General features: G+C 47.3%; 48 protein-coding genes (2 of these 48 cut by a window edge). 24 read left to right on the forward strand and 24 right to left on the reverse strand.

What is annotated here, in order from left to right; translation table 11 throughout:
* The 10 genes from AC4BAN_RS15130 to AC4BAN_RS15175 form a co-directional block, all read right to left on the reverse strand.
* Positions 1–649, reverse strand: the 5' portion of a protein-coding gene (locus tag AC4BAN_RS15130; RefSeq protein WP_490565250.1) for a glycosyltransferase family 2 protein. It extends 125 nt beyond the left edge of the window; only the first 649 of its 774 coding nucleotides appear in the window; the start codon lies at positions 647–649; its stop codon lies off the left edge, out of view.
* A gap of 15 nt (positions 650–664) precedes the next feature.
* Positions 665–1,678: a glycosyl transferase gene (locus AC4BAN_RS15135; protein WP_490565251.1), complete on the reverse strand. Its 1,014-nt coding sequence runs from the start codon at positions 1,676–1,678 to the stop codon at positions 665–667.
* A complete protein-coding gene (locus AC4BAN_RS15140) occupies positions 1,675–2,892 on the reverse strand; it encodes a glycosyltransferase family protein (protein ID WP_490565252.1) in 1,218 nt (405 codons plus the stop codon). Before AC4BAN_RS15140 ends, AC4BAN_RS15135 begins: the two co-directional genes overlap by 4 nt.
* On the reverse strand, positions 2,877–4,169 hold the full coding sequence (locus AC4BAN_RS15145; RefSeq protein WP_490565253.1) for an ABC transporter ATP-binding protein: 1,293 nt from the start codon (positions 4,167–4,169) through the stop codon (positions 2,877–2,879). The genes AC4BAN_RS15140 and AC4BAN_RS15145 overlap by 16 nt, the downstream gene beginning before the upstream one ends.
* Before the next feature lie 637 nt (positions 4,170–4,806).
* Positions 4,807–5,670 carry an ABC transporter permease gene (locus AC4BAN_RS15150; RefSeq protein ID WP_490565254.1) on the reverse strand — a complete coding sequence of 288 codons (864 nt, stop codon included), beginning with the start codon at positions 5,668–5,670 and terminating at the stop codon, positions 4,807–4,809.
* Between the two features lie 17 nt (positions 5,671–5,687).
* Positions 5,688–6,800 carry a GDP-mannose 4,6-dehydratase gene (gene gmd, locus AC4BAN_RS15155; protein WP_490565255.1) on the reverse strand — a complete coding sequence of 371 codons (1,113 nt, stop codon included), beginning with the start codon at positions 6,798–6,800 and terminating at the stop codon, positions 5,688–5,690.
* Positions 6,801–6,952: 152 nt separating this feature from the next.
* Positions 6,953–7,888, reverse strand: a complete 936-nt coding sequence (gene fcl, locus AC4BAN_RS15160) for a GDP-L-fucose synthase (protein ID WP_490565256.1) — start codon at positions 7,886–7,888, stop codon at positions 6,953–6,955.
* Between the two features lie 266 nt (positions 7,889–8,154).
* Positions 8,155–10,539: a polysaccharide biosynthesis tyrosine autokinase gene (locus AC4BAN_RS15165; RefSeq protein WP_490565257.1), complete on the reverse strand. Its 2,385-nt coding sequence runs from the start codon at positions 10,537–10,539 to the stop codon at positions 8,155–8,157.
* Between the two features lie 20 nt (positions 10,540–10,559).
* A complete protein-coding gene (locus tag AC4BAN_RS15170; protein WP_490565258.1) occupies positions 10,560–11,348 on the reverse strand; it encodes a polysaccharide biosynthesis/export family protein in 789 nt (262 codons plus the stop codon).
* Positions 11,349–11,476: 128 nt separating this feature from the next.
* Positions 11,477–12,301, reverse strand: a complete 825-nt coding sequence (locus tag AC4BAN_RS15175; protein ID WP_490565259.1) for a DUF481 domain-containing protein — start codon at positions 12,299–12,301, stop codon at positions 11,477–11,479.
* 192 nt (positions 12,302–12,493) lie between these two features.
* Here AC4BAN_RS15175 and AC4BAN_RS15180 point away from each other — a divergent pair, with 192 nt between their 5' ends.
* Positions 12,494–13,153 carry an HD domain-containing protein gene (locus AC4BAN_RS15180; RefSeq protein ID WP_490565260.1) on the forward strand — a complete coding sequence of 220 codons (660 nt, stop codon included), beginning with the start codon at positions 12,494–12,496 and terminating at the stop codon, positions 13,151–13,153.
* Between the two features lie 103 nt (positions 13,154–13,256).
* Positions 13,257–15,254 carry a monovalent cation:proton antiporter family protein gene (locus AC4BAN_RS15185; RefSeq protein WP_490565261.1) on the forward strand — a complete coding sequence of 666 codons (1,998 nt, stop codon included), beginning with the start codon at positions 13,257–13,259 and terminating at the stop codon, positions 15,252–15,254.
* A gap of 9 nt (positions 15,255–15,263) precedes the next feature.
* Here AC4BAN_RS15185 and AC4BAN_RS15190 read toward each other — a convergent pair whose 3' ends face one another.
* Positions 15,264–15,848 (reverse strand): DUF4136 domain-containing protein, encoded by a 585-nt coding sequence (locus tag AC4BAN_RS15190; RefSeq protein WP_490565262.1) that lies wholly within the window; start codon positions 15,846–15,848, stop codon positions 15,264–15,266.
* 199 nt (positions 15,849–16,047) lie between these two features.
* Between AC4BAN_RS15190 and AC4BAN_RS15195 the strand changes: the two genes are divergently transcribed.
* From AC4BAN_RS15195 to alr, 5 genes are all read left to right on the forward strand, one after another.
* On the forward strand, positions 16,048–16,884 hold the full coding sequence (locus AC4BAN_RS15195) for a DUF1206 domain-containing protein (RefSeq protein ID WP_490565263.1): 837 nt from the start codon (positions 16,048–16,050) through the stop codon (positions 16,882–16,884).
* 358 nt (positions 16,885–17,242) lie between these two features.
* Positions 17,243–18,601, forward strand: coding sequence for a sigma-54-dependent transcriptional regulator (locus AC4BAN_RS15200; protein ID WP_490565264.1), 1,359 nt, complete (start codon positions 17,243–17,245; stop codon positions 18,599–18,601).
* A gap of 85 nt (positions 18,602–18,686) precedes the next feature.
* The gene (locus AC4BAN_RS15205; RefSeq protein ID WP_490565265.1) at positions 18,687–22,634 is read left to right on the forward strand and encodes a PAS domain S-box protein; all 3,948 of its coding nucleotides are present in this window, start codon (positions 18,687–18,689) and stop codon (positions 22,632–22,634) included.
* Between the two features lie 91 nt (positions 22,635–22,725).
* The gene (locus AC4BAN_RS15210; protein ID WP_490565266.1) at positions 22,726–23,883 is read left to right on the forward strand and encodes an amidohydrolase; all 1,158 of its coding nucleotides are present in this window, start codon (positions 22,726–22,728) and stop codon (positions 23,881–23,883) included.
* Positions 23,884–23,889: 6 nt separating this feature from the next.
* Positions 23,890–25,041, forward strand: coding sequence for an alanine racemase (alr, locus tag AC4BAN_RS15215; RefSeq protein WP_490565267.1), 1,152 nt, complete (start codon positions 23,890–23,892; stop codon positions 25,039–25,041).
* On the opposite strand, the gene AC4BAN_RS15220 is transcribed toward alr, so the two are convergent.
* From AC4BAN_RS15220 to AC4BAN_RS15240, 5 genes are all read right to left on the reverse strand, one after another.
* Positions 25,042–25,857: an ion transporter gene (locus AC4BAN_RS15220; RefSeq protein ID WP_490565268.1), complete on the reverse strand. Its 816-nt coding sequence runs from the start codon at positions 25,855–25,857 to the stop codon at positions 25,042–25,044. It abuts the gene before it with no gap.
* Between the two features lie 101 nt (positions 25,858–25,958).
* A complete protein-coding gene (locus AC4BAN_RS15225) occupies positions 25,959–27,302 on the reverse strand; it encodes a DUF2254 domain-containing protein (protein WP_490565269.1) in 1,344 nt (447 codons plus the stop codon).
* 119 nt (positions 27,303–27,421) lie between these two features.
* Positions 27,422–27,856: a helix-turn-helix transcriptional regulator gene (locus AC4BAN_RS15230; RefSeq protein ID WP_490565270.1), complete on the reverse strand. Its 435-nt coding sequence runs from the start codon at positions 27,854–27,856 to the stop codon at positions 27,422–27,424.
* A 507-nt stretch (positions 27,857–28,363) separates the two neighbouring features.
* Positions 28,364–28,927: a plastocyanin/azurin family copper-binding protein gene (locus tag AC4BAN_RS15235; RefSeq protein WP_490565271.1), complete on the reverse strand. Its 564-nt coding sequence runs from the start codon at positions 28,925–28,927 to the stop codon at positions 28,364–28,366.
* 39 nt (positions 28,928–28,966) lie between these two features.
* Complete coding sequence (locus AC4BAN_RS15240; protein WP_490565272.1) at positions 28,967–30,715, reverse strand: L,D-transpeptidase family protein; 1,749 nt, start codon at positions 30,713–30,715, stop codon at positions 28,967–28,969.
* A 342-nt stretch (positions 30,716–31,057) separates the two neighbouring features.
* Between AC4BAN_RS15240 and AC4BAN_RS15245 the strand changes: the two genes are divergently transcribed.
* Positions 31,058–32,956 (forward strand): M1 family metallopeptidase, encoded by a 1,899-nt coding sequence (locus AC4BAN_RS15245; RefSeq protein WP_490565273.1) that lies wholly within the window; start codon positions 31,058–31,060, stop codon positions 32,954–32,956.
* Between the two features lie 162 nt (positions 32,957–33,118).
* On the opposite strand, the gene AC4BAN_RS15250 is transcribed toward AC4BAN_RS15245, so the two are convergent.
* Complete coding sequence (locus AC4BAN_RS15250; RefSeq protein WP_490565274.1) at positions 33,119–33,619, reverse strand: YciE/YciF ferroxidase family protein; 501 nt, start codon at positions 33,617–33,619, stop codon at positions 33,119–33,121.
* 357 nt (positions 33,620–33,976) lie between these two features.
* Here AC4BAN_RS15250 and AC4BAN_RS15255 point away from each other — a divergent pair, with 357 nt between their 5' ends.
* Complete coding sequence (locus AC4BAN_RS15255; RefSeq protein ID WP_490565275.1) at positions 33,977–34,900, forward strand: cyanophycinase; 924 nt, start codon at positions 33,977–33,979, stop codon at positions 34,898–34,900.
* A gap of 6 nt (positions 34,901–34,906) precedes the next feature.
* On the opposite strand, the gene AC4BAN_RS15260 is transcribed toward AC4BAN_RS15255, so the two are convergent.
* Entirely contained in the window at positions 34,907–35,842 is a 936-nt protein-coding gene (locus tag AC4BAN_RS15260) for an isoaspartyl peptidase/L-asparaginase family protein (RefSeq protein WP_490565276.1), read from the reverse strand.
* A gap of 175 nt (positions 35,843–36,017) precedes the next feature.
* Between AC4BAN_RS15260 and AC4BAN_RS15265 the strand changes: the two genes are divergently transcribed.
* The 3 genes from AC4BAN_RS15265 to AC4BAN_RS15275 all read left to right on the forward strand — a co-directional run bounded on the left by AC4BAN_RS15265 (position 36,018) and on the right by AC4BAN_RS15275 (position 38,918).
* Complete coding sequence (locus AC4BAN_RS15265) at positions 36,018–36,395, forward strand: DUF3127 domain-containing protein (protein ID WP_490565277.1); 378 nt, start codon at positions 36,018–36,020, stop codon at positions 36,393–36,395.
* A gap of 160 nt (positions 36,396–36,555) precedes the next feature.
* Positions 36,556–37,209 carry an AlbA family DNA-binding domain-containing protein gene (locus tag AC4BAN_RS15270; RefSeq protein ID WP_490565278.1) on the forward strand — a complete coding sequence of 218 codons (654 nt, stop codon included), beginning with the start codon at positions 36,556–36,558 and terminating at the stop codon, positions 37,207–37,209.
* A 278-nt stretch (positions 37,210–37,487) separates the two neighbouring features.
* Positions 37,488–38,918 carry a PhoH family protein gene (locus AC4BAN_RS15275; protein WP_490565279.1) on the forward strand — a complete coding sequence of 477 codons (1,431 nt, stop codon included), beginning with the start codon at positions 37,488–37,490 and terminating at the stop codon, positions 38,916–38,918.
* Between the two features lie 99 nt (positions 38,919–39,017).
* On the opposite strand, the gene AC4BAN_RS15280 is transcribed toward AC4BAN_RS15275, so the two are convergent.
* Both AC4BAN_RS15280 and AC4BAN_RS15285 read right to left on the reverse strand, forming a co-directional pair.
* Positions 39,018–39,551 carry a DinB family protein gene (locus AC4BAN_RS15280; protein ID WP_490565280.1) on the reverse strand — a complete coding sequence of 178 codons (534 nt, stop codon included), beginning with the start codon at positions 39,549–39,551 and terminating at the stop codon, positions 39,018–39,020.
* Positions 39,535–40,116 carry an SRPBCC family protein gene (locus tag AC4BAN_RS15285; RefSeq protein ID WP_490565281.1) on the reverse strand — a complete coding sequence of 194 codons (582 nt, stop codon included), beginning with the start codon at positions 40,114–40,116 and terminating at the stop codon, positions 39,535–39,537. Before AC4BAN_RS15285 ends, AC4BAN_RS15280 begins: the two co-directional genes overlap by 17 nt.
* A gap of 209 nt (positions 40,117–40,325) precedes the next feature.
* Between AC4BAN_RS15285 and AC4BAN_RS15290 the strand changes: the two genes are divergently transcribed.
* The 6 genes from AC4BAN_RS15290 to AC4BAN_RS15315 all read left to right on the forward strand — a co-directional run bounded on the left by AC4BAN_RS15290 (position 40,326) and on the right by AC4BAN_RS15315 (position 46,916).
* Positions 40,326–40,778 carry a YkvA family protein gene (locus AC4BAN_RS15290; RefSeq protein ID WP_490565282.1) on the forward strand — a complete coding sequence of 151 codons (453 nt, stop codon included), beginning with the start codon at positions 40,326–40,328 and terminating at the stop codon, positions 40,776–40,778.
* A 230-nt stretch (positions 40,779–41,008) separates the two neighbouring features.
* Positions 41,009–43,291 (forward strand): S46 family peptidase, encoded by a 2,283-nt coding sequence (locus AC4BAN_RS15295; RefSeq protein WP_490565283.1) that lies wholly within the window; start codon positions 41,009–41,011, stop codon positions 43,289–43,291.
* A 468-nt stretch (positions 43,292–43,759) separates the two neighbouring features.
* Complete coding sequence (locus AC4BAN_RS15300; protein ID WP_490565284.1) at positions 43,760–44,302, forward strand: hypothetical protein; 543 nt, start codon at positions 43,760–43,762, stop codon at positions 44,300–44,302.
* A gap of 99 nt (positions 44,303–44,401) precedes the next feature.
* Complete coding sequence (locus AC4BAN_RS15305; RefSeq protein WP_490565285.1) at positions 44,402–44,827, forward strand: VOC family protein; 426 nt, start codon at positions 44,402–44,404, stop codon at positions 44,825–44,827.
* A 30-nt stretch (positions 44,828–44,857) separates the two neighbouring features.
* Positions 44,858–46,057 carry a dipeptidase gene (locus tag AC4BAN_RS15310; RefSeq protein ID WP_490565286.1) on the forward strand — a complete coding sequence of 400 codons (1,200 nt, stop codon included), beginning with the start codon at positions 44,858–44,860 and terminating at the stop codon, positions 46,055–46,057.
* 211 nt (positions 46,058–46,268) lie between these two features.
* A complete protein-coding gene (locus AC4BAN_RS15315; protein WP_490565287.1) occupies positions 46,269–46,916 on the forward strand; it encodes a hypothetical protein in 648 nt (215 codons plus the stop codon).
* 154 nt (positions 46,917–47,070) lie between these two features.
* On the opposite strand, the gene AC4BAN_RS15320 is transcribed toward AC4BAN_RS15315, so the two are convergent.
* Positions 47,071–47,943 carry an SDR family oxidoreductase gene (locus AC4BAN_RS15320; protein ID WP_490565288.1) on the reverse strand — a complete coding sequence of 291 codons (873 nt, stop codon included), beginning with the start codon at positions 47,941–47,943 and terminating at the stop codon, positions 47,071–47,073.
* 119 nt (positions 47,944–48,062) lie between these two features.
* Here AC4BAN_RS15320 and AC4BAN_RS15325 point away from each other — a divergent pair, with 119 nt between their 5' ends.
* Entirely contained in the window at positions 48,063–48,464 is a 402-nt protein-coding gene (locus AC4BAN_RS15325) for a nuclease A inhibitor family protein (protein WP_490565289.1), read from the forward strand.
* A gap of 66 nt (positions 48,465–48,530) precedes the next feature.
* Here the strand turns inward: AC4BAN_RS15325 and AC4BAN_RS15330 are convergent, their stop codons facing one another.
* Together AC4BAN_RS15330 and AC4BAN_RS15335 are read right to left on the reverse strand one after the other, a co-directional pair.
* On the reverse strand, positions 48,531–49,418 hold the full coding sequence (locus AC4BAN_RS15330) for a DNA/RNA non-specific endonuclease (protein ID WP_490565290.1): 888 nt from the start codon (positions 49,416–49,418) through the stop codon (positions 48,531–48,533).
* 152 nt (positions 49,419–49,570) lie between these two features.
* A complete protein-coding gene (locus AC4BAN_RS15335; protein ID WP_490565291.1) occupies positions 49,571–51,064 on the reverse strand; it encodes a phytoene desaturase family protein in 1,494 nt (497 codons plus the stop codon).
* Positions 51,065–51,127: 63 nt separating this feature from the next.
* On the opposite strand from AC4BAN_RS15335, the gene AC4BAN_RS15340 reads away from it, so the two are divergent.
* The 3 genes from AC4BAN_RS15340 (at position 51,128) to AC4BAN_RS15350 (ending at position 53,830) form a co-directional block, all read left to right on the forward strand.
* On the forward strand, positions 51,128–51,955 hold the full coding sequence (locus AC4BAN_RS15340; protein ID WP_490565292.1) for an SDR family oxidoreductase: 828 nt from the start codon (positions 51,128–51,130) through the stop codon (positions 51,953–51,955).
* A gap of 99 nt (positions 51,956–52,054) precedes the next feature.
* A complete protein-coding gene (locus AC4BAN_RS15345; protein WP_490565293.1) occupies positions 52,055–53,296 on the forward strand; it encodes a BaiN/RdsA family NAD(P)/FAD-dependent oxidoreductase in 1,242 nt (413 codons plus the stop codon).
* A 78-nt stretch (positions 53,297–53,374) separates the two neighbouring features.
* A complete protein-coding gene (locus AC4BAN_RS15350; protein ID WP_490565294.1) occupies positions 53,375–53,830 on the forward strand; it encodes a ferritin-like domain-containing protein in 456 nt (151 codons plus the stop codon).
* 403 nt (positions 53,831–54,233) lie between these two features.
* Here AC4BAN_RS15350 and AC4BAN_RS15355 read toward each other — a convergent pair whose 3' ends face one another.
* Positions 54,234–56,090 carry a DEAD/DEAH box helicase gene (locus AC4BAN_RS15355; protein WP_490565295.1) on the reverse strand — a complete coding sequence of 619 codons (1,857 nt, stop codon included), beginning with the start codon at positions 56,088–56,090 and terminating at the stop codon, positions 54,234–54,236.
* Between the two features lie 651 nt (positions 56,091–56,741).
* Between AC4BAN_RS15355 and AC4BAN_RS15360 the strand changes: the two genes are divergently transcribed.
* Positions 56,742–57,281, forward strand: coding sequence for a hypothetical protein (locus tag AC4BAN_RS15360; RefSeq protein ID WP_490565296.1), 540 nt, complete (start codon positions 56,742–56,744; stop codon positions 57,279–57,281).
* 185 nt (positions 57,282–57,466) lie between these two features.
* A protein-coding gene (locus AC4BAN_RS15365) for a UvrD-helicase domain-containing protein (protein WP_490565297.1) crosses the window boundary here: on the forward strand, positions 57,467–57,671 show its beginning. It continues 3,158 nt past the right edge of the window; the window shows 205 of its 3,363 coding nt (coding positions 1–205); it begins with the start codon at positions 57,467–57,469; the stop codon falls past the right edge of the window.

Here is a 57,671-nt window from a genome sequence, read left to right on the forward strand (position 1 = left end):
CTTTTTTACTTTTAAAAATTTCATTTGTTGAAACTCCTCCTGTATAGAATGTTGTAATAAGCGAATCAACATATTTGAATTTAGCATTTGACCTTATAAGTGCTCTTAAATTCCATTCGTAATCAGCTAGAATAGGAAAACATAAATCAAACATACCATATTTTATAAATGAAGCTCTGTTATAGATTGTAGCAGGATGAGGAAAATTATCATTTTTTAATTGAATCTTATCTTTAATATGACCGTGATCAGAATTAATAACATGATTATTGATAGTATCAACCCAAACAATTTTACCATAAAAAACATCTGCTTCTCCTACATTTATTTTAGATATAAATGCTTCTAATGAATAAGAACAGACAAAGTGATCACCTGCATTTAAAAATAGGATTAAGTCGGCTGAAGCATGTCTAATACCTTTATTCATGGCATCATATAAGCCATTATCATCTTCAGATACAAATGTAGATACTATGCTCTTCCATTGCTTACAGATATTAACTGTCTCATCAGTTGAATTTCCGTCTATGATGATATATTCAATTTTCTTATAAGTTTGCTCTGCCACACTTTTTAATGTTGGTAGTAGTAGTTTTCCAGGGTTCTTACAGACTGTAATTATGCTAACAACAGGAGACTTCGTCACAATTTACTTGATTGTTTACACTAACTTTTTTAGCCTATAAAAAAAAGGTGGAACTATATCCTTTAAGACCACTTTTGCCATATTTGACTTATTGGCTTCAACAGGTTGAGAAGATTCCTCCAACTGTTTTAATAATCTGCAACTTTCTTTATAAAATATTACCACCTTATTTGCCATCAAATCTTTTTGATAAGATTGGTATAGATCAATCAGATCTGACCTCCCTTCAAGGCTAAATCTATTATAGTATTCTTTACAAAGCAAAGTAGGTGATTTAAAACTATACGAACTAAAATGATAGAACACCAAGTCTGATGCATCATTGAGTGAATAGCCATAGGAAGTAGAGCCTGTTATTCTTCTTTCATGTAGGTTCCAGGGGGCCATATTATAACCATATTCCTTCAATATCTCAACATTATTGAATAGCAATGGAACAAGGTTAATCCACAATTGATCAACAAAGAGTCCTTCGCTCACCCTGTTGAACCCTAATGTTAGCGTTCTTTCTTCCCACCAGTTCAAAAAATCCAGTACACTGCCGCTCATCATATTAAGTGCGATAAAACCTAAATTATATATGCCATAGTTTAGAAAATTACTTTCCTGAGGTTTATAACCATCCTGAGGGATAGGAGTCTGAATATGGGGTGTTAAAAGTATATCGCTGGATTTTAAACGATTAATTATATCTGTCAGTGGTGAAAAGACCTTTATATCTGGATCGAAGTAGATAACATTATCACATTCAAAGTTTGCTGCTAAAAACTTAAAGTAACTAGCTTTAACAGCTGTATTCAGTTCTACTATATTGTATTTGTTACAAAGTGCTGGCAAATTTGCAAGGCCTATCTGTTCAACCGGAACTATAACAGCGGGATGAAAAAAAGAATAATCAACATCAGGTATTAATTCATCTACCAAGCCAATAACAATTTTAAAGTCTGAATGATGAATGTGAACTGAATCAATGAGAGTTTTAGCTTGCGCTAAATAATTATTTGAGCAAATTGTAAAAACTAAATTCACGATATATCATTAAGAGCTTCAATGAATATTTTCTTTAAATTACTTTTATAACCCTGCTGGCTATTATTATTTCTAATGTAATTTATTAAACGTGCCGATTTGTCTTGCATATCACTTATGGAAAGATTCTGATATTCATAGATTGCCTGTTCTATGCCATCTGTAGAGAAATCATGTATTTGAATCTCATCATTATTGAAGTTAGCTCCAATATTTTTTGTTACTATTGGTATAAGACCACCAGCAGCTAATACATTCAAAATCCCACCACCTCCACCTTCTGAAACAGAAGGTGCAATAACGGCACAACATTTATACATTAATTCAAAAAACTTTGGAGAGGTAAGAGATACAAAACCAAGATTAAAAATATTATCCATTTTCAACTCTTCACTATACGCTTCTATAAAACTTACCTCCGCAGAATGTAAGCCACAGATGTATAAATTACCGATAGTATAAGTTTTAAAAAAGTCTAAGACAATATCTAAACCTTTATGGACAGCACCCCGGCTTCCAAACCAAAGAAAATTATTTTTATTATTGATGTAATCTTTTTCCTTCAAATTTATACTTCCAACATCGTAATAAAATAAATTAATATTTTTTATATGTCCAGAAGTTTCATTTTTATAAGTATCTGCTACAAAAGAATTTCCCAAAGCGATAATCAAATCTGCAAATCTAATCTGCATTCTCCATGATTCTCGATTGACCCTAGCAGAGCTAAATGGTAATAGACCTTTTTTTTTCCAAACTTGCTCTACTCTTTTCAAAGAAGCTTGGTCAGAAAAACTAGTGTCACATCCATTTCTATAAAGTAGTAATTTAAATTTTTTGCTTTCAAACCTTTGGAGCATTTGCTCTACAGGTTCTCCAGCTCCAGTAACTACATTATATTCATACTGTGATTCAAAGTTGTAGTCATTATAATCAACTATGTCAACTATATATCCTAATTCATGCAGCAATTCACAAATGGTAATACATTCAAATGAATTAGTGTGTGCTAAAGATTTTTCTCTAGTTCTGTAGGGATGGGTAATAAAAGAAACCAATGCTCTTTTACTGAAAGAGGAATCAAATATATTAAAGGGCACAAGTCCATCATAAACGCAATCTCTTTTACTATATTTAGATGTTTTGTAGAATAGGCGTCTAAACCTTATGTAAAATTGCTTTACTAACTGCCGCAAGTCTATAGCTTTTGCCATTTCAAAACAGGAATAATAGTACCATTTCTACCTTCACCTGTAATAAATAAGGGACTATTAAAATCGTTTAACTTAAAACCCACTTCACCAGGAAATACATCAAGCATTACTTCAGAAGGTATAGCAGCAGCGGCATAAATAAAATAATGGCCATCTTTTAACAGATAAATAGGTAATTGTGTTCTGTAAATGTAAGTCCCTTTTTTCCAAATTCTAGATCGCAACTCACTAGGATTTTCGTCCCAAATTTTAGAAGAAAATATGCAATCATGCCTCACACTCCATAGTTCAAATCCCACATTATACCCTTTTCCTTCATGAAGTATTTCAAAAGAAGTTTCGACATACAAATCATCATTACTACTGAACTCTTTTTGTTCCTGCCCATTTATATTAATAACTTTAATGGAAGTAATAATTAATTTTTTTGTGATATCTGCTTTCTCTATTTCTCTATTCAATGTTAATGAACCATAATCCTTTTTGCCATAAGCAGAGTACTCATCGAGAATAGTAGTAATTGAGCCCGTCTTTACTATTCTACCATGATTCATTAATATGCCACTAGAACACAGTTTATTAATGGATGACAAATTATGACTTACAAAAAGTACAGTTCTTCCTTCACCAGCACTAACCTGCTGCATCTTTCCTAATGCTTTCGCCTGAAACTCAGCATCACCAACAGCTAATACTTCATCTACAATCAATATCTCTGGATCTAAGTGAGCAGCAACAGCAAAGGCTAATCGAACGTACATACCGGAAGAATATCGTTTAACAGGAGTATCTATGTATCTTTCAACTCCAGAAAAATTTATAATCTCATCAAGTTTTCTAAATACTTCATATTTCGTCATACCAAGGATGGCACCATTCAGGTAAATGTTATCCCTTCCGCTTAGCTCGGGATGAAAACCAGTACCTACTTCCAGTAAACTGGCAACGCGCCCTTTGATTTTTACAGCCCCTGTTGAAGGGGTGGTGGTGCGGCTTAATATTTTGAGCAGAGTAGATTTACCGGCTCCGTTTCTGCCGATAATGCCCAATACCTCCCCTTGCTTTACTTCAAAGTTAATGTCTTTTAGTGCCCAGACGTAATCGCTGTTGCCTTTGGTGCTGCGGTTATTTTCTTCACCAATTTTGAGATAAGGGTCATCTTTGCCGCGCACCAAGTGCCACCAGCGGTTCAGGTCGTGGGCAAACGTGCCGGTTCCTACTTCGCCCAAGCGATACTGCTTACTCAGGTTCTCTACTTTTATAACGGTATCTGACATTTGGTATTTCTGGTAATTTCAAGAGTATCCAACAACCCTGCATATGACCTACAAGATTCCTGCATATGACCTACAAGATTAGCGCTGTGATGCTTTTTAACTCAAATCCTTTGCTCCTATTTCTTTTATCACACCATTTTTCGCTTATCACAATGGTTCTTCTCAATTGCTTTTTAAGAGCTTTCAACTTCTCTGATGAGAGCTTCATCCCCTCCATTATATCATTCCGTAGTTTCGATACATCACTATTTTTCATAACAGATATTCCTTTATACATTCCAGCCTGTTTTTGTCGTGCACAATTTCATTTGCCCCTTTCTCTAATTCATAAACCAAAACTGGCTCTTGTTTTGAATAATTCATTTGCGATTTACAAAACCGGATGAATACCTGTTGCTGAAAACCCACCCCTAATTCCTCCGAGGAGGGGGTTTTCTACAGGCGTAATTTTAATTCCCCTCTTGGAAGGGGTTAGGGGTGGGTTATATTTCAACACATTTAGTAAACCGCATCTTGAGTTAAATATAATGAAGTTGATTTTTATATCCTGTAGAAAGTTTGTTTATGCACTTGCATTTCACCAGTCTTCTCTTGCATAAAGTCAGCTTCTAATCTGTATTAAGCGCATAAACACAACTTAAACCGTATCCATAAACGTGCGTTCTACTTTGCTGAAGGTTATCAGGCCAATAAGTAAAACAACCAGCATAAATCCAAAGCTATAAAGCATAGAAGCGGCAGAAACAGTTCCCTGGCCAAATAAAGCAAAGCGGAAAACTTCTACTATGGGGGTCAGGGGATTCCAGATGATAAACCAGCGATAACTTTTATGCGCTAAAAAGGAAAGCGGGTATACCACAGGCGTAGCGTACATTAGGAGCTGCACCGCAAAGCCGATCAGTACCGTGAAGTCCCGGTACTTGGTTGTGAGGGAAGAGATAATTATCCCAAGTCCTAACCCAAGTCCTGCCAGTAAAAGTAAGAGCACAGGCAAAAGCAGTAAGGCCCAGCCAAGGGTAAATGTTACACCCTGAGTTGCATAATATACTAACAACGTGAAAAGCATCAGGAACTGAATCCCAAATTTAACAAGATTAGACAGTACAGTAGATAAGGGTATGATCAGTCTCGGAAAGTATACTTTGCCGAAAATACCGGCATTGGCTACAAAAGTATTTGATGTTCCGGTCAGGCAGCTGGAGAAGTAGTTCCAGATGGTGATACCACTTAAATAGAAAAGTATGGGTGGGATGCCGTCGGTGGGTATGTTGGCGATATTGCTAAAAACTACAAGGAAAACAACAGTGGTAAAAATAGGCTGTATGAAGTGCCAGAGTGGGCCTAAAATTGTTTGCTTGTATTGAGCCTTAAAATCTCGTTTTACAAACAAGACCAGCAGGTCTCTGTACTTCCAGAGTTCTTTCAGTTTAAGGTCAAAAAAATGGGACTTAGGTTCGATAACCAAGTCCCATTCTTCATCTTCTTTATACTTCGTTTGCATAAAGCAAATCTAAGCTTTTATTCATGGTAATTCAAGACCCTATGGCCACCTTCCATTAAATAAGTATCACGTTTGAAGAGTTCTACGTCTGCCTGCATCATGTCTTTCACAAGGGCCTTTAAGTCATACTTTGGCTCCCAGCCCAGCTTCGTTCTGGATTTGGTGGCATCTCCGATCAACAGTTCCACTTCCGTAGGGCGGAAATAGTTAGGGTCCACGCAAACCACGTTCTTGCCTACCTCTATTTGATACTCGGGGTTGGAGCAAGAAACCACATATCCTTTTTCCTCAATACCTTCACCTTTAAACTCAAGTTCAATGCCAACTTCTGCGAAAGACATTTTAACAAAATCACGCACTGTAGTCGTCACGCCTGTCGCGATCACGAAATCTTCCGGCTCGTCCTGCTGCAGAATGCGCCACATAGCTTCTACATAATCCTTGGCATGGCCCCAGTCACGCTTGGCGTCCAGGTTACCTAAGAACAGATCGTCCTGCAGGCCCATGGCAATACGGCTGGCGGCTCTAGTGATCTTACGGGTTACGAAGGTTTCGCCACGCAACGGAGACTCATGGTTAAACAGGATACCGTTTGTAGCGAACATGCCATAAGCCTCTCTGTAGTTCACCGTGATCCAGTAAGCATAAAGTTTAGCCACAGCATAAGGAGAGCGCGGGTAAAAAGGCGTTGTTTCTGTTTGTGGAACTGCCTGTACTAAACCGTAAAGTTCTGAAGTGGAGGCTTGATAAACCCTGGTCTTTTTCTCTAAACCCAGAATACGAATAGCTTCCAGGATGCGCAACGTGCCCAAACCGTCGGCGTTCGCTGTGTATTCCGGGGTATCGAAACTTACCTTTACATGGCTCATGGCGGCCAGGTTGTAGATCTCGTCCGGCTGCGTTTCCTGAATGATCCGGATAATATTTGTAGAGTCAGTTAAATCGCCGTAGTGCAGCTTGAAATGGATGTTCTTCTCGTGCGGATCCTGGTACAGGTGGTCGATGCGATCGGTGTTGAACATGGAGCTACGACGCTTCACGCCATGTACTTTGTAACCTTTGCTTAAAAGTAATTCTGCTAAATAAGCGCCGTCCTGTCCTGTTACTCCGGTTATAAGGGCTGTCTTCATTATCAAATTTTAGTAAATGCGTGATTGTTATTTATCTTTCAAGTATGTCCCCCTTTGAAGGGGGCTGGGGGATGATTACACATGAAGATCTTAAAGAAAAACTTAAGAACGATTGTCATCCCCCTACCCCCTTCAAAGGGGGACCTTCCTAACTAAGCTGTTACGTATTTCTGTTTGAAGTCGGCATATGCCAGGGCGATGCCTTCTCTCAGCTCAATCTTGTGTTTAAAACCCAGGCTGTGTAGTTTACTCACATCCATTAGTTTACGGGGAGTGCCATCGGGCTTGCTGGTATCGAACACCAACTCACCTTCAAAACCGATCACCTCTTTGATCAGCAGGGCCAGCTCCTTTATAGATACATCCTCTCCGGTGCCGATGTTCACTAACTCCCGACCTTCATAATGCTCCATCAAATAGAGACAGGCTTCGGCCAGATCGTCGGCAAACAGGAACTCGCGCATCGGGCTGCCCGTGCCCCATACGGTAACGGTGGAATCCGAGTTTTCTTTGGCCTCATGAATTTTTCGGATGAGTGCCGGTAGTACATGCGAATTATTCAGGTCGTAGTTGTCGTTGTAGCCGTAGAGGTTGGTCGGCATTACGCTGATAAAGTTGCTGCCATACTGGTCGCGGTAAGCTTCGCAAAGTTTAATTCCCGCTATTTTGGCTATGGCATAGGGCTCGTTAGTCTGCTCCAGCGGTCCGGTTAGTAAATAAGATTCTTTAAGGGGCTGCGGTGCCAGCTTTGGGTAAATACACGAAGAGCCCAGGAACAGTAGCTTTTTCACCTGGTGCACGTGGGCCGCATGGATGATGTTAGCCTCGATCATGAGGTTATCGTACAGGAAATCAGCCCGGTAGGTATTATTGGCCTGTATCCCTCCTACTTTGGCAGCCGCCAGAAACACATATTCCGGCTTCTCTGCTTCAAAGAAATCAAAAACAGCCTGCTGGTTGCGCAGGTCGAGCTCAGAGGAAGTTCGCGTAACAAAATGGGCATATCCTTTCTCCTTCAGTTTTTTGATTAGAGCAGAACCCACCATGCCCCGGTGTCCTGCTACATATATTTTTGCATTCAAATCCATATCTTTCTTTATCGTAAAAGCATGTAAGTGCTTTAATTTGTCTACAGCGTGATGGTTTAAAGTATAGAACCCACCCCTAACCCCTCCAGGGAGGGGAATTACACACACAAGTAAAATTCCCCTCCCTGGAGGGGTTAGGGGTGGGTAAACTGTACCAGATCAAACTTATTAAAGTATCACTATATAGCACCCCTTCGTATACCTTTTAAAGCAGAATAAGTTTATCATTTTATACTGCTAATTCTGCATAATAGCAACAACTTGTACTATATACGTTTAAGTTGCTTCCACCAGGGCTGTTCCTCTTCATCCTCGGCATAATACCCATAGCCATAGCCGTAACCATACCCGTAATTAAGCTTTTTGTAGTCCACATCATTAAAGAGTATGGCTGTATTCTTTACTTTGCCAGACTCATACTGTTGCTGTATATTAAGGATAAACGACTTTAATGAATAATCCTGGCGCACCATAAAAATACTGGCGTCCGCTAACTGCATCAACTCGATGCCATCGGATAAAATACCCACCGGTGGGGTATCAATAATTATATAGTCAAAACTGTTCTTCAGCTCCTGCACCAACAACCTCATCCTTTGGTTTAAAAGCAACTCCGACGGGTTGGGTGGAATTTCGCCTGACGGAAGTATAAACAGATGCTCCTGTATCGATATATGGATCACATCATCGAGGGTGGCATGCCCTGCCAGGTAATTGCTGAGTCCTGTATTACTCTGTACCCCAAAATCGAGGTTGTTATTGGGTTTGCGCATGTCGGCGTTCACCAACAGGGTGCGCTCGCCGGATATTGCCAGGATGTACGCCAGATTCTTCGCCGAAAACGTTTTGCCCTCCCCACTGATAGAAGAGGTGACCACAATGATCTTGCCCTCCTCGGTTGGAGAATCGACCATAAACTTAAGGTTGGAGCGTACGGTTCGGAAAGCCTCTGCCAGAGCTGACTTCGGGCTTTGCTGGATCAGGTTACTGCTGTCGCGCCGGTTGTGGCCCACAATGCCCAGCACCGGAATAGAGGTATACACCTTAAGGTCCTCGATGGTGGTGATCTTGTTGTTGAAAAACTCCTTCAGAAAGATCAGCCCCAGGGGCAATGCAAGGCCCAGTAAAAAAGCAGTAAAATAGTTCTTCGATGTGTCGGGAGCCGTTTGCCGCGCCACATAGGCATCGCTCAGGATCGTGACATCGGAGGTATTGGCTGCTTTGGCTATACCAGCCTCTGCCCGCTTCTCCATCAGAAACACATAAAGCCCTTCGCTGATGCTGAACAAGCGCTTCACATTGATCAGTTTGCGCTCTTCGGTGGGGATGCGCTTTAACTCAGCCATGGTGCGGGCTATTTTCTGATCGAGTTCGCGCAGGGCAATGTCGTTGGTGGCTTTTATACTTGCCAGGCTTTCCAGGATGTTGCTTTTCAGAACGGCCAGCTGGTCCTGCTTCCGTTTTATCTGGTTCATCAGCCGGGGGTTAGACTGCACCTCATTTTTCTGCAGCACATTGATCTCAGACTGCAGCGTGATCAGTTCAGTGATCAGGGTGTTTAGAATCGGGTCGTTGATGCCAAGGCTCGACGGAATAACCAAATGCTCTACCTCCAGTTCTTTGGTGATGTAGTTTTTAAGGTACTTGTAATACTTGTCGTTCGTCAGGATGGCTGCCTTCTCATTCTGCACCAGTTCCAGGGCTCCCGAACTTCCTGCCCCTCCTCCTGGTGCAGCGGCCCCCATGGCCAGGCCGGTGTTGTTCTTTTTAAGGGTTTCGAGGCGGCCTTCGATCAGGGCAAGCGAGTCGCTGATCTCCCCCAGCTGCGAATCGATAAAGCTGAGGGTATTAACGGCATTCGTGTTTTTTATGGCCAGGTTGTTATCGTCATACGTCTGCATGTGCGCATTCAGAAAGTCCTTGTCCTTGGCGGGTGTCGGGCCATTCAGCTTCAGGGCCATCACGGATGCTCCGCCCGGCAAGGTAGACACGTCGAGGGCCGAGGCATAATACCCGGCGAGCTGCTCCAGGTTGTTCACGGTAAACAAGATCTCATTCTGGAAGCTGGCCAGGCCATCGCCTTTGGCTAACACCGAGAAGTTAAAGCCATTGATCGAATAGCCCTTGCCCACTTTAAAAGACTTGTTCAGGAACAGGGGCTTCCACCCCGGATCTTCCGTGGCCATGGTAAAGGTGCTGTCATCCCTAAATTCAACCCGGAACAAAACGCCATAGGGCAAATTGGCCGAAGCAGAATCAACGCGTATGTGTATGGGTGATGTGTGATACGTTTCGGTGAGCTTCACATTGCCTTGCTGGTAATAACTGATACCAAAGTCCAGCTTTTTCAATGTGGTCAGGGCCAGGGCCTTGGTTTTAAGCACCATGGCCTCGTTACTCAAACTTTTAGAGCCTTTAAAAACCTCGGAACCGTACAGGATAGCCGCGGCAGAGGCTCCTTCATCCACCGGTTTGCTGATCATGACCGTAGACTGCACCTCAAACTGGGGAATGGTGTAACGGTTCACCAAAAAGGCTCCCAGCAAAGCCAACAGCACCGATGCCAGTATAAAATACCAATGCATCAGCGCCTTGTTCAGCAGCTTCTGAACATCCAGTCCGGGTTCTTTTAAAGGAGGCTTTTTTTCCAAAATCTAATATGTCTAAAAGCTTAGTTCGCCAGTCGTAGGGTGAGGACTGTCACCGCCGTAATGAAAGAGAAAGCCAGGCTCAGGCTGGGGATGATGCTTTCCTTAAAGTACTTGGCTGGTAAGGGGTCCACCACGATCATGTCATTGGGCTGCAGATAAAAGTTCTGGCTCGTGATGATGTCATCGTCGAGCAAACTAAATGTATACAGCTTCGCCTTATCACCTTCATAGCGCATCAGCCGGATCTTGCCACGGTTTGCATACGGACTCAGGCCACCGGATAGGGCAATGGCCTCTAACAGGTTCAATTGTTCCTGGTCGGCTATCACCTGGCCCTGCGAGCCCACTTCCCCTAAAATAGTGAACCTGAAGTTCAGCAAGGAAACAAACACGTTCGGATCTTCGAGGTAAGGGCGTATGGCGGTGGTCAGTTTGGTGCGTGCCTCGGCCAGGCTCAGACCTGAAAGGTTGACCTGCCCCAACGTAGGCAGCAGGATGTTTCCGCCGGCATCCAGTTTATAGCCCCGCGCCGTCGGGTTTATGCCCGAACCCTCGCCGGAAGAAGCAGAAGCGCTGAAGAAATTATACTCGCTTGGGGTGGTGCTCTGCACCTGCAACGAGATCACATCACCTGGCCTGAGTTTATACACAGCCTGGTTCAGTTCAAAGGTCTTCACTACTTCGTCGGCCTTCCCCTGGTCACGCACAGTTGATTCCTGTTGCAGCAAAAGCAGCTTTTTCTGCGGCACGCAGGAAGAAAAGATAAACAGGGCTATGGTTACCTGGAACGCGATAAGGGCTCTGCGCATTTTGTTTGTGCTCTCTGATTTACTGCTGATAGAATGCTTAAAGTTAAGCTTTAACCTGCATCCAAACGATCAAATTAGGAATTTTATCTTGTTTTCTACTACAACAGCATCAATAATATGGTGAATAGCTAAAAAGCAACCTGCACGCCATTCGAGATGGCATACACAAAGTGGGTGACTGGCACGATGGGCTCGTCCTCGTAGGTGCAACTGAAATTTGTGCGGAAAGTAAGCTTGTTGCTCAGTTTAAAGTTAAGCGATACGTCGCCACTCACCCTGTTCCGCCACAGTCGTTCGCCAGCGGCATACCCTGTTTGGTAATACACAATGCCCTCGGTACTTACGTTTTCGCTCCATTTAGCCTTTGCGCTCACATAATTGGTAGATTTAATAAGGTCGGAGGTCACAAGTTGGTCATCCTGCTCCGGGTTTCGCCACTCCTCATGCTCCTGCATCAGCCCGGTACCTGCATTCACACTGACGTTGTTGGTACGCAGTAACGCAAACCGAAGGCCTGCACCAGCCAGGGTGCGCAATTCCAGTCCTCTTGCCTGGTCATTCTGGATCTGGGTGAAAAGCTCATAAGATATTTTACGTTGTCGGAATAAATTTATCCGAAAGTGCGCGTAGCCGTTACTGGCCACCGTGTTCCGCAGGGCCTCCGAGTCGTAGTTCACCAGCAGGTAGTTATAATAGTTTAGGAGCAGGTAGCTGTGCTGCCGCGAAATATAGGCCAGGTTGCCGGTAAAGGTCAGCTGCAGGTAATTGTTGGGGTTATTCTTGCCCGCATTCCGGTTAAACATCGAGAAGTTGAGGCCTGCCTTACCCGTAAAAAAGTTAACCGTATCCTGGTCTGCCCTGGCTCTTTCAATGTTAAGGATCTGAGCCCTGGCCGGGAAAAAAGCGATTGTTAGCGTAAGGGAAAGTATAAGGTGCAAATAATTTACCTGCATTTCGGGTATAGTATGCTAATTAAACTGAACCGCAAGTTACGATTTTAACATGGCAGCTCAAACCAGCTTTTCCTACTACTGGTAGAATGGGGCCATAATGCATTGTTTAAAGTATTTTGAAAGGTTTTTACCATGCCCCCTTTCCGCCAACAAATTATAATTTGCGTAGCTTTGGTTCCTAAAAAATCAGCCATGCAGGAACACGAAGAAATTATTGCCCAAACCGCCGACTATGCAAAAGAACAGCTTTCCGGCGAAGGCGCGGGGCACGACTGGTGGCACGTTTACCGCGTCTGGCAAAATGCGAAAGCCATCGCCCGGCACGAGCCTACAGCAAACCTTTTTATAGTGCAACTGGCCGCGCTGTTGCATGACATAGGAGATCATAAGTTCCATAACGGGGATGAAACCGTGGGTCCCCGCATGGCTGCAGCCTGGCTTATTAAGTATAACTTACCGGAAGCGCTGGTGCAGCACGTCTGCGACATCATCCGAGACTTGTCCTTTAAGGGAGCGGGCACATCTTCGGCCATGCCAAGTATGGAGGGGCGTATTGTACAGGACGCGGATCGGCTGGATGCCATCGGGGCCATCGGCATTGCCCGAACCTTTGCATACGGGGGGCATAAAAACCGGGAAATGTACGACCCAAGCGTAAAACCCAGCCTGCATACGTCGTTCCAGGACTACAAATCCAGCACCGCCCCCACCATCAATCACTTCTACGAAAAGCTTTTACTCCTCAAAGACCGTATGCATACAAACACAGCCATACAAATGGCTGAAGAGAGACACCAGTACATGGAAAATTTCCTGGAGCAGTTTTACCGAGAGTGGGAAGGAGCCTGTTAAGGTCATCCATAAAGCTGGCCTAAAAACCTCCTAATCTGAAAAAGAGGGATAAATAAGGTTATTTTTCATTTTAAACGTCTGGTTCCGTCATTCAAAAATAAACATGGAGATACCTTTACTTTCAGATGTAGTGATCATACTGGGGCTGGCTGTGGTGGTGATCCTGCTTTTCCAGCGGTTCCGGTTGCCTACCATTCTGGGTTTCCTTGCCACGGGCGTTATTGCAGGTCCGCATGGCTTAAGCCTGATCAACAACACGCATGATATAGAGATCCTGGCCGAGATCGGGGTTATACTGCTGTTGTTCATTATTGGCATGGAGTTCTCGCTGCGGCAACTCGCGCTAATTAAACGGACTGTTTTGCTGGGGGGCACTACCCAGGTGCTGGCCACCATTGGGCTGGTCACACTCATCATGCTGCTCCTAAATTTCAGTACCGGCGAGGCTGTGTTCATGGGTTTCCTGATTGCATTAAGTAGCACAGCCATAGTGCTTAAGCTACTCCAGGATAAAGCTGAGATCAACAGTCCGCAGGGCAAGGTGGTTCTGGGAATACTGATCTTTCAGGATATTGTTGTAGTCCCCATGATGCTCCTGACGCCGCTGATGGCGGGCGGCCAGCAGAACATTGGCTGGGAATTGCTCATGATGGCACTGAAGGGTGTTTTCGTGATCGTGTTCGTGCTGATAAGTGCTCGCTACCTGGTTCCGAAACTGCTGTATGTGGTGGCCCGCACCAAAAGTAAGGAGCTCTTTATTCTAAGCATTGTGGTGATCTGTTTCGCGGTGGCCTGGCTCACATCCAGCCTTGGCTTATCGCTGGCATTGGGTGCGTTTATGGCCGGGCTTATCATTTCCGAGTCGGAGTATAGCCACCAGGCGACCAGCAATGTGTTGCCTTTTAGGGAGATATTTACCAGCTTCTTCTTCGTGTCGATCGGCATGCTACTCGATTTTGGCTTCCTCTTACGAAACCTGCCTGTTGTGCTGCTTTTTGTAATAATCACGTTTCTGCTTAAAGGCTTCGTCGCTACAGTAGCTGCGCGAATTCTACAGTACCCTTTGCGCGTCTCCATACTTGTCGGCCTGTCGCTGTTCCAGGTGGGTGAATTTGCCTTTATACTTTCCAACACCGGCATCACCAGCGGACTTTTGTCCGATCAAACGTATCAATATTTCCTTTCTGTGTCGCTGCTCACGATGGCCATCACCCCCTTTGTAATCCAGTATTACCACCGCATCGCCTCAAAAATAGACGCAGTAATGGGTAACGGGCAGGACCCGATGCCTTTTGAGAACGCCCAGAAAGCAGAGCACGGGGATTTACCAGAACTGAATGATCATATCATCATCATTGGTTTCGGCATTAACGGTCGTAACGTAGCCCGTGCCGCCAAACATGCCCACATTCCCTATGTGATCATTGAACTGAACGCTGTAACCGTGCGTCATGAGCGGCATTTAGGTGAGCCCATTCTGTATGGCGACGCCGTGCACAGCATGATACTGGCGCACGTAAACATCCATAAGGCCAGGGTGGTGGTGGTGGCCATATCCGACCCGGAGGCAACCAAGCGCATAGTGGCCAGCATTCGCCAGATCACTGACAAAGTACACGTGATCGTGCGCACGCGCTTTGTACAGGAGATGGAAGAGAATTACCGCATTGGAGCCGATGAGGTGATACCGGAGGAATTTGAGACTTCGATCGAGATATTTACACGGGTGCTCTCTAAATACCTGATGCCCCGCGACCAGATAGAGTCTTTTACGCAAATGATACGGGCTGATAATTATGATATGCTCCGGACAATGGCCGGACGCACCAACAACATGAGCGGCATAGAACTGGACCTGCCGGACATCGAGGTGGCCAGCCTCCGCGTGTACACCGATGACAAAGAGATAGTGAACAAACCTTTGCTGGAGGCAAACATTCGTAACAGGTTCAGTGTCACGCTGGTAGCCATCAAGCGAAACAACAACACTTTACTGGATATAGATGCGGACACCATCATAAACCAGGGCGACATTATTTATGTAGTGGGAAGGCCCGACGATGTGATGCGCTTTAACAATTACCTGAAAGCGGATATATAAAACCAGTTCTTATAGTTTTTGGAGTACCTCTGCTACCTGCTGCTGTATTTTACCGTACCCTGCGTTAAAATTCTCTACCGCCCCTTCGGTCCAGCCGCGCCATACCAGCTGGTTGGTAGTCGGGTCAACCAGGTCGATGAGCAGGGTGCCCGATTTAAACAGGTCTACGGCACGATAGCCGGGTAGTCCCGCGTTGCCATAGGCATAGCGGTACCCATGCATATATCCGTAGCTGTAGCCGAAGCCGGATGAGAAATTTTGAGGATTATCTTTTTCAACCGGCACCGATACACTAATATCATAGGCCACCAGCACATCCGGCTTGTCTGTCACTTTGGTATATCCTTTTTGCGCCATTTCCGCCTCAATGGCACGCCTCACCTTTTCATCCAGGCCGGCACTGTATCCTTTATCGTAGGTTGCGGCTGTTTCCGGCTTGTCCTGGTACCAGCTGTAAGTACGGTAAAGCTTGGTGTTTGCGCCAGGGGCCGTTATGGAATTAATATTCCGGATACCCGAGGTAACCACACAGGCGCTCAAAAGCAGCGAAGTCATCAAATAACAAAAAAAGCAAACTTGTTGTCTCGTTTTCATGCTGGTTTAATATTCTATTCAGCCGCTGCCACTCTTCTGCAGCCGGGCTGGTGATGTTTACCTGCCAAAAGTAGCAGGTTTCGGGCATACTTGCAGAATCGATTTAAAAGTATAAGCCCCGGAACACTTTAAAATAACCAAAAAACCTATATTACGTGTATGAAAAGGAAATTAACGCTAGATAAAAAAATATAGAACTATGGACGATATTTCTACTCACGTACCCGCCCCACCGCCCCAATGGGTCGAAAACTTTGCCCGGATCGGGCTAACAGCAAAAGGGATTGTTTATTGCCTGGTTGGCATTCTGGCTTTTATGGCTGCTTTCGAGCTAGGCAGTGGCTCCTCGCAGGGAGCAGGCAAAAAGGGCGTCTTCCAGTTTATTGAAGATATGCCGCTTGGCAAGTGGTTATTAGGAATTGTGGCGCTTGGCCTTGCCTGTTATGCTATCTGGCGCCTTATTCAGGGCATTCGGGACACAGAAGACAAGGGCCATGATGCAAAAGGCATTGGGAAAAGAATACGCTACATTTTCAGCGGCCTGGTGTATGGAGCCCTGGCTTACCTGGCAGCTAAAATAGCCTTGGGTAATGGCGGTGGCGGAAGCAGCGGCGGCTCACGGGAAACGCTAGCCAGCCAGCTACTGCAACAACCCTTCGGCCAGTGGCTTGCCGGCATCGTTGCTGTGGCCATTATGGCTACCGGCGTGTACCAGATCTATTATGGCCTTTCTGATAAGTATAAAAAGAAAGTACAAAAAACAGGCCTGAAACACGATGTAGAAGAAAAAATGATCCGGATGGGTAAAGTTGGTTACGTTGCCCGCGGTGTGGTCTGGATCGTGATCGGGTACATGTTTTTAAAAGCAGCGCTTCAGTCCAACCCCGAGCAGGCTGGCGGCAGCAGTAGCGCTTTCCAGTTTTTAGAGAGCTCTCCCTTCGGCTCCTACTTACTTGGGGCCGTGGCGGTCGGTCTTTTCTTTTATGGTATCTTTATGTTTATGCGCGCCAAATACCAACCTATAAACGTAAGCTGACAGCATATCCACCCGCTTTTTATAGCCCTGCCACGAAGCAAGCATTTGTTCTGTGGCAGGGTTTTTATTTATATGTGCCACGGGCAATTATACACCTGTAAGCAGCCTTCCCTTTTCTGATCTTGGCATGCACCTTAGTCTCCAAAAGGTTTAACTTACTTAATTTAAAATAAAATATAATAAATATTACATTTTTCAGTTTTATACTGCAACGCAAGATTTCTTCATAATATATTTATTGTCAACAGCTTAGCCCTACACCTGGCGTCTCCAGCATTCAACTCCTAAAATATTTTTTTTGCTAATTATTTTAAATACTATCTTTGGTTGTGGCCTCTATGGCACATGACATAGATCAATGAAAAATACGCCCTTTAAGATCTTCATTCTCGATGATGATGTCTGGTACAGTGAGTTACTGGAGTATCATTTGTCTTTGAATCCGGATTACGAGCTTAAAAAATTCCACTCTGCCAAGGATTGTCTTGCCAGTATGTACGAGCGCCCTGATGTGGTGACCGTTGATTACTCGCTGCCAGATAAGAACGGGGATGAGGTTTTAAAGAGCATTAAAGAGCAGAACCCTGATTCACAGGTTGTTATTATCTCCGGGCAGGAGGATGTGGCTACAGCCGTAGACCTACTGAAAAAAGGCGCTTACGATTATATTGTAAAGGACGAAGAGACTCCGGAGCGTCTTTGGAATACTATAACCAAGATTCGGGAAAACGCCGCACTGCGCGAGGAAATAACGCAACTTCGGCAGCAGATCGGGCAAAAATACGATTTCAGTAAACTTATCATCGGCAACAGCGAGGCTATCAAGCGCGTGTTCTCCATGATGGATAAAGCCGCTAAAACCAATATCACGGTTTCGATAACCGGGGAAACCGGCACCGGTAAGGAGCTCGTTGCCAAGGCGATACATTACAACGGCATTAAAAAGAACTTTCCGTATGTAGCCGTAAACGTGGCCGCCATTCCCCGTGAACTGATAGAAAGTGAACTGTTCGGACATGAGAAAGGGGCTTTTACCGGTGCGCTGGCCCGGCGATTGGGGAAGTTCGAGGAGGCAAATAAAGGCACTATTTTTCTTGATGAGATAGGTGAACTTGATGTCAGCCTGCAGGCCAAACTGCTGCGCGTGTTGCAGGAGAAGGAAATTAGCCGTGTGGGGGGAAATACGGTGGTTCCGGTTGATGTCCGCATCATTGTGGCGACCCACAAAAACCTGGTGGAGGAAGTTAAAAAAGGTAACTTTAGAGAAGACCTCTACTACCGCCTGCTTGGTTTGCCCATTCACCTCCCTCCGCTCCGCGAGCGAGGCAGCGATATTTTGGTACTAGCTAAACATTTTACCGACGCTTTTGCAAAAGAGAACGGCATGGGTAAAAAAAGCCTGTCTGAGAAAGCGCATGAGAAGCTGCTCGCCTACCCCTTCCCTGGAAATGTGCGGGAGTTAAAAGCCATCGTGGAACTGGCAGTTGTGTTATCAGACGCGGATGTGGTTCAGGAGCAGGACATTACTTTTACATCGAACAACTCTGACAAAGATTTTCTGGCTACAGAGCGTTCTTTAAAAGAATATACCACTGAAATTATTCAGTACTTCCTGGAGAAGTATGACTATAACGTGCTTTATGTGGCCGAAAAATTAGACATTGGTAAATCTACCATCTACCGCATGATTCAGAACAAGGAATTAACTATGCCCTAACAGCTGAATGTCAGTGCCTTTAAAAGAATCATTTCAGGAGTGCCCTAGTCACTTCTCGTTCGCTTTTCAAGTACAAGCTTAATTGATGGATTTAGTTAAAGAGGTTGCAGCGCTCAAAAAACAGTTGGATACCGAGAGGCAAGCCAGGACCAATGCCGAGCAGTTGGTAGAAGAGCTGAAGTCCAAGACAGCGCAGCATAGTGAGTACCTGGATTTCGTCCGGCATCTGGCGCAAACCATCCCCAGCATCATCTACCTTTACGATGTTGATGCCAATAAAAGCATCTACCTGAACGAGCAGATCAGGCATATGCTGGGCTATAACGACACAGATATCGCCGCCATGGGAGGTAACGTGTTTCAGTCGTTGGTAGCAACGGACGAGGAGCTGCAGAAGATAAAAGATCAGGTGATGCAAATGAAGTCTGCCCCAGATGATTACCTGAGCGAGGTAGAATATTGTGTGCGCGCAAAAGATGGCAGTCTTAAAAACCTGTTCTGCCGCGAAAGCGTTTTCAGCAGGCACCCTGATGGCAGGCCAAAGCAAATAATTGGCTCAGCCGAGGATGTCACCAGCCTCCGGCAGCAGCGTAAGGCGCTGCTGCAGCAAAAGGAATTTTACGAAACCGTACTGAACCACATTACCTCAGATGTTGCAGTATACAATAACAAGCTGGAGTACCTTTTCCTGAACCCGTTTGCCATACAGGATGAAGCCCTGCGAAAGTGGATTATAGGGAAGACCAACACAGAGTACAGTGCCCACAGGGGCATACCTCCGGATCGCATGGCAAAGCGAGACGAACAGCTGAACCGGGTACTGCGGGAAAAGTGCAGGATTGAATTTGAGGAGACACTCTATGATAAAGAAGGAAACCCCGTCCACCATATCAGAAGGTTAAACCCCGCCCTTGACGCTAACAACGAAGTACAGTTAATAGTTGGCCATGGCCTTAATATTACCGAACTAAGAAAAGCGCAGGAGGAAATTGTAGCAAGCGAGGCGAAGACCAGGGCCATACTTGCCGCCATACCCGATCTGATGTTTATCATTGACAGCCAGGGAATTTACCTGGAGGTGATGAATGAGGATGCCCGATACATGCTGGCACCTAAAAATGAAATCATCGGCTCTAATTTACGCGACAGACTACCGCCTCAGGTATTAACCATGTTTGAGCAAAGCATCAAGCGGGTGTTAACAACCGGGCATTACGAAAAGCTGGAATATGAGTTAGAAATCGAAACGGAAATCCGCCATTTTGAGGGCCGTATCGTAAAGTATAACACCGATCAGGTGCTTACCATTATTCGAGACACCACCGTAGAAAGGAAGGCAGCCCTGGAGGTAAAGGAGAAAAACGAGTTCATAAAGCAAGTGATGGAAACCAGTCCGAGCCTGATCTTTGTGAAAGACGGACATGGTAACTTTAAGCTCGTGAACGAAGAGTTCGCTAAGCTATTCGGGAAAACAGTAGACGATATCATAGGTACTAACATTCGTGCTATTCATCCTGTGCCTTCGCAGGTAGACTTCTACCTGGAAATTGACCAGCAGGTGATCCGGGAGAAGAGGGAGATAGTGGTGCAGGAACGATTTACCGATCTGCAGGGAGCGGAGATGTGGTTCAGCACCATTCGCAAGCCCCTGGTTACTGCTGACGGACAAGTGCATGTGCTTGGCATTGCCACTGATATAACGGAACAGCGCAGCGCGAAGCAACAGCTGCAGGAGAGTGAGGAAATGCACCGCCTGCTTTCAGAGAACTCCCGCGACCTGATCTGCCTGCACGACCTGGATGGCACGTATCTGTACGTGTCGAAAGGCGTGAAAGAAATGCTCGGGTTTGAGCCCAGTGAACTGGAGGGTAACTCCCCAGCCCTGGTGATACACCCCGACGACCTGGCGGATGTGGTTGAAAACGGCCAATTAAAAGCCATCCGAGAGAATACCAACCTGGTGATAGAGTATAGGGTAGTCAAAAAATCTGGCGAACACCTCTGGATCGAATCAATTTTAAAACCCCTGTTGGATCAGGATGGGGAGATTGTTAAGCTACAGTCCTCCTCCCGCGACATTACGCAACGAAAGCATGTTGGCGAGGCGTTGCGCTTTAGCGAGCGCAAATACCGGGAGCTTATTAATTACAGCCAGGCGTTCATTTGCTCGCACGACATGGATGGCCGTATCCTTTCTGTGAACCCACATGTGCTGGAGATGCTTGGCTATACAGCAGAAGAGATGGTTGGCAATAACCTGCAGTCGTTTATACCTGAAGAGCATAAAAAGAACTTTAACCTATACCTGAATGAGTTCCGGAACAGAAATCTAATGGAAGGGGTACTCAGGGTCTACAACAAAGCACAGGAGGTGCGTTCGCTTTTATATAAAAACTACAAGGTGGAAGAACCTGGCTCAGCCCCGTACATCATTGCCATTGCCCAGGATATCTCGGAGCGGCTGCGCAACGAGATGGAGTTGAAGCAGGCAAAAGAGGCGGCTGAAGAGTCTGCGCGCGTAAAGGAGAATTTCCTGGCCAACATGAGCCACGAGATACGCACCCCAATGAATGGAATTCTGGGCATGGCCGGGCTTCTGAGCAAAAGCGAACTCAACCCTTTACAGCAAAACTACCTGAAGATCATTCGCCAGTCCGCAGACAATTTGCTGGTAATCATCAACGACATTCTGGACGTTGCCAAAATAGAGGCCGGCAAAATAGAGTTAGAGGAAATTCCCTTCAACATCGTTGAGACTGTGAAAGCAGCATATCAGACGCTTATTTACAAAGCCGAGGAAAAGGAGTTGATTTATGTAGAGAAACCCCTTGAGGTAGAAAACGCTATGTTAACCGGCGATCCTTACAGGCTCAATCAGGTTTTGCTTAACCTGCTTACGAACGCTATTAAATTTACAGAGGCGGGCACTATTACGCTACAGAGTACCCTGGTGGAAGAGGATAGCACGCAGCTTACGATAGAGTTCTCGGTTACAGATTCCGGGATTGGCATACCACAGGACAAACAGGAATATATTTTTGATGGTTTCACACAGGCTTATTCCAGCACAACCAGAAAATACGGAGGAACGGGCCTGGGCCTTAACATCAGTAAAAACCTGGTGGAGATGCAGGGTGGTAAGATATGGGTGGAAAGTACGGAGGGCAGTGGCAGTTGTTTTAAGGTTTTGCTCACTTATAAGAAGTATGTAGGCAAGGAGAGCCTGGCGCCCAAAAAAGAAACAATTGATTTCAGCAGCCTCCGAAACATACAAATTCTATTGGCTGAGGATAATGAAATAAACGTTTTCCTGGCTAAATCCATTTTGGAGGGCTGGAATTTTAAAGTGGATGTTGCTGTAAACGGACGCGAAGCAGTTGAGATGGTAAACCGGAACTTCTATGACCTAATCCTAATGGACATCCAGATGCCCGAAATGAGTGGCATAGATGCTACGCGCGTCATCCGCTCCCATCAGGATACGACCAAGGCCTCCACCCCTATTATTGCCTTAACGGCCAATGCTTTTAAAGGCGATGCAGAAAAGTATATCGGCGTAGGCATGAACGCCTATATATCGAAACCATTCGAGGAGGAAAAACTTTTCACCAAAATAGCCTCCTTACTTCCCCATAAAATACTGGAAATGAAAACAGCGCCCGATACCCTTACCCAAGAGCACGCCGAGAACCATGAAACCCCCTTATACGACCTAAGCATCTTGCATAAGATGTCGAGGGGCAACGAAGCTTTTATAAAGAAAACCAAGACACTCTTTATACAAACTGTGCCGCAAACCCTTGACGACCTGGAGCAGAAAAGATTGCTTTCTGACTGGCAAGGGGTAAGTGCCGCCTCACATAAACTGAAATCCACGATTGATACCATGCGCATTGAGAGACTGCGTGCCGTAGTGCGGGAAATTGAAGCGGATGCAAAAAGCCAGGCGAACCTGGAGTCGATCCATGATCGTATTGCCTACCTGCAGACGGTTATGGCGCAGGTTATCACAGAAATAAAGGCCGAACTTTAAGTTAACTCCCGAGTCTGATTGCCCCTCGCATTGTTTACCCGTTGCCATAGTTTGCGTACCTTCAGGTAAACCAGCTAAAAGCACGTTTAAGATGCAGCAAACCAGTTCAATTGATTTTACGGCGATCACCGCTTTACGGCAGTCTTTACACCGCTCTCCTGAACTTTCAGGAAAAGAGCATGTAACAGCCAATAACATTGTAGCATTCCTGAAACAGTTTGAGCCGGACGCTATATTGACCGGATTGGGGGGGACGGGCGTGGCAGCCGTTTTTAACGGTAGAGTGGCAACCGGGCCCACCATTCTGTTCAGGGCTGAGCTAGACGCGCTACCCATAGCTGAAACAAGTGCCCTGGCGCATGCCTCGCAGGAAAATGGAATTGCGCACAGCTGTGGCCATGACGGCCACATGGCCATACTTGCCGGGCTTGCCTTGCTGCTTCAAAGTCAGGAACCTGATACTGGCAAAGTGATCTTGCTTTTCCAGCCTGCCGAAGAAACCGGTGCCGGGGCCTGGCAGGTGTTACAGGACCCCAGGTTTGAGGAAATCGCCCCTGCTTATGTTTTTGCCCTGCACAATTTACCCGGCGTGCCCCTGCACCGGGTGGTCCTTCGCAAAGATGTATTCGCAGCGGCCTCTACAGGCATGATCGTGGAGTTGGAAGGTAAATCGTCGCATGCGGCAGAGCCCGAGAACGGTGTGAACCCGGGGGCAGCCATGGCGGAACTTCTACTTTGTTTTCAGGAAATAGCCCAAGACAAGAAGCAGTTCCAGGACCTGGCCCTGCTTACCGTGATCCATGCCCGACTTGGCGAGATCGCCTTTGGAACCAACCCCGGGTTTGCCACCGTGATGGCTACCCTACGCTCCTATCAGCCCACCGACCTGCAGCTATTGAAAGAATTGACCACTGCAGGGGCCGAGGCTATTGCCCACAAGTATAAGCTAGGACTAGCGATACGTTACGTAGAAGAGTTTCCGGCCACTGTGAACCACGATGCCCAGGTGGAGGTTGTGCGCGAGGCCGCGCAAAGTCTTCAACTTGAAGTGGAGGAAGCCGTACACCCTTTCAGGTGGTCAGAAGACTTTGGCCATTTTACGCACCTGTACCCGGGGGCATTCTTTGGATTAGGTTCCGGTACCGCACAGCCGCAACTGCATCACTCGGACTATGATTTTCCGGATGCCCTGCTCCCGACCGGAAGCGCGCTTTTTTATGCCATCGCCCAGCAAATACTGAATCGATAAACACCTATGCTTCATAGCTCTTATATAGAAATAAGTAAATCAGCGCTTCAACATAACATTAACTTCATCCAGAAAGAGATCGGGCCACAGGTGCAGTTCTCCTCCGTAATAAAAGGCAACGCCTACGGACATGGCATTGAGCAGTTCGGCCGTATTGCGCAGGAATGTGGAGTGGGCCATTTCTCCCTTTTCAGCGCCGATGAAGCCAGCCGCCTGGTAGAAGCCTTACCTCAACCCGCCAAGATCATGATCATGGGTTATATTGACAACCCCGAATTGGAGTGGGCGATACAAAATGAAGTGGAGTTCTTTGTTTTTGAGCCAGACAGGTTACAGGAGGCAGCAAAAACAGCCAGAAAACTGGGTAAAAAGGCAAAGATACATGTAGAGCTTGAAACCGGGATGAACCGCACCGGTTTCGATAAAGGTGCTTTGGAGCAGGTAACCTCTCTTTTACATAAAAACCGGGATCACGTTATTCTTCAGGGCCTTTGCACGCATTTTGCAGGCGCAGAAAGTATGCAGAACCACGACAGGGTGATGGCGCAGTTAAAAAAGTACAAACAAATGCAGCGCCAGCTGCAGTTGCAGAACCTAAGCCCGAACCAGCAGCACACAGCCTGCTCAGCCGCCATGATCAGCTACCCCGAGAGCCGTATGGATATGGTGCGCATTGGCATCATGCAATACGGCTTCTGGCCGAGCCCGGAAACGTACAGGCAATACATTAGCCAGCAGGAGGATAAAACTGATCCGCTGCGAAGGCTAATCACCTGGAAAAGCCGTGTGATGAGCATTAAATCAGTGGCTCAGGGTGATTTTATCGGGTACGGCACGTCTTACCAGGCCGCCAGCGATATGCTGCTGGCAATCATCCCGGTTGGTTACTCCTGGGGCTATAGCCGCAGCCTGAGCAACCAGGGGCAGGTGCTGATCAAAGGAAAAAGGGCTGCCGTGGTGGGCATCGTGAACATGAACGTGATGATGGTGGATGTCACCAACATCCCTTGCGTGCAGAAGCTTGATGAAGTGGTGCTTTTGGGAACGCAACAAGACCAGAGTATTACGGTCAACTCATTTGGTGAGCTCAGTACGCAGCTGAACTATGAACTCCTCACACGCCTCCCCACCAATATCCCGCGCCTGATAGTGAATTAGCTACAGTTTATAGCCGCAGTTAAAACAGAAATTGGCATTTGCCGGGTGTCCTTCCTTATGGCAGTTCGGGCAGATGCGGGTAGCCGCTGTCTCCCTTTCTGATCGGGCCAGCTCGACGGACACTATACCCGTAGGCACGGCAATGATGCCGTAGCCCATGATCATGATAAAGCTGGCCAGCACCTGCCCGAGCGGTGTTTGTGGCGCAATGTCGCCATAACCCACGGTGGTCAGCGTTACAATGGTCCAGTAAATACTGGTAGGTATACTTGTGAAACCGCTTTCGGCTCCTTCAATGATGTACATCACAGACCCCACGATCACCACAATGGTCAGCACAGTGCCCACAAACACCAGTATTTTGGTAATACTGGCTCTCAGGGCATTGGTTAGTACCTGGCCTTCGTTAATAAAACGGGTCAGCTTGAAAATACGCGCAATACGCAGCAAACGTAAAACCCTGACCACCAGCAGGTATTGTGATCCAAGTATAAACAGACTTAAATAGGTAGGTACTATGGAGAGTACATCGACAATACCAAAAAAGGAAAAGATATACTTAAAGGGTTTGGGGGTGCTGTAAATACGCAGGAAAAATTCCAGTGTAAACAATAAGGTAAAGCCCCATTCCAGGGATTGGAAAAGGAATAAATGCTTGTTGCGCAACTCCACAATACTCTCCAGCGATACAATCGTGACACTGCCTAAGATGAGGATAAGCAGCACAATATCGAAAGCTTTTCCTCCCGCAGTCTCAGCCTCAAATATTACTTTGTAGAGTTTCTCGCGAAACGTGTTTCCCCTAAGCTCAACCATACATTGCGGGTGTACTTGAAATTATTGCACAGTATACGGAAAAACACGTGCATAGCCTATTCCAAAACAGCTCAACCCTTTCCACCTGGTTCTGGTAAATCTTAGTTGGTGACGGCAAGGCGAGGAAGGTTTTTATCCAATATCCCCATTTCATTTAACTGGTTTACCTGGCCATTTATTTTCTCCCGGTCTCCAGGGTTCTTGATGTTTTCACCGGCGTCATGTAGTAAAAGCAAGGCTTCCTTATAAAAAACAGACTTTAGGTGCGCATATTCCTGAACCCTGAAAAGCAGGCTACGGAGCAGGTAAAGTAGGCTGAGCACAATAACACTGCTGGCTTTGCCATAAAGCCTGATTGGGCTTAGGGTAATGGAGTAAAGTGTTTCAAAAGTGTTATGTTCAAAGCGAATGCGTGCCGCTCCCTTCTCATCGTACAGGATCTTCTCATCGGGTAGCTGCATGCGCAGGGCAAAAAGCGCCGTCAGGTAATCAATTGCTTTGAGCGCAGTACCCGGATCATTAATACCTGGGCTTAAGGCCTTCACCGCACTTTCCGTGATGTGCTTAAAACCATAAATATAATTCTCCCCTGGCCGCTCCTCTCTGTAAAAATTAACATATCCAAAAAATTTCTTTGCAAATCCATCCTCATCCTTCATTTGCTTATTGATACGGGCAAACGGCACGTCCTTTACCAGAAAGGAGCCCAAGGGGCGATCAAAGCTGATCACCACATCATACTTTTGGCAAAGCGAGACAACCGCTTTGTCATTCAGGCTTTGTATATACCCAGTCTGAGGGCTTTCCAGTAAAAACCATGTGGTGTTTGTCACAAAGACATTAGGAACCACAGTACTTCGATTCTCTTCAAGCTCATCCTTTATTTTTTGGCTGGTTACATTAAAAATGCTTTCCAGAATACTTTCTATCTGAATAGACTGAGAGATCGAGTGAATGAAATACACAAAGAAGCCCAGACACAGGATGGTAAAGCACATATCCAGGAAAATGGAAAAGCCCGGAAGGTCAATGTTATAATACTCAGCCCGTACATTCACCATGATCACCAGCGTGTAGATCAAAACACCCAGAAAAACACCCAGCACCCGTTGGTTTGACTTGTAGGAAATTAAACCGGGTATAACGCGGGGGGTGAAATTGGCACTGGCCTGGTTTAGCACCAGCATGACCATAGTAAAGCTAAAAACAGTAAGGGAGATAATTCCTGTGGTGATAGAACTCAGGATAAGCCTGGCCGTGGCACCGTTGGTGATAATCATGAACGGCAGGTTATCCTTGAATCGGGAGCTCAGCCCTGCCGACTCCAGGTATAGCATAAAAAGCGCAAAGGCGAAGAAGAAGAGGGATATGAGGGTGGGGTAAAAACCGATGCTGTTTACAATATAATTGTAAGCAAATTTTAACCGACTCTTAATTTTTTCCATAGGGAACGATAATTTGACAAGAAGCTTGCTGAGCCAATGTACTCACACCTGGCTTTATAGGTTTTAAGGTTTCAGCATTTCACACAATCCGGCATCAGCAGTTATTGAGGAATAACCATTCAGGATTGGGGAGTATAAGAAACGAAGGTTTTGTCCGTATAAAATATCATGACCTGCTCCACACGCACGCCGGCCTTTTCCGGTGTTACCGGAGGAATTAAGGGCACATCAGCTTTTAGCACTTTTTGATGAGAACCTGTCAAGTCATCAGAGTGGTTACCCCTATGAATGGGAGCGTCAGCGGGGGCGTCCGTCTTTACGGAGTCTGGCACATTTGTTACTAACTCTTTTAGCATCCCCCCTTCTCCCAACAGCATCCAGTCTTTATTGACTTCCGGAAAAGACGACAGGATTCGAATGACCACATCCAGGCTAGGTTTGTTTCTACCACTGATAATGTGACTGATAACTGCGCGGGGCACCTCCACTGTATCAGCGAATTGAGTGGAAGTATAGTCTTTGTACTCCATCAACTGTCGAATCCTTTCTACCATGTACTTACGTGTGTTTGCTTTTTACAAGATAAACAAATGTAGCACATGAAGTAACAGGATGTTTCATTAATTTATAAAACCCCATAATACACCTAAAGTTAAACTTTGCCTATCATGCACAATTATCTTATTTACAGTGATTTAATAAAATTTAATTTAGCAGACTCTAAAACTGTATACATTTGTATATACATTTGTAAACAGCTAAATAAGTGTTTCATAATCTGCTAATTATTCTTTTATGTTCTTCATCCAAACCTACAGCCTGGCTTTTAAAACTTCAGAAGCTTACGTGCTTCTAGCCATGCCTGCCACAATGGCAGCAACAAAAAAAGCCATTGTGGATAAAACGAGTTATCCACAATGGCTTACCTGAGTGTTGTTTAGATGATTATGTGCTAAACTTGCGGGAAGGAAAGGTTACTGATTTTAAGTTTACAAGCTGACAAATAATCTGGTTCTATAATCTCCTTATTTTAGAACAGCTTCAGTTTCTTTTATTTTGCACTATTCAATGTGAGCTTCCATCGGCTTCACAATCAAAACCCCATTCATCTTTTCCCAGTGCCCAGGGTATGTACACACAAAATCATAGGAGTTTGGAATGTTGGGAGCAGTAAACTCCATCTCAACTGTCTGCCCCGGAAGGGCCAGTGGCGAAGCCGCAATTACGATGGGGCTGTTGGGCACATAATTCCCCGGGGCCCCTACTTTGGCGCCGGCAAGCGCCACCAGTTTATACTTACCAGGCTGCGTGAATACTACATTGTGAATCATGGATGGATCCACGCCCTCGTTTACGAAAGTAAGCCTGACCAGCGCCCCGGCCTGCGCCTGAATCGTGTCCTGGTCAAAGGCCATTTCTTCGATGCTATTCCCAAGGGCATGCAGCGTAATTTCCACAATCGGCTGCAGGGTGGTATCTGCCGCCTCCACAGTGGGGGCACTGGCAGCAGTTGCTGTTTCGGAGTCCGTAATGGTATCTACATCCCTGTCCTCATTAGCCTTCTGAAAACAGCCGGTTAAAAGCAAGGGGAGGCAAAAAACACAGAGTTGCAAGAATCTTTTCATTTTCTGATTAATGTTGTAGGGTGAGGCAGCATGCTCGTGTTATCCGAAATACTCCTGTTCTAGCTTTTTATCGTGTCCGTACAAATCTTCTCTGAAATGCACGTTTCCGGCATCATCTACCCAACTGGTAAAGTATACCAGGTAAACCTGCACGCTCTTTGGCAATGTAACCCAGGTTTCTTCCCCACCTGTCATGGTTTGCCTGATGCGGTTCTCGTCCCACTCTGGCATATCGCGCAAAAGATACTTGCTTAGCTCAACGGGCTTTTCGACGCGCACACATCCGTGGCTGAAATCGCGGTCCGTCTGGCTAAAGAGCGCATCAGCCGGTGTATCGTGCAGGTAAACGGCATACTCATTCGGGAAAAGGAACTTGATCATCCCCAGAGAATTGTCGCGACCCGGCTTCTGGCGCACACGGTACGGAAAGTTCTTCTCTGTCACGCCACCCCAGTCAATGGAGTAAGGCGAAACCTGCTTGGGGTCCTTTTCTTTCGTCACGACCTCCATGTTCTGCGAGGCCAGCCAACCCGGGTTTTGCAGCATGTGTGGCTTAATTTCTTTCTCGGTTATGCTGTTTGGCACATTCCAGAAAGGAGCCATCACCACATACTCCAGCTTGTCGCTAAAAATTGGCGTGGAGTTCATGGTCTTACCCACAATCACTCGCATGCTCATCACTTCTTTGTAAGCGCGTTCTGCCTCCGGGTCGTTGTCTGGGTCCTCATAAATGTATAGTTTGTACTCCGGGATATTTACCCAGATATATTTCTGATCGAGGTTTTTTGGCACCATGCGCTTGGGTATCCAGCGCCAGCGCTCCATATTGATCATCAACTGCGTGATGCGGTCCTCGATGGGCACATTCATCATTCTGAGGGTATTGCCACCTACAATGCCATCTTCCTTTAACCCGTGCAGCATCTGGAATTTTTTTACCTGCTTTTGAAGGTCCTCATCGTAAAGCCACAGTTTCTTATTGTTTGCATCGAACTGCTGTGTGGGGTTTAAGCGGCTACGCACCGATACCACGGCTTTAGCGGTGTCTCCTTTCTCCAGCACTTTCCGCTTGCCTAGCTCCACCATGGGCCATCCGCCTTTGGCCTGAAGCGCTCTGTAATCCTGTAGCGCATCGCGTAATTTTTTATAACCAGCGTGCAAGGCATCAAACTCATAGTAAGGGTAGGTACTCTCCCGCTCCTTTAAAATTGTCTGGAGGGCTTTGTGCAGTTTTATCTTATTCTCTTTTACATTCCACTTCACGTTGTTATTCTCAGCCCGAGGGTCTACCTTGCCTCTGTAAAAGTCTGATGCATAGTTAAAATAAGAAGCCGTTAGGGACAGGTCGATTTGTTGCTGTAGCTCCAATCGGGCAGAGTCGCCCGGCGAAAGTTTCTTATACTTGTTCAGCATTTCTTTCACATCTACCACCTGGTAATTCTTGGGATCCAGGCCTTCGGTACCGGCTTTATCGATTACGGAGAGGAACTTGTCTGCCTCAGGCACTAATTTATTATCGCGGAACCAGGCCAGGCTGTAATCACGGTCTCCGTAAAACAGGAACATCATCTCCTCCTGCTTTTTAAACGCTTTTTGCTTGTTCAGGAAATTCAGGACAAACATACTGTCCGTCTCAGCCTGTGGGAGTTCTTTTTCAGAGAAGAAGCCACCGCTGCTAGCCGTGGTGTGTGTCTCGCCATCGCTTTGGTTGCAACTTGCCAAAACCGTAAGGCCAAGCACGGCCATACACAGCCTCAGGGTGTTTTTAAAAGTATAAGGGGTCATCATTTTATGTTAGTTAGAAGACCAGGCTTGAACTCGGTAACAAACAGCGTCATTACAGAATAAGCACAAGCCAAATCTAGATTAAATACAAATAAATAAAGCGTAATATGTATACATGAGGATTTATAGCTATATGTACTTTAAAACAATCCAAAATGTTCTATTTTCAGACGCGAACCTGTTTTAGCTGCATGAAAGCTATGTTACATCCTTAAAGGCAGCCTCCTGTTCCATACTACCTACAGGGCAGCAATAATCGTGTCACATTTTAAGTCCTTTCCAGCCGTCAGGTTTTTCTACTATTGCAGGATTTGTTAACTTACCACAAAAGACACCCTAAAACTTATGAAACTATTTCACCGTTGTTTAATCGGTTTAAGTATGGCCGGCAGTTTACAGCTGGCTTCCTGCACATCGCAACCCACCAAGGAGGACCAAACCATGAACCAAGAACAGGCTGCCACAGCACAAATACCAGAGGATGTGCACAGCTTCGCCAAGCCCGCTGAAGCTGTCGCCAAGCACCTCGACCTGGACATTGCAGTTAACTTCGACCAGAAAGTGCTGAGCGGAACCGCCGCTTACCAAATCGAAAACCTGACGGGCACCAATGAGATTATTTTTGACACCCGGGGGCTGCAGATTGAGAAAGTTTACCTCGGAGACAATCAGGAAGAAACCACCTTTACCATAGGAGACGAGAAGGAATTCCTGGGCCGCCCTTTGATCGTTAAGATAAAACCCGATACCAGGAAAGTCACCATTCAATACAAAACCTCTCCCGATGCCGCCGCCCTGCAATGGCTGAACCCACAGCAAACGGCAGGCAAGAAAAACCCTTTCCTGTTCACTCAGTCGCAAGCCATTCTTGCCAGGACCTGGATTCCGATTCAGGACAGCCCGGGCATCCGGATTACCTATAGCGCCAAAGTGCAGGTGCCCAAAAACCTGCTGGCATTGATGAGTGCCGAAAACCCGATGCAGAAGAACGACACCGGCATCTATACTTTCGATATGAAGCAGCCGATACCCTCTTACCTGATGGCACTCTCGGTTGGCGACCTTACCTTCCGTAAGATTGGCCCCCAGACTGGTATTTATGCGGAGCCCGCCACCATTGACGCCGCCGCGTACGAGTTCGCTGAAATGGATAAAATGCTGGTGGCAGCAGAGAAGCTTTACGGCAAATACCGCTGGGACCGGTACGATCTGCTTGTATTGCCTCCCTCCTTCCCTTTCGGAGGCATGGAGAACCCACGCCTTACCTTCGTAACGCCAACCGTGCTGGCTAAAGACCGCTCTTTAACCAGCCTGATCGCGCATGAACTGGCCCACAGCTGGAGCGGAAATCTGGTCACGAATGGCACCTGGGATGATTTCTGGCTAAACGAGGGCTTTACCGTATATTTTGAGCGGCGCATTATGGAGGAACTCTACGGAAAAGAATACGCCGACATGCTGCAGGTGCTGGGCTACCAGGACCTGACCAATACCCTGAACGAACTGGGGCCCGAGAGCGAGGACACCCGCCTGAAGCTGGACCTGGAAGGCCGCGACCCGGACGAGGGCCTGACGGACATAGCCTACGAGAAAGGAAATTTCTTTTTAGTAAACCTGGAACGCGCTGTCGGTCGTCAGAAGTTTGACGCGTTTCTGAACAAATACTTCAGCACGTTTGCCTTCCAGAGCACTAATACCGATAAGTTTCTGAATTTTCTAAGAGAGGAGCTCATCAAGGGAGACGAGGACCTGGCAGAGCAGATCAACATCGAAGGCTGGGTGTACTCCCCCGGCTTACCAGAGGGTTTTGTAGTGCCCACCTCGGCCCGTTTCGCACAGGTGGAGGAAGCCTTTATTTCCTGGAAAAATGGCAAACCTGCAGCACAGTTAGCAACCAGCGAATGGTCGAGCCACGAGTGGCTTCACTTTATCAGGATGTTACCGGATAACATGTCGCAGCAGCAAATGGCAGAATTAGACCAGGCCTTCCATTTTACTACTTCCGGCAACTCGGAGGTGCTCGCGGCCTGGTTGCTCGATGCCATCAAAAACAACTACACCACTGCCGATGAGGCCCTGAACACATTTTTAGTTAACGTGGGCAGGCGCAAGTTTTTGGTTCCTATATATAAGGCACTGATCGCAACCCCGGAGGGCAAGAAAAAAGCCTTGGCCATTTATGCCAAGGCCCGCCCTAATTACCATGCCGTGTCTACAGTTACCCTGGATGAGTTGCTGAAGTAAAACCATCCCTTACCTGATTTAAAAAGAGGGCCCGTGTGGTAACACGGGCCCTCTTTTTATAGTTAGCGGTAAAAACGAAAAACTCTGTCACCTTCATGGCCTGCTTGGGTAAGCCAGGCGAAAGTACAGAGTTTTTTCCGTATCGTTTACAAAGTAGCCAGGCTACTTTGCGTTGTGTTCAGCTTTCATGTTGATGTTGTGCTCGGCGATGTAGGTCAGATTTTGATCCGCTTTTTTCTCCTCGTCCAGTATCATCTGGAGTTGGTCCAGCACATCGGTTAGGCCTAACTGTTTGGCGTAGGTGCAAAGCGTGCCGTAACCGGCAATTTCATAGTGCTCCACACGCTGCGCCATAGAAATTATGGCCGCATCCATCACATTTTTCTGGGCGCGCTGGCTGATCATCTCATCGCTTTCTTTCAGGATGCCTTCAATAGCTTTGCACTTTTCGCCCGTTGCCTTCTCATCCAATAGCTTAAAGGCCTTTTCAAGGCGCTCGATCTGCGTTTCTGACTCTTTCATATGATCCTTAAGCGCTCGCTTAAGCTCACTGGAAGCGGCAGCCTCAACCATTTTAGGCATGGCCTTCATGATCTGATGCTCGGCGTTGTAGAGGTCTTTTAGTTCGTGGATAAAAAGGTCTTTTAAGTTGTTTAGTTTCATAGCTCGGAAAGGTTACGCGTTCAATTTATTATCAAATTATGCTTGTGGGTATCTATACGGCAGGGCACCCCGGGGGTTATGTAAATATTACTTTAATCAGACAAACACCCTTAATTATTTAGCAATGGCAAAAGTTATATAATATTAACAATACTATATAGTTAATCAATTTTATTCCACCTGGCTCCTGTTACCCTCTGAGTGCTTGTCGACGTCGGGTGCTCTACAGGAGTGCTACATCTGCATCAGCCTAAAAACTTCGAATCAACCTGTATTGCCTGCAACGAATGACCTGAAACAATAGTAAACGTTTTGTATAGTAAATCCCGAATCCGTAAATACATTAATAAACCCGAAGTGAACGCACCTAAAGGAAAACTGATCGCGGTTGGTGGCAACGAAGACAAAGGCACCTACCCAAACCCCAGGTCAAAAAGAAAATATTACCTCGATTTTTTTGAGTTAGGCATCTTAAAACGGTTCCTGCAGGAGATCCCTTCCATTGCCCCTACCATAGAAGTAATTACCTCCGCGTCTATGATCCCACTGGAAGTGGGAGAAAGATATGCCAGTGCCTTTGGTATTCTGGGTGTTGAGAATGTCAACATGATGCATATCCGGAACGAAGAGGATGTGCATCTACCCGAATACGTAGAGCGGATCAGGAATGCACAGGGCGTGATGTTCAGCGGTGGGGACCAGGCCCGCATAGCCCGCATTTTCAGGGATACAGAAATTCTCTCGATCCTGAAAGAGCGTTACCAGAACGAGGAATTCGTTATTGCCGGTACCAGTGCCGGGGCTATGGCGATGTCTAAAATCATGATCAAAGGGGGCAGCGCCCCGGAATCGCTCCTGAAAGGGGCTGTAAAGGTGGGAGAAGGCCTGAACCTGATAGACCAGGTGATCATTGATACACACTTCGTTACCCGGGGGCGATTTGGCAGGTTGATGGAAGCCGTGGTAACGCACCCTAAAAGCGTTGGTATTGGCTTAGGCGAGGACACGGGAGTGCTAATCACCAAAGGAAATATGGTGGAAACAATCGGTTCTAACCTGGTAGTGATAGCTGACGCGCACCAGGTAGGTTACACCAATATTCACAGTGTTGAGAAAGGCCGCCCAGTGGCGATTGAGAATATGATCATGCACGTGTTGGCGAAAGGCAATATTTATAACATTGAAACGCGCGAATTTTCAAGAGATGCCGAGGAGGCTGTACGCGAGAACCTGGCTTATATGCAAAAAATGGCGCAAAACAAAACCGCTCAAAAAACCTGAGCAACCTCAGGCATCGCGGTAAATAGCGACCTTAGCCTCCTCCCCGTTCTTTTTACTGGCCCGGTACATCCCCTCCGAGTTAAAGGGCAAGACCAGATCGCCGGATTTATTAACCCCGATCAAACCTCCTTCCCCCCCCATTGCCACGAGTTTTTTCATCACCACTTCTTCGCAGGCCTGTTGCAGCGTAAGGCCTTTGTACTCTATCAGGCACGAAACATCGTAAGCCACCACGGCCCGCATGAAATATTCGCCATGCCCGGTGCATGAAATAGCACAGGTGTTGTTGTTGGCATAGGTGCCGGAGCCGATGATCGGCGTGTCGCCGATGCGGTTATAGCGTTTGTTCGTCATGCCACCCGTGGAGGTGGCGGCGGCAACATTCCCATCCCTATCCACGGCCACGGCACCCACCGTGCCGAACTTCTCATCCACCTGCTCGGTATGGTCCAGCATGATCAGGTCGGAGTCACGCACATCGCTCCACTGCTTGTAGCGGAAGGCATCAAAGAAGTACTTCTCCGATTCAAAGGCCAGTCCCTGGTCCAGGGCAAACTCCTCGGCCCCGTAGCCGCTTAGCAGCACGTGTTCGGATCGGTCCATCACGGCCCGGCAGAGTTTAACCGGATTGCGGATGCTGCGCACACCCGCCACAGCGCCAGCCGCTAAGGTCTTGCCACACATGATGGCGGCATCCATCTCATGCCTGCCCTCCTTGGTAAATACGGCCCCTTTGCCGGCATTAAACAGTGGGGTATCCTCCAGGTGCACGACGGCAATTTCAACAGCATCCAGAGCCGTACCACCTGAGGCCAGCACACTGTGGCCCGCCAGCAGCGCTTTTTCCAGGGCTGCGCGGTAGGCCTGCTCCTGTGCTTGTGTAAGCGATGCGCGGGTAATGGTACCGGCGCCGCCATGTATGGCAATTGCAATGTCTTTCATAAGGTATACTCCCGTAAAGGCTCAAAAATAACTGTACGCCTTAACCGGGAGGGCTGTTCTATATTCGTGTGTAAGACTTAAATTTGCATGAATTTGTAAAATCAAAAGGATCATTTCAGCTGGAAAATAGTTATCTTTGTTCTTATCCCAATAACCACTAGTAAACAAAGTAATTATGTCGTTTGATATCCAAGGAAAGCTTTACGAGACATTTGAGGAGCAGCAGATCAGTGACAAATTCAAAAAACGCGAATTTGTGCTGGAGATTCCCGATGGCTCTTATACCCAATACGTAAAGTTTCAGTTAACACAAGACAAGTGCAGTCTGCTGGACTCCTATAAGAACGGTGACGAACTGAAAGTAACCTTTAACCTGACTGGAAAGCCTTTCACTAAAAACGGCCAGACCATGTACTTCACCAACCTGCAGGCCTGGAGAATTGAAGCAGCGGCAGCCGGCGGGAATTTCGGGGCTCCGGAAGGAGGCGCATCGCAGCCACAGGACGCTCCGTCGTTCTACAGCAGCGAGGCAGACAACGACTTGCCATTTTAAATTATAGGTTACTATAGTTTCAGAACTACCATAACCTGATCATAAAAAGCGAGCCTCCGGGCTCGCTTTTGTTTTGCTTCTGGCTATAGCTTCTGCCCCCGGTGCCCGCGATTGCTTCTCATTATACCCCATTCGCTCTATCTGGCCGTATAATACCTGCATGAACACATCATACAGGGCTCCCGATGACCCGCTGATGGAACTGCAGCGCCTAATACTGCGGGGGGAGAATGATACAGTAGACTTTAAGCAGCGTGTAACGCGGCCTCAGAAGATTGCCAGAACCCTGGTGTCTTTTGCCAATACGCGCGGTGGCCTCATCCTGATCGGGGTGAAGGACAACGGCTACATTTGCGGCGTGGACCCCGAGGAGGAAAAACATATCCTCAACCTGGCCGCAAACGAGTATTGCCAACCCGCAGTGCAGGTACATTACGAAGAAGTGGAAAGCCTTCATAGTACCGTACTCATTGTCACTGTACCCGAAAGTCCTTTAAAACCACACTTCGCCAAAGTTCAGGAAGACGACTGGCGGGGATATGTACGTGTGAAAGACACCAGTGTGCAAACCAGCAAAATGGTAAACAAGGTGCTGGCACAGCAGTCCGGCCAGTTTGAACCGATGCCCTTCGAAAAGCACGAGCTGGCGCTTCTGACACACCTGCAAACCCAGCCGCGCATTACCCTGCGGCAGTTCATGAAACTGGCGAATCTCTCGCAGCGCAGGGCCCATCGCACCCTCGTAAAACTGGTTATCCATGGGTATATTCGATTGCACGACAAAGAGCAGGAAGTCTACTATACCCTTAGCTAAAGGCCATCCATTCTTGCCGTGGTAAAATATGATTACTAATTATACCCGGGAGCTAAGCCTGTGACCAGTTTGTAATGATTTATAAATCAAGCCTCTATTGCATTCTGTAAGCTTTTTGCAGCCCCGAAGCCTCAGCGGCATGCTTGAAGGGTGAAAAAATATCATCCGTAGCCGTAGAATACTCGTAAATGCCTATATACTTGTTCTTGCCAGGCAGGAACCGATTTTTGCCCCGATCAGCTTTTTAAACAGACGGTTTCACCCTAAACCCATTGCATATGGCCACCCTTTCGAAAACAGCCAAAGCAAACGCAAAAGAGCTATCCAGCAATGGAAGCAAAACCAAATCCCCCAAAGCCAAAGCGCATAACAAAAAACAGGCAGCCGGCCCCGACCGGAAAATTTTCGTGCTTGATACCTCCGTGATCCTCTATGACCACAGTGCCATCCAGAATTTCCAGGAACACGATGTGGCTATCCCGATCACGGTGCTCGAAGAGCTTGATAATTTTAAGAAGGGCAATGACATCAAGAACTTTGAAGCGCGCGAATTCATCCGTTTTATCGACAAGCTCTCTGCGGAGCATCGCCTGCAGGACTGGTTGCCTTTGAACGGTAAGAACAAAGGCAATTTTAAAGTGATGATGAACGACACCTCCGAGCAGGTGGATGCCGTGAAAATATTTGGGGATAAGAACGACCACCGGATCCTGAACTCAGCCATTTTGCTGCAACAGGAGAAGCCGAACCAAAAGGTGGTGCTGGTAACCAAAGACATCAACCTGCGCCTGAAAGCCAGGGCACTGAACCTGATCGCAGAAGACTATGAGACCGGGAAGATTCAGGATGTGGCAGGCCTTTACACAGGCAACGACACCATTGAGGACGTACCGGCCAATATTATTAACGAGCTTTACGAGAAAACCCATTGCGAAGTGGGTCAGATACTTTCCACCCCCCCGCCGGACAATCATTTTTATATTCTGAAAAGTTTTAAAAACTCGATCCTGTCCTATTACAACGCAACAGCGAACCAGCTGGAACGGGTTGACAAGCAAACAGCCTTCGGGGTGAAGCCCCGTAACGCCGAACAGGCCTTTGCTCTGCACGCCCTGCTAAACCCGGCAATCAAGCTCGTGTCGGTGCAGGGGGTGGCCGGAACCGGCAAAACCTTGCTTGCCCTGGCCTCTGCCATTGAGCAGCGCCGGGACTACAAACAGATATACCTGGCGCGGCCCGTGGTGCCACTAAGCAACAAAGACATCGGCTACCTGCCCGGGGATATAAAATCTAAGCTTAACCCCTACATGGAGCCCCTTTGGGACAACCTGAAATACATACAGAACCAATTTTCCGAAACCAGCAAGGAATACCAGAAACTGCGGGATATGGTTGATCTGGAGAAACTGGTGATCACCCCACTGGCTTATATTCGCGGTCGCAGCTTGTCCAACATCTTCTTTATCGTAGACGAGGCCCAAAACCTGACCCCGCACGAAGTGAAAACTATCATTTCGCGAGCCGGAGAAAACACGAAGATTGTTTTTACAGGTGATATTTACCAGATAGACACGCCTTACCTCGACTCGCAAAGCAACGGCCTGTCGTATTTAATAGACAGAGCCAGGAACCACCCGTTGTATGCCCACATCACGTTACTGAAAGGGGAACGCTCTGAACTGGCTAACCTTGCCAACGAATTGTTGTAGACAGGCTATAAATGAAGCGCAGCATCCCGGCACATAGCAGTTATTACCTGTTTGTGCCGGGATGCTGCGTTTAAAAGCGAGTGAAACTGCGGTTTTGCTTCAGCTTTTCTTTTTAAAATACCTGCTCTGCAGAATGTTCATGTGGTGCAGTTCGTGCGCTGCCATGATGTGCACCAGGGCGCGCAGCGAGATCTGCCTTCCGTTGGCTGAGCCTACCTTATCCAGCATCTCCGCGGTAAAACTCCTGAACAGATACAGACTGGCAGTCCGGACATGCTTATATTCTTCCAGCATCGTTTGTAAGGGGCGAATGTTTGCCATGGAAGCCCGCACGTATTTGTCCTCGTCATACCCTGGCAACGAGGCCTCCTCCCCCCTGCTAAAGCACAGGGCCCTGTAGGAAAAGATTCTTTCAGAGTCCAGCATGTGCTGCAAAACCTCCTTAATGGTCCACTTCCCCGGCGCATAGCGCTCCTCGGCGCGTTCATCAGAAACATTCCGGAACATATACTGCAGGTCATCCTCCTGCTTTTCCAAAGTATAGAGCACATCGTCCTGGGGCAAATGATCCATATACGCCTGGTACTGCTCCGGATACTCGTCCAGTAAGGGTCTTTTAATAGTTAATGGCATGGGCTAATGTTTTCCTGGTTTTTTTCTTAATACTGCTTTCCTCCAGCAGGGTTTTGATGCGCTGCAACCCTTGCTCCAGTTCTGCCTGTTTTTTATACTTCAGCCAAAAGCCTTTCAGCCTGGCTATTGGTTTATCCTCCAACTGAGTTTGCTGTCCCCAGGTTAACCGTGTGCCCCCTTCCACGGCTGTTAAATAAAAAACGCCATCCAGGGTATGCGACTCCCCAACCGTGCTCTCTTTATACGCCACCTGCATCGCCGCAACGCTTGCAGTCAAAAGTATCTGCCCGTTGCCCACAGCATCTCCGCTCCATTGCATGCGCGCGCCAGCACCAGTTAGCGGTCCTCCATATAAACGGATCATGGATGGATCGGCTGTTTTATTTACCGGGCTCCACTTCTCCCATTCTGCGGGGTTGTTCAACAAGGGGAACACTTTTTCCGGCGCTACAGGAAGCAATACAGACTGCTCCAGTTGCAAATGTGCCGGAAGCAGGAAAGACACCCCAAAAATTGCCAGAAAAAGCACCGGCAAACACAACAATAATACCCTCAGCAGGTTCATACAGCAGTAATAGGAGATGAATAAATGGCTTGCATTATAAGCAGGTAAAAGTACATCAATTTAAAGGAGCTTTTAGGTATGAAACAAACTTATGCGCTGAAATATTTTTCAAGCCTTGCTATTTCCGTTTTGTCCCGATTAACCTCCTGGCAGCTTTTCTGCCCAATTTCACGTAGAGTTTAATATTGAAACCTAAATATATAGAAACCATGCTAAATGATTGGATACAAAGAGGACTGAAACATTCGCAAAACCCCATTTTTAAAAAGTTTCTGGGCAAGGGAGGGCGCCTGCTCACGAAACCGCTGAAACTGGGCATGCTCCTCACCTCTGCTTATGGTAAACTGGTAGACGCCGACAGCAAGCAAACCGGCTTCCAGCAGCTAAAAAGCGCCGGACTTACCTTTATCAGGCTGGTAAAGGCCTATGCAACCGGCGATTACCGTAATGTAGAAAAGAAATCGCTGGTGGTGGGCGTTGCCGTGCTGCTGTACCTGGTTACCCCCCTCGACATTATTCCGGACTTTATCCCCGTTATCGGACTGCTGGACGACCTGAGCCTGATGGCCTGGTTTATTGACGCTTTCCATAAAGAGATCGAAAAGTTTCAGGACTGGGAAGCCAGCCAGAACTTTGACCACTACCGGATAGGCTCTTTTTAATCTTTTAAGGACTGCAACTTGATTAGCTGAATTTCAAAGGGTGCTGGCATGAATCAATACATACTAGCACCCTTTGAAAGCAGAAATAGAGCCCGTGCCTGGCTTTTTAGGAATATAAAAGCCGTTCACCCATTCAAAATTCAGTTAACCAGAACGCAATCATCCCCCTCCAATTGGTTAAAATGCGTATCTTCAGGCGCTAAATTTTAACCATCACATTAAACTTATCCATGATCAGCAAACGCATTGTTTCCTTATTTGCGGCTGTATGCATTAGCTTAGGTATCACTACTGCCCGTCCTGACGAGGGAATGTGGTTGCCTATGCTTTTAAAGCAGCTAAACGAGTCGGATATGCAGCAAAAGGGCCTGAAGCTCACTGCCGAAGACATTTATAGTATAAACCAGTCCAGCCTGAAAGATGCCATCGTGTCGTTCGGCGGTTTCTGCACCGGCGAGATGATCTCGCCGGAGGGCCTGTTGCTAACCAATCACCATTGCGGGTATGGCGCCATACAGGAACACAGCACCGTAGCGAACGATTACCTGACCAACGGCTTCTGGGCGATGAACCGCGACCAGGAGAAGCCTAACCCGGGTCTGACGGCCACCTTTATCGTTCGGATGGAGGATGTGACCAAACAGATTTTGGAAGGTACGGCCAACACCAAAACAGAGGCTGAACGAGAAGCGACCATCCAGCGCAACATAGCTAAGGTGCGAAAGGCAGCTACGGCCGGCACACACTACGATGCCGTGATCAAGCCTTACTTCTATGGCAACGAGTACTACATGTACATTACTGAGACTTTCCGGGATGTGCGCCTGGTGGGTGCCCCGCCTTCCTCGATTGGCAAATTTGGCGGCGATACGGATAACTGGATGTGGCCACGCCATACCGGCGACTTCTCTATTTTCCGGGTGTATGCCGGCCCGAACAACGAGCCAGCTGATTATGCGCCAAACAACAAACCTTACAAGCCCAAGCACCACCTCACCATTTCGATGAGCGGGGCACAGGAAGGCGATTTTACCATGATCTTTGGTTTTCCGGGCCGCACCAACGAGTATCTTACCTCGCAGGCGGTTCAGGAGATATACGAAGTATCGAACCCTGCCAAGATCAACATCCGCGAAACCAAGCTCAACATCCTGGACAAGGACATGAAAGCATCTGATGCCGTGCGCATTCAGTATGCCGCCAAGTATGCCAGCATCGCCAACTACTGGAAGAAGTGGATCGGCGAGAACCGGGGTATCAAAAAGGCAAACGCTATTGAAGAAAAGCAAAAGCAGGAACAGCAGTTCGCCGCATGGGTTGCCGCTGACCCGGCGCGGCAGGCAACGTATGGCACGCTGCTAACCGACTTCGCTAAAAACTACAAAGCTCTCGATGGCATCACTATCTCCCGCGATTATATCACTGAGGCTGCCTACGGTGTGGAGATCGTGAAGTTTGCGAACACTTTTACCAAGCTGCAGGAAATGCTGGAGGCAAAGGCACCCCAGAACGAGATAGAAGCGCAGGTAGCCAGGCTGGAGAAAACAGTGCCCGGCTTTTACAAGGACTACAATGCCGCCAGCGACAAGAAAGTGTTTGCAGCATTGCTACCCCTCTACTACCAGAACATAGATGCTAAGCTGCACCCCGAGGTGTTTAAGATGGTGCGCAGCAAGTATAATGGCGACTTTAACAAATATGCTGATGAGGTGTTCAGTAAATCAGTGTTTACATCAGAGGCTGGCGTAAGCAAAGCCCTGGCCGAAGTGAAAGCAGGCAAAAAGGACGTTTTGAAGCACGATCCGGCGCTACAGCTGGCCAGCAGCATTTCAGCTTACTACAACAAGAACGTAATGCCGACCTACAATGAAGTGAACGAGAATCTGAACCTGCTCTACAGAACGTATATGGCAGGCCTGCGTGAGATGCAGACCGACAAAACGTTTTATCCGGATGCCAATTCCACCCTGCGTGTAGCTTACGGAAACATAGCGGCTTATGAACCCGTGGATGGCGTAAAGTATAAATTTTATACCACCCTGGAGGGAATTATGGAGAAAGCCGAGTCTGGCGCCGCCGAAGACTACGCCATACCTGCCCGCCTGAAGGAATTGTATGAGCAGAAGGACTATGGCCGTTATGGTGTGAATGGAGAACTGCCCGTTGCATTCATCGCTTCGAACCACACCACAGGTGGCAATTCCGGTTCTCCCGTTATCAATGCGAACGGACAATTGATTGGCACGAACTTCGATAGAAATTGGGAAGGCACCATGAGCGACATTGTGTACAACCCCAAACAGGTACGAAACATTGCCGTGGATATTCGTTATGTGTTATTCGTAGTGGATAAATTTGCCGGAGCCGGCCACCTGGTAGAAGAAATGACGCTGGTAACAGACGATACTTCAGGTTTACCGCAGGTGGATGCCCGTAAAAATCAGTCTTCTGAAAAAACCTCTAAAAAGAAGAAAAACAGGAAGAAAGAAAAAGGCACTGCTGTTGCAAACTAAAGAAATGGGATGCTATAAGTTTGAGGTTATTACTACTTCATGGTTATGGTAAGTATATCTCGGAACCTGAGATAGTGACCTAGGATACTTGCAGTTTAAAAAGTCCCCACCTGATTTTGAGGTGGGGACTTTTTTTTATCTTATTAATACTAAGTTTCAAAGGTTTAAACTCGGACTTCTCACAACGAAAGTATTAGAGAATTAACAAAATATTTTCGATGTAGCCTGCTTAAAACGTTACAGGTTTCGGGCAAATTCGGCTATCAAATTATAATTGGATGGATAAATCAGTGAGTTGAATTGATTATTTATGGAATTTTGATATATTCGTCTTCCGCTATGGATATGAACGTTGTTGAAGCATTTGCGAGAAATATTTATTAAAAATGCAGCTTTACAACACTTTATATAGTGCAGATAAGCCGAATAGACTTCCGTTTAGCAACTAGTTACATAATTTAAAATAATATGATTAAAAGGAATACCGTAGAAGTAATATTAACAAGAGCACTTTTCTTTATTTTAATCACAGGACTTTATAGCTGTGCAGGATCTATAAAAACTGTAAGTAAAACAGACCCTAAATTATTTAATAACGCGAGAGCTTACGTCATATCAGCTGAAAATTCTCAATACATTAAATTCAAATTCGGTTTAATTACCCCTTTTGCATATATAGTGCTTCCCGATGACCCTGCCCAAAAACGAGAAGTAATTGGAAATACAGACATTGTGATCAAACAAGAGCTTGAAAAAAATGGCATATATGCAGAAATAGGAAAGAAAGATGATATCCCGGAAGGCTTTGACTTGATAGTAATGTATGCTGATACCTGGAGATGGGACTTTAAAAAAGTGCTTGACAGGTTAGAAATAGTTTTCATCTCTGGTGACGGAAAAGAAGAACTGGCTCGATCTATTTATAACATCTATCCAAACAAAGAATACCATAATTTCCCGACACCGGAAAAAGAGGTACCTAAAATGGTAAAAGAGATGCTGAATAAATAAAAACGATGCACCCACAAAAAACATACACAACATTCTGACGGAAGCTCCATATTGTGTATAGCTCAACCGTTAAATACAAAACCTTCAAAAGTAAAAGCTATGACAAACACTATATTTCCTTGCTTGTGGTTTGATGGCCAGGCAAAGGAGGCGGCGACTTATTATTGCTCGATTTTCAGGAACTCCAGAATAGTTTCTGAAAATCCGGTGGTGGTAATCTTTGAGATAAACGACACGAAGTTTATGGCCCTAAATGGCGGACCGCAGTTTACGTTTTCAGAAGCTGTTTCTTTTGTGGTGACCTGCGAAACACAGGATGAAATTGACCATTACTGGATGAAGCTAACCGCAGAAGGTGGTCAGGAAGGCCGTTGTGGTTGGCTGAAAGACAAATTCGGGGTTTCCTGGCAAATTGTTCCTGCCGTGTTACCAAAGTTAATGAGCAACCCCGACAAAGCCCAGAAAGTAGTGGAAGCCTATATGCAGATGAAAAAATTTGATATTAACGTATTAGAGAATGTTTAGCATGATGCTATACGGGTGTATGCAGGTATTATGGAACTGAGCCGGAATATAAAAGCACTTATACTTAAAAGCACGGCCACAGTGGCCCTGTTACTGCCTGTTGCCAGTTTTGCGCAAGCACAGGCCTATAAAAAGATTCACCAGGAAGCTATTGTGGTAGACACGCACAACGATGTGTTGATCTCTATTATGGAAGGGATGGATATCAGCAAGGACCTGCGTGGGAAGACACACTCAGACCTGCCCCGTTTTAAACAGGGCGGCGTGGATGCACAGTTCTTCTCTGTCTGGAGTGATGAGACGGGTGATTATGCCTTTGCCGTGAAACAGCTAGACACGCTGCACGCTGTTATAGCCCGAAACCAGAAACAGATGATGCTGGCTACCTCCTACCCTGACATTATGAAAGCCGTAAAGCAGAAAAAGCTGGCGGCACTGATCGGTGTGGAAGGCGGCCATATGATCGATAATGATCTACCTAAGCTGGACAGCCTCTACAAAAAAGGTGTCCGTTACATGACCCTTACCTGGAATAACTCTACTCCCTGGGCCTCCTCGGCTGCCGATGAAACAGCCGGCACGGTACCTAACCCCGAAAAAGGACTTTCTGAATTTGGCAGGCAGGTTGTAAAACGCATGAATGAACTGGGCATGATGGTTGACCTGAGTCATGTGGGGGAGCAAACTTTTTGGGATGTAATGGCTATCGTAAACAAACCCGTACTCGCCTCCCACAGCGACGTTTATCAGCTTGCCCCGGTACCTCGCAACCTGAAAGACGACCAGATAAAAGCCATCGCAAAGAACGGAGGAGTTATACAGCTCAACTTTTACTCCGGCTTTCTTGATCCTAAATTCAACAAAAGGCTGGAGGCATTTACGGCTAAACACAAAACAGAACTGGATTCCCTTGACGCCCTGGGTTGGGCCGGCGCTAATATAGCTGAAAAAATGAAATCCCTTTATCCAGAGGAAGTGCTTCAGGTACGCCCTCCCCTGTCAATACTTTTTGACCACCTGGATCATATCGTTCGACTGGTTGGCGTAGATTACGTCGGGTTGGGTTCCGACTTTGACGGCATCACGTCCACGCCGCAGCAACTCGATGGCGTACAGGATTACCCGGTCATCACAAAAGAACTCCTCGCCCGGGGATATAGCGCCCAGGATGTAAAAAAGATACTCGGAGGCAACGTGCTACGGGTTTTTAAAGCTAATTCGGCACGTTAATTTTTCCCGCTTCCGCTGTAAGGAAAGTAATGTGAAGTTTTTTAAAGATAGTAGTGCAGTTATACTTGTTACACGCAGCCCCGCAGGAATAGGATATAGCTAAATTTTAAACTCCAGGCCCGGACTAATTCGCATAATCGCACTTGCTTTTATATCTGATAAACTATATTTTTGAATTTTATAGTTCTAAATTCAGAAATCAAACGTTGACATGAAACAGCTTGTACTCACCTTACTTTTTACCGTTGCTGGCTTGGTTTCCCTTCAGGCCCAGGACATCATTACAAAGCGCTCAGGAGAGAAGTTAGAAACCAAGGTATTGGAGATAACCACCTCTGAGGTCAGGTATAAAAACTTCCATAACCCGGAGGGCCCTACCTATGTTATGGCAAAATCGGATGTGTTGCTGATACAGTACGCCAACCAAACCAACGAGGTGTTTGAACAGAACGATACGTCGCCGCCTCATTCTCAGGATTTAAGCACAAACAGAACCACAGCGCTTGCTCCTACGGTAGCAGCAGAACAGCCTGCTGCCACCGCGCAGCAATTGTACCAGAACGGCATGTCAGATGCCCTCCAGTACTATGACGGGTATAAGCCGGCAGGCACCACCGTGCTGGTAGTAAGCTTGCTTTCGCCCTTGGTTGGCTTGGTGCCGGCTATTGGTACATCCGTTACCAAGCCTCAAAAGCAGAACCTAGATGCTCCCAACGCTGAATTGCTACAAAACCCCGATTATTTGAGTGGCTACCAGAAAAGCGCCAGCAAAATTAAGAGTGGTAAAGTATGGAAAAACTGGGGCATTGCGTTTGGCGCAAATTTACTGGCTATCTTTCTGCTAACTAACGGCCAGTAAAAGTATTTTTTATAACCCATTAGCGATTAACCCACCCCTAGCCCCTCCGAGGAGGAGAATTACATGCACGAGAAAAATTCCCCTCCTCGGAGGGGCTAGGGGTGGGTTTACACCTTCAAAGCATTTTAAATAGCGCAACTTAAGTTGCCTTGCCTTACCCTTTACCCCGCATCTGCTTTTCCATGGCATCCCACATTTCCTGCGGAATCTGGTCGAAACTGTTAAATTCTCCGGCACCGTAAAGCCATTCCCCTCCGTCTATCGTTACCACTTCCCCGTTCACGAAAGCAGCATAGTCAGACACCAGGTAGGCGGACAGGTTGGCCAGTTCCTGATGCTCTCCAAAGCGCCCTACCGGTATACGCTTTAACGGATCAAGCTGATCGGCCAGCTGCTTCGGGAACAGGCGTGTCCAGGCGCCCTCCGTAGGAAACGGGCCCGGAGCAATCGCATTGGAACGGATGCCATACTTGGCCCACTCCGATGCCAGCGAACGCGTCAGGGCCAGTACCCCTGCCTTGGCACAGGAGGATGGCACCACGTAGCCCGAACCCGTCCAGGCGTAAGTGGTGACAATGTTGAGGATACAGGCCTCCTGCTTTTGCTCGATCCAGTGCTTTCCCAGGGCCAGCGTGCAGTTATAGCTTCCCTTCAACACGATATCGGTCACCACGTCAAATGCTTTGTGACTCAGCCGTTCGGTGGGGCTCACAAAATTACCGGCCGCGTTATTTACCAGCGCGTCTACCCGGCCAAAGCGCTCCAGCGTGGTTTCCAACATGGCCTCTATCTCGTTATACTTGCGTACATCGCAGGCAATGGGCAGCACCTGTCCCCCTGTCTCCGCTTCCAGCTCTTTGGCTGTTTGCTCCAGCACGTCCAGTTTGCGGCTGCAGATAACCGTATGGGCACCCAACTCCAAAAAATATTTAACCATGGAACGCCCCAAACCCGTACCACCACCGGTCACGATGATGACTTTGTCCTTCAGTGCACCTTCTTTTAACATTGGTTCTGCTTTGATCATACGTATAGCTTTTTTAGGAATGCATTTAGTAGCCCTCTACGGCCCCATTTACATAAAGATAAGCATAGAGGTAACTTATAGACAGAAAAATACTTCATTTATACTATTAATAACCCGTTATGACAACCGAACAACTGAAACAGGAATTGCAGCAGGCCAGCCGCGGCCTACTGATGCTGAGTGAAACCGACGCGGCTTTTGAGTTTTATTTTCATGAGCAACCCGAGGAGCCTTTTACACCGGATACTGTGGTGGAATGGGATGGTAAACCCGGCGGCACCTCGGTACAGGAAATGCCACTCGACAATTTCTTCAGGAGAATGACCCAGCCCCACCCCGATGCCGATGCCCTCCAAAAGGAGAACTCCGAAAAGTTTAAGCAGCTACAGCATAAGATGCAGGAATTACTGCACGATGTGAAAGCCTATAAGATCAGTGAGGTAACCATTCCTGTGTACCTGATCGGGCAGACTGAAAACGGGGATTATGCTGGGCTGAAAACACTGGTGGTAGAAACGTGATAGCCTTTCAGGTCTGCCAGAAGATACAGACCTGAAAGGCTAAGAAAGGGAAAAAGGAAAGGGAACTTATTGCGTGGGGCCGGTATCCACTCTCGCTTCGATCACGGACTGTACCGAACTGGAAACGTTCGACAGCAGATTGTACCCCATTTTCGCCTCAATGGCATCAACGGTAGTGCGGTAACTGCCCCAGGTACTGCTCACTGAGTTTGAATTAGGGGTATCCACGGCAATCACTCGTGTGCTGGTGGTTACGCGGCTGGCATCGCTGGTGCCAACGGGCAGTACCACGATCACTTTCCAAACGCGGTTTGGAACGGTTACCTTACCGCTGGCCAGTGTTGTTTTGTAGCCGTTGGTTCCATCTCCGCCTGTTCCATAGCTGCCCATGATCACATAAAGCTCGTTGCCCTGGCTTACCAGCGTGCGGCAATAGTTCTCCAGGTTCGCCCAGGTTTTCTGGTTGTTGTTGGGCGCCTGCGGTATCATGTTCGACATCAGGAAGGTGGCCGAATTATCGGTTACGGTTAAGGTGCGGTCTGCTGAAGGGCAGTTATGGCCGCGGTCAAAGCCACTTCCTGTGTAATCGGTGGGCGTTACTTTGTAAAAAGCCGCTGGCAAAGAATTGTCCGCCCTGAAATCGTCCTGCCGTGGGGTGCTGCCCAACCACGCACTACTCAGGTGCCAGCTTACCCAGTTTGGTGTGCCCCGGTAGCTGTTGTACGACATGGAGTACTGCGATTTGTTGATCAGGTAGTTGGCGTAACTGGTGCCAGCCCCACTCGGGTTCCCCATGGCCATGTTGCCATCTTTGGTGGCGGTGGCATTGGCTACTGCGCTCAGGCCTCCTATCTTCTGGGTAGTGGCCTCCGGCGTTACACTGTCCTTGGAACAGGAAACAAGCATCCATCCCACCAGGGACAGACACAGCATGCGTTGTAAATGTTTTAGCATAGATATATAGGGTTTTTATATACACCAAATATGCTATGTTAAAAGGAGATTACTGTTATCTCAGAGTAAAATTTTGGTTCTTTATGTTATTTATTTAAAACACTATAAACCAACCAGTTTAAATCCTTCCTTTTGCCAGAAAGGCTTACTGCTTACCGGAAATAATCCTGAACCAGTTTCTCCACCGCAATGATCCCACTCAGGCACACCCCGACAATTCCCTGCCCCGGATACACGGTATCGCCGCACACATACGCCCCCCGGTGGTCCAGCCTGGCGTCTTTCATCTGCCAGGGTTTTAAGTGCCGGTACTGCGGGTACCCTCCCACTGCCCCATAAGCGCGCTTTGTCCAGAAGGTCCAGGCGCCGGGTGTGGCCGATTGTATGTACTTGATATTTTCTCGCAGAAAAAGCCCGTGTCGCTCTAGAGCCGTCAGTATAGCCTGTTCCAGCAGGTGTTTCTCCCCGATGCGGTTAAGTTGCGGGTCAGCAACATGGGTACTGACAGCCACTACAAGCTCCCCTGCCTGCGCTCTACAACTATCCTCCGGATGACTGAAACTCACGAAAACACTTTTACTGGTAATAAAGGGCAAACCTTTTGGAATATGCACCTGATGGTGCAGCACCTGCGGCAATGGTGTATGCTGCAGTACCAGCCCCATTGTAAATGCCCCGTTCAGCATTTTCGAAGGCAACACATGCTTCTGCAGCTTTAACCCGGCGGCCGATTCCCCGAAAAGATGCAAGGTATTGTTGAGGGGGATACCGCTAATCACAAATCTGCTCCGAAAGCTTGATTTGCTAGTGCTAACTTCATATCCCTTCGGCAGCTGCCGTATGTGTTGCACCTGCTGCCCGTATTTCACTACCCCTCCTTCCCGTTCCACAAATTCCACTACCGGCGAAACCAGGTTTATCAGGCCGCCATCCACATAGTAGTTCCCGAACAGAGTATAGCACAGCGCTGTGGCTCCAAACAACTCGTTTACCTCGTGCATCTGGTTCTGAGCAGTAATGAGTAATTGCTCGTTCACAAAATCCACAAAAAGCTGGTTGCATTCCAGGCCATACTTTCGCAACAGGTCCTGCATGGTTCGGAAAGTGCCTGGCAACAGCTTCAGCTGCCCGGGTCTGAATTGCAGCGCCGCATGCAGCACATCCTTCATATTTGAGAAGGGAAACGTGTTCTGTCGGAGCGATGTGCGCCACACCGATTTGCTTACCCCGAAACAGTGCTCCCAAAAGGCCCGCTGATTGCCAGCCCCAAAAACGCGTTCCGCCTCCGCAACCCACTCCTCCAGGTTGCCATAGCGCGTCAGTACCTGCCCGTCTGGTAAATGCACCTGCATCGGAACAGCCAGTTTTCTTAGCGGGATCCTGACGCCTGTTTCATCCAGTAGGTGGCGCAGCGGCATGTGCTCGTCCAGGCCGACCAGGGTGGTGGCGCCGGTTTCGAAAGTGTAGCCTTTGCGCTTAAACGAAGAAGAACAGCCGCCCGGGTACTTGGCCTGCTCCAGCACGCATACACGCAGCCCACGTTTTACCAGGAGCGCTGCAGCCGTTAAAGAACCAAAGCCTGAGCCAACTAAAATCACATCATACTCCATATTATCGGCTTCAGGCCTGCTATGTATTATAAACAACTGTAAGCTTAAACCGTTAGGGTGTATATTTGTTAAATCAATTACAGATGCAAAAAATCACTTATGGGAGAAGCACAGGTAATTAGTTTGTTGGGATGCGGGTGGCTCGGATTGCCCCTTGCCGAGCAGTTGGTGCGCAGCGGTTATACCGTAAAGGGCTCTTCCACCACGCCCTCTAAATTGAAACTGCTGGAAGACAAGGGCATTCATCCTTACCTGATCGATCTGCAGGAGGAGCAAGCGGCCCTCGACAGGCTGCCTGATTTCCTGGATTCAGAGGTGCTGGTGTTCAACATCCCGCCGAAACTTCGCTCCGATGGGGGCCAAAGCTACCTAAAACAGTTGCATGTACTGTTGAGGGCCCTGACCGATGCGCCTGTTAACCGCGTGTTGTTTGTTTCGTCCACTTCGGTGTACCGCGACCTGAACCGGGTAGTAACGGAAGAGGACATCAGTTTTACCATGGAACAGGAACCGGACAACATGCTGCTGCAGGCCGAGCGTTTGTTTCAGGAAAGGGAAGACTGGATGACGACGGTGGTCCGGTTTGGCGGTCTGGTGGGTGGAAGCCGGCAGCCCGGCAGGTTCCTGGCGGGCAAAAAGCACCTGCCCAACGGCGATGCCCCTGTCAACCTGATCCACCTGGACGATTGCGTGCAGATTCTGCTGCGTGTGATGGAGCAACAGAAATGGGGCAACACCTACAACGCCTGCGCTGACCAGCATCCCATGCGAAAGGATTTTTTCACAGCCGCAGCAGCGCGTATCGGGTTGGTTCCCCCGGAGTTCGATGACATGGAGGAAACACATTTTAAGCTGGTAAACAGTGAAAAACTGCTCGATGATCTTTCCTATTCGTTCCTGCACCCGGACCCAATGGCGTTCTTTTAGTATCTTTGCAGTCGGTGAGCCCTTGTTTTATACTTAGGTAACTCTAAACCGGCAGTGCAGGGCATCCTGTCTTTTGAAAGCCAATACCAAGTACAGACAATGCAGATAGTAGTGATAGGCGGAGGAGCAGCCGGGTTTTTCGGAGCCATTGCATGTGCGCAGGCAAACCCCAGGGCAAAGATTCTGCTACTCGAAAAAACATCTAAACTCCTGTCCAAAGTCCGGGTGTCGGGTGGCGGACGATGTAATGTAACGCACCATAACTTTGTGCCGTCCGTTTTCGCGCAGCATTACCCCAGGGGCGCCAAACAGCTTAAAGAAGCGTTTAAAACCTTCGGGGCTGCCGAAACCGTGTCCTGGTTCGAGAGCCGCGGCGTAAAACTCAAAGCCGAGGCCGACGGCCGCATGTTTCCGGTAACGGATTCCTCTGAGACCATCATTGCATGCCTGCTCCAGGAAGCCCGGCGACATGGCGTGGAGATCAGAACCAGTACGCAGGTAGATAAGATAGCGGTCACGCGCACAGCAGGCGCCGAACCACAGTTCCGTCTTTCGCTCAACGGGGGCCAAAGCCTTGTAGCAGATAAAGTCTTGATCAGCACCGGCGGGAGTCCGAAAACCGAAAACTATTCCTGGCTGCGCGAGATCGGGCACCACATCATCCCCCCCGTGCCCTCCCTTTTCACATTCAACGTGCCGGGCTCTCCCTTAAAAGAGCTCATGGGCATATCAGTGCCACGCGCCCGGGTTAAGATCGCAGGCAGTAAGCTGGAATACGAGGGCCCTTTGCTTATCACCCACTGGGGGTACAGCGGACCCGTTGTGCTAAAATTATCTGCCTGGGGAGCTCGGGTTTTCCATGAGCAAAGCTATCAGTTTAACGCCCTTGTCAATTGGATCCCGGAATTTACAGAGAATTCATTGCGGGAGTATTTTGCAGCGTTCCGGGTGGCCCACCCCAAAAAGATAGTGGTCACCAACGCGCTTTTCAACCTGCCCCAACGCCTCTGGAAAACCCTCTGCACACTGGCCGATATTACGGAACAGACCCGCTGGACCGAATTGCCCGGCAAAAGCACGAACAGATTGCTGGAAGCCCTGCTTCGCATGCCCCTGGAGGTAAAGGGCAAAACTACCTTTAAAGAAGAGTTCGTGACCTGTGGGGGGGTGGACCTAAGCGAGGTGAACATGAAGACCATGGAAAGCAAAATTCAGTCGGGCCTGTACTTTGCAGGCGAAGTGCTGGATATAGATGGCATTACCGGCGGTTTCAATTTCCAGGCTGCCTGGACAGCGGGTTATCTGGCTGGAATAGCTATGGCTGCCCAAACGGGCAACTGAGTGCGCGGTGATGAAATAGGTAACAATTTTTATTTAATTCCAGTACATCTGCATACTAGCAATAAAAATTGTAAAACTATGGAAATCAATAAAGAAGTTTTTTCGACTGTACACCATTTGATCGAAAGATGCAAGGATGGGGCGAAAGGATATAAAACCGCATCAGAGGATGTGGAGGACAAAGACCTGAAGGACTTGTTCAGGAAATACGCCGTGCAACGCGATAGTATGATCACTGAGCTGCAGGATCAGTTGCACAAAATGGGCCACACTGACAAAGAGTCCAGCTCTATTGAGGGAACCATTCACCGTGCCTGGATCGACTTGAAATCCGCGTTAACCTCTAAAGACCGTGTGCGTGTGCTGGAGGAGTGTGAGCGCGGAGAGGATTATGCCGTTGAGGCCTACCGCGACGCACTTAAGAAGGACTTGCCCGGTGACTTGAAGCCCATTGTACAGCAGCAATACGATGATGTTAAAAAAGCACATGACCACATCCGGACATTGCGTGATGCAGCCAAGTCAAAAAGCTAACAAGAATACTTTAAGTAAACAAAAAAAGGAGCTACGGCTCCTTTTTTTGTTTCTGGTCTGCCTGTTACCAGCTCATGCACAGCCAAGGCCCCAACAAATAAGAAGGGTGAGATCCGTCTGACCTCACCCTTCTAAATCTTACTGCATCAGCAGCAGGTATAATCTTCCAACCTTTTTATGATACCTTTCTTACGCCCCACAACTGCAAGAGGTTACCAAAGTATAAAGTTCTCGCGATAATATTTTTAGCACTTTGGATTGCCTTTTAAAATACATCGAAAAACAAATAGGCTGACGTTTCAAGTCAGCCTATTCTAACAATTATTAAAAGGTTTTGAATCTTTTAAACTGTATGTTATTATTTACGCCTCATATAGGCAAAGGTTACAGTTATAGCGCAGAATTAGAATCTTCTTTTTCTGAATCCGCCTCTATCGCCGCCACGGTCGCCGCCTCGGCTATCGCGATCGCCACCTCGGCTGTCTCCACCTCTGCTTCCACGGTCGCCGCCTCTGAACGAATCGCCGCCGCGACCACCCCGGTCACCGCCACGGTCTCTGTCTCTGAAAGAGCCGCCACCGCCGCTACTGCGACGGCGTTCGCCACCTGAGCGTCCGGCAAAGCCGAAGTCATCACCGCCACCTTCGCGGCCGCTTTGCTCTTTGGTGCCTTTCTTATCTGATTTCTCCACCACTACCATACGGCCGTCTACTTCCAGGCGAGAGCAGCTCTGTAATATCTCGGCAGTATATTCTTTAGGCACTTCCACAAAGCTGAACTTATCGTACAGGTCAATGTCTCCTACCTGTGTGGCCGGGATGCTGGCATTCTGGCTTAGCAGGTCGATGATGTCGCGTGGGTGCACTCTGTCTTTCTTACCGATCGTGATGAAAAGGCGGTCCATGCCGTCCGGTGTGGCCCGCATGCTTTTCTCAGCCTCAGCACCTTTTTCCTTTACTTTCTGCTCCTTCAGGCTCATTTTAAGCAGGGCAGCAGCTACGTCAAGCGGAGTATGTCCTTCTGTTTCATTCACAAAACGCTCAATGCGCGCAATATGCTTGGCCAGGTGTCCTTTATCCAGTACTTCCTTCACTTTATCAAAGAAAAGAGTAGTACGGATCTCGTTCACATCCTCTAAAGAAGGCACTTGCTGTAAAACGATCTTCGCCTTGGTGTAGCGCATGATGTCTTTGATCTTATAGCCATCGGTGCGGTTACCTACAAAAGAGAAGGCCTTACCTGACTTACCGGCGCGGCCTGTACGACCGATACGGTGTACATAAGACTCCTCGTCCTGTGGCAGGTCGTAGTTGATAACAGCTTCCACATTCTCTACATCCAGTCCACGGGCGGCCACGTCGGTGGCTACCAGTATCTCAAGGGTAGCATTACGGAACTTCTGCATCACGTTAGAGCGCTGGTTCTGGTTCAGGTCACCGTGGAGGGCATCGGCAAAATAACCGCGTGCCTGCAGGTTCGACACCAGTTCATCGACCATGCGCTTGGTATTACAGAAAATGATCGCAGATTTCAGGTTGTACATATCAAGCAGGCGGGAAAGTACTTCCTGCTTCATGCTGCTGCGCACCTCAAAGTATACCTGGTCTATGTTGGTAACGGTCAGTTCCTGGTGAACCACCTTCACCAAAACCGGATCGGTCTGGTAACGCTTGGTCATTTCCATGATCGGCTTCGACATGGTGGCCGAGAAGAAAATGGTCTGACGGTCTTCCGGGATGCGTTCCAGCACATACTCAATGTCCTCACGGAAACCCATGTCCAGCATTTCGTCTGCCTCATCCAGGATGATCTTCTTCACACGATCCAACACCAGTGTTCCGCGCTGAATATGGTCCATCACACGTCCTGGTGTACCGATCACGATCTGCACGCCTTGTTTCAGGGCGCGCAACTGGCGGTCGTAGGGCTGGCCTCCATAGATAGGTACCACGCTGATGCCTTTTTTATACTTGGCCAGCTTCTGGATCTCTCCGGAAACCTGAATGGCCAACTCGCGGGTAGGGCACAAAATAAGCGCCTGCACGCTTCTGTCGCTCTCATCAATGCTCTCGATGGTCGGAATACCGAAGGCGGCAGTTTTACCGGTACCGGTCTGGGCCTGGCCAATAATGTCTTTTCCTTCTAATACAACCGGAATGGCTGCTGTCTGGATGGGAGAGGCTTCTTCGAAACCCATGTCTGCGATAGCACGCTGAACCTCCGGCGAAAGCGGAAGCTCTTCAAATTTGATCTTGTTCATTTGATTTACTTAATAACAATAATATGACACATCTGGAGGCAGCCTGTTTTTCAACCTTGCTCTTCTAAAAAGCACGACACGACAAACTAAAAACAACCAGGGCCAACAGATGGTGCAACCAGTTATACAGTAAATCAGACCGTATCCAAATCGGGCGCAAAGATACGATTAATAAACGGATTTTACTAATCATCTTGGTTATGTTGATTAACCCTCCCCTTCCGCAGTGCTCACCCTGATAAAGCCTTCATTCACTTGATAAATATATTTATTTAATTATACTAACATTATTTTTGTAAATTAGTATTAATAATTAAATTTTTTATTGAAATAGGTAACTATAAATTTATTCACTCGTTCTACACAGCTGTTCACCCTTATTATACAGTCGTTCACCATTTTAGCCACAATATATTGATTGTTTAATGTAGTAAGAACGTAGAATCACAAATAGCACCTGTAATCTAAGCACTAACCTTTTAACCCCTTTATGAAATTAAGAACAAAGTGAATCGCCACCACGTAACCCGATAATTCGCGTGATCCTACTATTTATCTACGCTAATGAGAATCGGAAGCCACAATGGCGCATCCTAGCAAGCATCCGAAAAAGCGAGTTAAATAAAACCTTAAACCCCTTAGTCCATTTCTATGTTACACTTTTCCAAAATCTCAACACAAGGTAAAGATTTCAACCTGATCGCCTCCGGTGCATTGGCTTTTAAAATCCACAACAAAATCCTGAAGGACGAATCGTTTCTTCAGGGTTCAAAAATCAAACGCAACATGCTGCTCGGGAGCCCCTCGTCGAACGGGTCGGACATCGGTCAGAAAAAAGTGTTTTTTGTGATCATCTCTGACCTGGACCGTACCAACGTGGAGTCGCTTTGCCAGATGATCAAAAACGAACGCTCCAATGGTAGTTATGCCGTCTGCCAGGTGATACCGATGTACTACAACGAACCCTCTTTCAAAGCGCTTAAAATGCTTCGCCAGAACTTCGACGAAGTAATGGAGTTGAGCAAATTCAACCTGGGTGGCAGCAAGGCACTCATGAGCGCTGAGCAGCAGCATTGCGTGATCACGGACTACTCCATGGCCATGGCCCGGGTAATGTACCATGTATGCGTGAAAGACTTCGCCTCGAGCCAGCAGTCGGCAACTAAAATCTCGGAAGCAGTATACGCCTAAACCGATACTCTGCCAAACATAGAAAGACAGCCACAATCCTTCCCGGATGGTGGCTTCTTCTTTTTTATACTTTGGATAACCGCATGGAGCTGAAACCCTTACACATCCCGGGCTAAAAACATTTCGGCAATTTGTTGTAGGATGGGCTCGCATCGGTGTATCTTTAATGTATAGAACCTCTGCTTATGCCCTCTCTCTTTAAGATATATTCTTCCTCCGCCGGTTCCGGCAAAACCTATCACCTCACCAAGGAATACCTGAAGCTGGCACTCCACTCCGCCGACCCTGATTATTACAGATCGGTGCTGGCGATCACCTTCACCAACGATGCCGCTGCCGAAATGAAGGAGCGTATACTGGCCGCCCTGCGGAACTTCAACAAAACGGACC

Source organism: Pontibacter sp. GD13 (assembly GCF_058216355.1).

Coding starts and splice junctions, on each gene's coding strand:
- AC4BAN_RS15140 (WP_490565252.1), bottom strand. CDS start 2,892: ATGGCAAAAGCTATAGACTTGCGGCAGTTAGTAAAGCAATTTTACATA.
- AC4BAN_RS15145 (WP_490565253.1), bottom strand. CDS start 4,169: ATGTCAGATACCGTTATAAAAGTAGAGAACCTGAGTAAGCAGTATCGC.
- AC4BAN_RS15150 (WP_490565254.1), bottom strand. CDS start 5,670: ATGCAAACGAAGTATAAAGAAGATGAAGAATGGGACTTGGTTATCGAA.
- gmd (WP_490565255.1), bottom strand. CDS start 6,800: ATGAAGACAGCCCTTATAACCGGAGTAACAGGACAGGACGGCGCTTAT.
- fcl (WP_490565256.1), bottom strand. CDS start 7,888: ATGGATTTGAATGCAAAAATATATGTAGCAGGACACCGGGGCATGGTG.
- AC4BAN_RS15170 (WP_490565258.1), bottom strand. CDS start 11,348: ATGCGCAGAGCCCTTATCGCGTTCCAGGTAACCATAGCCCTGTTTATC.
- AC4BAN_RS15175 (WP_490565259.1), bottom strand. CDS start 12,301: ATGCAGGTAAATTATTTGCACCTTATACTTTCCCTTACGCTAACAATC.
- AC4BAN_RS15180 (WP_490565260.1), top strand. CDS start 12,494: ATGCAGGAACACGAAGAAATTATTGCCCAAACCGCCGACTATGCAAAA.
- AC4BAN_RS15185 (WP_490565261.1), top strand. CDS start 13,257: ATGGAGATACCTTTACTTTCAGATGTAGTGATCATACTGGGGCTGGCT.
- AC4BAN_RS15190 (WP_490565262.1), bottom strand. CDS start 15,848: ATGAAAACGAGACAACAAGTTTGCTTTTTTTGTTATTTGATGACTTCG.
- AC4BAN_RS15195 (WP_490565263.1), top strand. CDS start 16,048: ATGGACGATATTTCTACTCACGTACCCGCCCCACCGCCCCAATGGGTC.
- AC4BAN_RS15200 (WP_490565264.1), top strand. CDS start 17,243: ATGAAAAATACGCCCTTTAAGATCTTCATTCTCGATGATGATGTCTGG.
- AC4BAN_RS15205 (WP_490565265.1), top strand. CDS start 18,687: ATGGATTTAGTTAAAGAGGTTGCAGCGCTCAAAAAACAGTTGGATACC.
- AC4BAN_RS15210 (WP_490565266.1), top strand. CDS start 22,726: ATGCAGCAAACCAGTTCAATTGATTTTACGGCGATCACCGCTTTACGG.
- alr (WP_490565267.1), top strand. CDS start 23,890: ATGCTTCATAGCTCTTATATAGAAATAAGTAAATCAGCGCTTCAACAT.
- AC4BAN_RS15220 (WP_490565268.1), bottom strand. CDS start 25,857: ATGGTTGAGCTTAGGGGAAACACGTTTCGCGAGAAACTCTACAAAGTA.
- AC4BAN_RS15225 (WP_490565269.1), bottom strand. CDS start 27,302: ATGGAAAAAATTAAGAGTCGGTTAAAATTTGCTTACAATTATATTGTA.
- AC4BAN_RS15230 (WP_490565270.1), bottom strand. CDS start 27,856: ATGGTAGAAAGGATTCGACAGTTGATGGAGTACAAAGACTATACTTCC.
- AC4BAN_RS15235 (WP_490565271.1), bottom strand. CDS start 28,927: ATGAAAAGATTCTTGCAACTCTGTGTTTTTTGCCTCCCCTTGCTTTTA.
- AC4BAN_RS15240 (WP_490565272.1), bottom strand. CDS start 30,715: ATGATGACCCCTTATACTTTTAAAAACACCCTGAGGCTGTGTATGGCC.
- AC4BAN_RS15245 (WP_490565273.1), top strand. CDS start 31,058: ATGAAACTATTTCACCGTTGTTTAATCGGTTTAAGTATGGCCGGCAGT.
- AC4BAN_RS15250 (WP_490565274.1), bottom strand. CDS start 33,619: ATGAAACTAAACAACTTAAAAGACCTTTTTATCCACGAACTAAAAGAC.
- AC4BAN_RS15260 (WP_490565276.1), bottom strand. CDS start 35,842: ATGAAAGACATTGCAATTGCCATACATGGCGGCGCCGGTACCATTACC.
- AC4BAN_RS15265 (WP_490565277.1), top strand. CDS start 36,018: ATGTCGTTTGATATCCAAGGAAAGCTTTACGAGACATTTGAGGAGCAG.
- AC4BAN_RS15270 (WP_490565278.1), top strand. CDS start 36,556: ATGAACACATCATACAGGGCTCCCGATGACCCGCTGATGGAACTGCAG.
- AC4BAN_RS15275 (WP_490565279.1), top strand. CDS start 37,488: ATGGCCACCCTTTCGAAAACAGCCAAAGCAAACGCAAAAGAGCTATCC.
- AC4BAN_RS15280 (WP_490565280.1), bottom strand. CDS start 39,551: ATGCCATTAACTATTAAAAGACCCTTACTGGACGAGTATCCGGAGCAG.
- AC4BAN_RS15285 (WP_490565281.1), bottom strand. CDS start 40,116: ATGAACCTGCTGAGGGTATTATTGTTGTGTTTGCCGGTGCTTTTTCTG.
- AC4BAN_RS15290 (WP_490565282.1), top strand. CDS start 40,326: ATGCTAAATGATTGGATACAAAGAGGACTGAAACATTCGCAAAACCCC.
- AC4BAN_RS15295 (WP_490565283.1), top strand. CDS start 41,009: ATGATCAGCAAACGCATTGTTTCCTTATTTGCGGCTGTATGCATTAGC.
- AC4BAN_RS15300 (WP_490565284.1), top strand. CDS start 43,760: ATGATTAAAAGGAATACCGTAGAAGTAATATTAACAAGAGCACTTTTC.
- AC4BAN_RS15305 (WP_490565285.1), top strand. CDS start 44,402: ATGACAAACACTATATTTCCTTGCTTGTGGTTTGATGGCCAGGCAAAG.
- AC4BAN_RS15310 (WP_490565286.1), top strand. CDS start 44,858: ATGGAACTGAGCCGGAATATAAAAGCACTTATACTTAAAAGCACGGCC.
- AC4BAN_RS15315 (WP_490565287.1), top strand. CDS start 46,269: ATGAAACAGCTTGTACTCACCTTACTTTTTACCGTTGCTGGCTTGGTT.
- AC4BAN_RS15320 (WP_490565288.1), bottom strand. CDS start 47,943: ATGATCAAAGCAGAACCAATGTTAAAAGAAGGTGCACTGAAGGACAAA.
- AC4BAN_RS15325 (WP_490565289.1), top strand. CDS start 48,063: ATGACAACCGAACAACTGAAACAGGAATTGCAGCAGGCCAGCCGCGGC.
- AC4BAN_RS15330 (WP_490565290.1), bottom strand. CDS start 49,418: ATGCTAAAACATTTACAACGCATGCTGTGTCTGTCCCTGGTGGGATGG.
- AC4BAN_RS15340 (WP_490565292.1), top strand. CDS start 51,128: ATGGGAGAAGCACAGGTAATTAGTTTGTTGGGATGCGGGTGGCTCGGA.
- AC4BAN_RS15345 (WP_490565293.1), top strand. CDS start 52,055: ATGCAGATAGTAGTGATAGGCGGAGGAGCAGCCGGGTTTTTCGGAGCC.
- AC4BAN_RS15350 (WP_490565294.1), top strand. CDS start 53,375: ATGGAAATCAATAAAGAAGTTTTTTCGACTGTACACCATTTGATCGAA.
- AC4BAN_RS15355 (WP_490565295.1), bottom strand. CDS start 56,090: ATGAACAAGATCAAATTTGAAGAGCTTCCGCTTTCGCCGGAGGTTCAG.
- AC4BAN_RS15360 (WP_490565296.1), top strand. CDS start 56,742: ATGTTACACTTTTCCAAAATCTCAACACAAGGTAAAGATTTCAACCTG.